The sequence below is a fragment of the Clostridium amylolyticum genome (assembly GCF_900142075.1).
Lineage (GTDB): Bacteria > Bacillota > Clostridia > Clostridiales > Clostridiaceae > Clostridium_AA > Clostridium_AA amylolyticum.
In genome coordinates, this window is record NZ_FQZO01000001.1 from 1 (window position 1) to 57,671 (window position 57,671).

The 57,671-nt window shown below is 33.1% G+C and carries 59 protein-coding genes and 1 riboswitch (1 of these 60 running past the window's edge); of the genes, 39 read left to right on the forward strand and 20 right to left on the reverse strand.

Translation table 11 applies throughout. The features are described 5' to 3' along the window. The coding region (locus tag BUA82_RS00005) for a helix-turn-helix domain-containing protein (protein ID WP_242948903.1) at nt 1-221 on the reverse strand (221 nt) is incomplete at its 3' end. A 171-nt stretch (nt 222-392) separates the two neighbouring features. Here BUA82_RS00005 and BUA82_RS00010 point away from each other — a divergent pair. The 11 genes from BUA82_RS00010 (at nt 393) to BUA82_RS00055 (ending at nt 11,657) form a co-directional block, all read left to right on the forward strand. Further along, nucleotides 393-3,062 carry an RHS repeat-associated core domain-containing protein gene (locus tag BUA82_RS00010; protein ID WP_479723158.1) on the forward strand — a complete coding sequence of 890 codons (2,670 nt, stop codon included), beginning with the start codon at nt 393-395 and terminating at the stop codon, nt 3,060-3,062. 14 nt (nt 3,063-3,076) lie between these two features. Next, nucleotides 3,077-3,604, forward strand: a complete 528-nt coding sequence (locus BUA82_RS00015; RefSeq protein WP_073003690.1) for an SMI1/KNR4 family protein — start codon at nt 3,077-3,079, stop codon at nt 3,602-3,604. A gap of 400 nt (nt 3,605-4,004) precedes the next feature. Then, nucleotides 4,005-4,361, forward strand: a complete 357-nt coding sequence (gene tnpA / locus BUA82_RS00020; RefSeq protein ID WP_073003691.1) for an IS66 family insertion sequence element accessory protein TnpA — start codon at nt 4,005-4,007, stop codon at nt 4,359-4,361. Continuing rightward, nucleotides 4,354-4,713, forward strand: a complete 360-nt coding sequence (gene tnpB / locus BUA82_RS00025; protein WP_073003692.1) for an IS66 family insertion sequence element accessory protein TnpB — start codon at nt 4,354-4,356, stop codon at nt 4,711-4,713. Before tnpA ends, tnpB begins: the two co-directional genes overlap by 8 nt. A 117-nt stretch (nt 4,714-4,830) precedes the next feature. Next, complete coding sequence (tnpC, locus tag BUA82_RS00030) at nt 4,831-6,246, forward strand: IS66 family transposase (protein ID WP_341429826.1); 1,416 nt, start codon at nt 4,831-4,833, stop codon at nt 6,244-6,246. Between the two features lie 35 nt (nt 6,247-6,281). After that, nucleotides 6,282-6,458 carry a transposase domain-containing protein gene (locus BUA82_RS21165; RefSeq protein WP_341430014.1) on the forward strand — a complete coding sequence of 59 codons (177 nt, stop codon included), beginning with the start codon at nt 6,282-6,284 and terminating at the stop codon, nt 6,456-6,458. 524 nt (nt 6,459-6,982) lie between these two features. Continuing rightward, nucleotides 6,983-7,252: a hypothetical protein gene (locus BUA82_RS00035; protein WP_073003693.1), complete on the forward strand. Its 270-nt coding sequence runs from the start codon at nt 6,983-6,985 to the stop codon at nt 7,250-7,252. A 46-nt stretch (nt 7,253-7,298) separates the two neighbouring features. Further along, on the forward strand, nt 7,299-8,165 hold the full coding sequence (locus BUA82_RS00040) for a tRNA 2-thiocytidine biosynthesis TtcA family protein (protein WP_073005056.1): 867 nt from the start codon (nt 7,299-7,301) through the stop codon (nt 8,163-8,165). A gap of 105 nt (nt 8,166-8,270) precedes the next feature. Further along, nucleotides 8,271-9,392 carry a tRNA 2-thiouridine(34) synthase MnmA gene (mnmA, locus tag BUA82_RS00045; RefSeq protein WP_073003694.1) on the forward strand — a complete coding sequence of 374 codons (1,122 nt, stop codon included), beginning with the start codon at nt 8,271-8,273 and terminating at the stop codon, nt 9,390-9,392. A 134-nt stretch (nt 9,393-9,526) separates the two neighbouring features. Beyond that, on the forward strand, nt 9,527-9,907 hold the full coding sequence (locus BUA82_RS00050; protein WP_073003695.1) for a RidA family protein: 381 nt from the start codon (nt 9,527-9,529) through the stop codon (nt 9,905-9,907). 94 nt (nt 9,908-10,001) lie between these two features. Beyond that, complete coding sequence (locus tag BUA82_RS00055; protein ID WP_073003696.1) at nt 10,002-11,657, forward strand: glutamine--tRNA ligase/YqeY domain fusion protein; 1,656 nt, start codon at nt 10,002-10,004, stop codon at nt 11,655-11,657. Between the two features lie 114 nt (nt 11,658-11,771). Here BUA82_RS00055 and BUA82_RS00060 read toward each other — a convergent pair whose 3' ends face one another. Continuing rightward, complete coding sequence (locus BUA82_RS00060) at nt 11,772-13,082, reverse strand: dicarboxylate/amino acid:cation symporter (RefSeq protein WP_083599707.1); 1,311 nt, start codon at nt 13,080-13,082, stop codon at nt 11,772-11,774. 524 nt (nt 13,083-13,606) lie between these two features. Between BUA82_RS00060 and BUA82_RS00065 the strand changes: the two genes are divergently transcribed. The 7 genes from BUA82_RS00065 (at nt 13,607) to adhE (ending at nt 23,180) form a co-directional block, all read left to right on the forward strand. Further along, on the forward strand, nt 13,607-14,881 hold the full coding sequence (locus tag BUA82_RS00065; RefSeq protein ID WP_073003698.1) for a uracil-xanthine permease family protein: 1,275 nt from the start codon (nt 13,607-13,609) through the stop codon (nt 14,879-14,881). Nucleotides 14,882-15,024: 143 nt separating this feature from the next. Beyond that, a riboswitch (purine riboswitch) is annotated at nt 15,025-15,127 on the forward strand. 94 nt (nt 15,128-15,221) lie between these two features. Then, nucleotides 15,222-15,794, forward strand: coding sequence for a xanthine phosphoribosyltransferase (locus BUA82_RS00070; protein WP_073003699.1), 573 nt, complete (start codon nt 15,222-15,224; stop codon nt 15,792-15,794). Nucleotides 15,795-15,817: 23 nt separating this feature from the next. Beyond that, nucleotides 15,818-16,927: a BMP family ABC transporter substrate-binding protein gene (locus BUA82_RS00075; RefSeq protein WP_073003700.1), complete on the forward strand. Its 1,110-nt coding sequence runs from the start codon at nt 15,818-15,820 to the stop codon at nt 16,925-16,927. Between the two features lie 15 nt (nt 16,928-16,942). Beyond that, nucleotides 16,943-18,484, forward strand: coding sequence for an ABC transporter ATP-binding protein (locus BUA82_RS00080; RefSeq protein ID WP_073003701.1), 1,542 nt, complete (start codon nt 16,943-16,945; stop codon nt 18,482-18,484). Then, a complete protein-coding gene (locus BUA82_RS00085) occupies nt 18,468-19,526 on the forward strand; it encodes an ABC transporter permease (RefSeq protein WP_073005058.1) in 1,059 nt (352 codons plus the stop codon). Before BUA82_RS00080 ends, BUA82_RS00085 begins: the two co-directional genes overlap by 17 nt. Nucleotide 19,527: 1 nt before the next feature. After that, nucleotides 19,528-20,454: an ABC transporter permease gene (locus BUA82_RS00090; protein ID WP_073003702.1), complete on the forward strand. Its 927-nt coding sequence runs from the start codon at nt 19,528-19,530 to the stop codon at nt 20,452-20,454. 128 nt (nt 20,455-20,582) lie between these two features. After that, nucleotides 20,583-23,180 (forward strand): bifunctional acetaldehyde-CoA/alcohol dehydrogenase, encoded by a 2,598-nt coding sequence (gene adhE / locus BUA82_RS00095; protein WP_073003703.1) that lies wholly within the window; start codon nt 20,583-20,585, stop codon nt 23,178-23,180. Between the two features lie 42 nt (nt 23,181-23,222). Here adhE and BUA82_RS00100 read toward each other — a convergent pair whose 3' ends face one another. Continuing rightward, on the reverse strand, nt 23,223-23,648 hold the full coding sequence (locus BUA82_RS00100; RefSeq protein ID WP_073003704.1) for a hypothetical protein: 426 nt from the start codon (nt 23,646-23,648) through the stop codon (nt 23,223-23,225). Between the two features lie 386 nt (nt 23,649-24,034). Here BUA82_RS00100 and BUA82_RS00105 point away from each other — a divergent pair, with 386 nt between their 5' ends. Then, nucleotides 24,035-24,523, forward strand: a complete 489-nt coding sequence (locus BUA82_RS00105; protein ID WP_073003705.1) for a QueT transporter family protein — start codon at nt 24,035-24,037, stop codon at nt 24,521-24,523. A gap of 59 nt (nt 24,524-24,582) precedes the next feature. Here BUA82_RS00105 and mntR read toward each other — a convergent pair whose 3' ends face one another. Continuing rightward, on the reverse strand, nt 24,583-25,050 hold the full coding sequence (gene mntR / locus BUA82_RS00110; RefSeq protein WP_073003706.1) for a transcriptional regulator MntR: 468 nt from the start codon (nt 25,048-25,050) through the stop codon (nt 24,583-24,585). A 155-nt stretch (nt 25,051-25,205) separates the two neighbouring features. On the opposite strand from mntR, the gene BUA82_RS00115 reads away from it, so the two are divergent. Next, nucleotides 25,206-25,709, forward strand: coding sequence for a GAF domain-containing protein (locus tag BUA82_RS00115; protein WP_073003707.1), 504 nt, complete (start codon nt 25,206-25,208; stop codon nt 25,707-25,709). A gap of 78 nt (nt 25,710-25,787) precedes the next feature. Here the strand turns inward: BUA82_RS00115 and BUA82_RS00120 are convergent, their stop codons facing one another. The 3 genes from BUA82_RS00120 to BUA82_RS00130 all read right to left on the reverse strand — a co-directional run bounded on the left by BUA82_RS00120 (nt 25,788) and on the right by BUA82_RS00130 (nt 29,484). After that, complete coding sequence (locus BUA82_RS00120; RefSeq protein WP_073003708.1) at nt 25,788-26,651, reverse strand: 2-oxoacid:ferredoxin oxidoreductase subunit beta; 864 nt, start codon at nt 26,649-26,651, stop codon at nt 25,788-25,790. Nucleotide 26,652: 1 nt separating this feature from the next. Further along, on the reverse strand, nt 26,653-28,326 hold the full coding sequence (locus BUA82_RS00125) for a 2-oxoacid:acceptor oxidoreductase subunit alpha (RefSeq protein WP_073003709.1): 1,674 nt from the start codon (nt 28,324-28,326) through the stop codon (nt 26,653-26,655). A gap of 192 nt (nt 28,327-28,518) precedes the next feature. Further along, nucleotides 28,519-29,484 carry a tocopherol cyclase family protein gene (locus BUA82_RS00130; protein WP_073003710.1) on the reverse strand — a complete coding sequence of 322 codons (966 nt, stop codon included), beginning with the start codon at nt 29,482-29,484 and terminating at the stop codon, nt 28,519-28,521. Nucleotides 29,485-29,682: 198 nt separating this feature from the next. Here BUA82_RS00130 and BUA82_RS00135 point away from each other — a divergent pair, with 198 nt between their 5' ends. Further along, nucleotides 29,683-29,961, forward strand: coding sequence for a hypothetical protein (locus tag BUA82_RS00135; RefSeq protein ID WP_073003711.1), 279 nt, complete (start codon nt 29,683-29,685; stop codon nt 29,959-29,961). Nucleotides 29,962-30,022: 61 nt separating this feature from the next. Here BUA82_RS00135 and BUA82_RS00140 read toward each other — a convergent pair whose 3' ends face one another. Together BUA82_RS00140 and BUA82_RS00145 are read right to left on the reverse strand one after the other, a co-directional pair. Beyond that, on the reverse strand, nt 30,023-30,532 hold the full coding sequence (locus tag BUA82_RS00140; protein WP_073003712.1) for an amidase domain-containing protein: 510 nt from the start codon (nt 30,530-30,532) through the stop codon (nt 30,023-30,025). A 112-nt stretch (nt 30,533-30,644) separates the two neighbouring features. After that, complete coding sequence (locus tag BUA82_RS00145) at nt 30,645-31,802, reverse strand: amidase domain-containing protein (protein WP_073003713.1); 1,158 nt, start codon at nt 31,800-31,802, stop codon at nt 30,645-30,647. A gap of 193 nt (nt 31,803-31,995) precedes the next feature. On the opposite strand from BUA82_RS00145, the gene BUA82_RS00150 reads away from it, so the two are divergent. From BUA82_RS00150 to BUA82_RS00160, 3 genes are all read left to right on the forward strand, one after another. Continuing rightward, nucleotides 31,996-33,471 (forward strand): leucyl aminopeptidase, encoded by a 1,476-nt coding sequence (locus BUA82_RS00150; RefSeq protein WP_073003714.1) that lies wholly within the window; start codon nt 31,996-31,998, stop codon nt 33,469-33,471. Nucleotides 33,472-33,572: 101 nt separating this feature from the next. Beyond that, nucleotides 33,573-34,037, forward strand: a complete 465-nt coding sequence (msrB, locus tag BUA82_RS00155; protein WP_073003715.1) for a peptide-methionine (R)-S-oxide reductase MsrB — start codon at nt 33,573-33,575, stop codon at nt 34,035-34,037. 102 nt (nt 34,038-34,139) lie between these two features. Then, nucleotides 34,140-34,844 carry a M15 family metallopeptidase gene (locus tag BUA82_RS00160; protein WP_073003716.1) on the forward strand — a complete coding sequence of 235 codons (705 nt, stop codon included), beginning with the start codon at nt 34,140-34,142 and terminating at the stop codon, nt 34,842-34,844. An 18-nt stretch (nt 34,845-34,862) separates the two neighbouring features. On the opposite strand, the gene BUA82_RS00165 is transcribed toward BUA82_RS00160, so the two are convergent. Further along, nucleotides 34,863-35,315: a Dps family protein gene (locus BUA82_RS00165; protein WP_073003717.1), complete on the reverse strand. Its 453-nt coding sequence runs from the start codon at nt 35,313-35,315 to the stop codon at nt 34,863-34,865. Nucleotides 35,316-35,651: 336 nt separating this feature from the next. Here BUA82_RS00165 and BUA82_RS00170 point away from each other — a divergent pair, with 336 nt between their 5' ends. The 11 genes from BUA82_RS00170 (at nt 35,652) to BUA82_RS00220 (ending at nt 45,135) form a co-directional block, all read left to right on the forward strand. Further along, nucleotides 35,652-36,881 carry a sugar ABC transporter substrate-binding protein gene (locus tag BUA82_RS00170; protein ID WP_073003718.1) on the forward strand — a complete coding sequence of 410 codons (1,230 nt, stop codon included), beginning with the start codon at nt 35,652-35,654 and terminating at the stop codon, nt 36,879-36,881. Between the two features lie 116 nt (nt 36,882-36,997). After that, entirely contained in the window at nt 36,998-37,933 is a 936-nt protein-coding gene (locus tag BUA82_RS00175) for a carbohydrate ABC transporter permease (RefSeq protein ID WP_073003719.1), read from the forward strand. A 1-nt stretch (nt 37,934) separates the two neighbouring features. Further along, entirely contained in the window at nt 37,935-38,816 is an 882-nt protein-coding gene (locus BUA82_RS00180; RefSeq protein WP_073003720.1) for a sugar ABC transporter permease, read from the forward strand. Between the two features lie 169 nt (nt 38,817-38,985). After that, on the forward strand, nt 38,986-40,719 hold the full coding sequence (locus BUA82_RS00185; RefSeq protein WP_073003721.1) for a glycoside hydrolase family 13 protein: 1,734 nt from the start codon (nt 38,986-38,988) through the stop codon (nt 40,717-40,719). 139 nt (nt 40,720-40,858) lie between these two features. Then, nucleotides 40,859-41,296 (forward strand): hypothetical protein, encoded by a 438-nt coding sequence (locus BUA82_RS00190; protein WP_073003722.1) that lies wholly within the window; start codon nt 40,859-40,861, stop codon nt 41,294-41,296. A gap of 63 nt (nt 41,297-41,359) precedes the next feature. Further along, nucleotides 41,360-41,803 (forward strand): dUTP diphosphatase, encoded by a 444-nt coding sequence (gene dut / locus BUA82_RS00195; RefSeq protein WP_073003723.1) that lies wholly within the window; start codon nt 41,360-41,362, stop codon nt 41,801-41,803. 42 nt (nt 41,804-41,845) lie between these two features. Beyond that, nucleotides 41,846-42,256, forward strand: a complete 411-nt coding sequence (locus tag BUA82_RS00200) for an RrF2 family transcriptional regulator (protein WP_073003724.1) — start codon at nt 41,846-41,848, stop codon at nt 42,254-42,256. A 93-nt stretch (nt 42,257-42,349) separates the two neighbouring features. Beyond that, nucleotides 42,350-42,916: a GNAT family N-acetyltransferase gene (locus BUA82_RS00205; RefSeq protein WP_073003725.1), complete on the forward strand. Its 567-nt coding sequence runs from the start codon at nt 42,350-42,352 to the stop codon at nt 42,914-42,916. A 12-nt stretch (nt 42,917-42,928) separates the two neighbouring features. Then, nucleotides 42,929-44,149 carry a hypothetical protein gene (locus tag BUA82_RS00210; protein WP_073003726.1) on the forward strand — a complete coding sequence of 407 codons (1,221 nt, stop codon included), beginning with the start codon at nt 42,929-42,931 and terminating at the stop codon, nt 44,147-44,149. A 118-nt stretch (nt 44,150-44,267) separates the two neighbouring features. After that, on the forward strand, nt 44,268-44,777 hold the full coding sequence (locus BUA82_RS00215) for a nitroreductase family protein (protein WP_073003727.1): 510 nt from the start codon (nt 44,268-44,270) through the stop codon (nt 44,775-44,777). A 76-nt stretch (nt 44,778-44,853) separates the two neighbouring features. After that, the gene (locus tag BUA82_RS00220; RefSeq protein ID WP_073003728.1) at nt 44,854-45,135 is read left to right on the forward strand and encodes a DUF503 domain-containing protein; all 282 of its coding nucleotides are present in this window, start codon (nt 44,854-44,856) and stop codon (nt 45,133-45,135) included. Between the two features lie 85 nt (nt 45,136-45,220). Here BUA82_RS00220 and BUA82_RS00225 read toward each other — a convergent pair whose 3' ends face one another. Then, nucleotides 45,221-46,321: a glycosyltransferase family 4 protein gene (locus BUA82_RS00225; protein WP_073003729.1), complete on the reverse strand. Its 1,101-nt coding sequence runs from the start codon at nt 46,319-46,321 to the stop codon at nt 45,221-45,223. An 11-nt stretch (nt 46,322-46,332) separates the two neighbouring features. Continuing rightward, a complete protein-coding gene (locus BUA82_RS00230; protein ID WP_073003730.1) occupies nt 46,333-46,881 on the reverse strand; it encodes a hypothetical protein in 549 nt (182 codons plus the stop codon). A gap of 214 nt (nt 46,882-47,095) precedes the next feature. Between BUA82_RS00230 and BUA82_RS00235 the strand changes: the two genes are divergently transcribed. Next, the gene (locus tag BUA82_RS00235) at nt 47,096-47,869 is read left to right on the forward strand and encodes a CsxC family protein (RefSeq protein WP_073003731.1); all 774 of its coding nucleotides are present in this window, start codon (nt 47,096-47,098) and stop codon (nt 47,867-47,869) included. Nucleotides 47,870-47,902: 33 nt separating this feature from the next. Here the strand turns inward: BUA82_RS00235 and BUA82_RS00240 are convergent, their stop codons facing one another. The 8 genes from BUA82_RS00240 to BUA82_RS00275 all read right to left on the reverse strand — a co-directional run bounded on the left by BUA82_RS00240 (nt 47,903) and on the right by BUA82_RS00275 (nt 54,947). Further along, entirely contained in the window at nt 47,903-48,646 is a 744-nt protein-coding gene (locus tag BUA82_RS00240) for an ABC transporter permease (protein WP_073003732.1), read from the reverse strand. Beyond that, the gene (locus BUA82_RS00245; protein ID WP_073003733.1) at nt 48,646-49,401 is read right to left on the reverse strand and encodes an ABC transporter ATP-binding protein; all 756 of its coding nucleotides are present in this window, start codon (nt 49,399-49,401) and stop codon (nt 48,646-48,648) included. Before BUA82_RS00245 ends, BUA82_RS00240 begins: the two co-directional genes overlap by 1 nt. A gap of 17 nt (nt 49,402-49,418) precedes the next feature. Beyond that, nucleotides 49,419-50,405 carry an ABC transporter substrate-binding protein gene (locus BUA82_RS00250; protein ID WP_073003734.1) on the reverse strand — a complete coding sequence of 329 codons (987 nt, stop codon included), beginning with the start codon at nt 50,403-50,405 and terminating at the stop codon, nt 49,419-49,421. Nucleotides 50,406-50,408: 3 nt separating this feature from the next. Continuing rightward, nucleotides 50,409-50,984, reverse strand: a complete 576-nt coding sequence (locus BUA82_RS00255; RefSeq protein ID WP_073003735.1) for a UbiX family flavin prenyltransferase — start codon at nt 50,982-50,984, stop codon at nt 50,409-50,411. Between the two features lie 11 nt (nt 50,985-50,995). Then, complete coding sequence (locus BUA82_RS00260) at nt 50,996-51,865, reverse strand: UbiA-like polyprenyltransferase (RefSeq protein WP_073003736.1); 870 nt, start codon at nt 51,863-51,865, stop codon at nt 50,996-50,998. Beyond that, nucleotides 51,852-53,300, reverse strand: coding sequence for a menaquinone biosynthesis decarboxylase (locus tag BUA82_RS00265; RefSeq protein ID WP_073003737.1), 1,449 nt, complete (start codon nt 53,298-53,300; stop codon nt 51,852-51,854). The genes BUA82_RS00260 and BUA82_RS00265 overlap by 14 nt, the downstream gene beginning before the upstream one ends. Nucleotides 53,301-53,320: 20 nt before the next feature. Further along, complete coding sequence (locus tag BUA82_RS00270; RefSeq protein WP_073003738.1) at nt 53,321-54,376, reverse strand: FAD:protein FMN transferase; 1,056 nt, start codon at nt 54,374-54,376, stop codon at nt 53,321-53,323. Between the two features lie 106 nt (nt 54,377-54,482). Continuing rightward, complete coding sequence (locus BUA82_RS00275; protein WP_073003739.1) at nt 54,483-54,947, reverse strand: FMN-binding protein; 465 nt, start codon at nt 54,945-54,947, stop codon at nt 54,483-54,485. A gap of 330 nt (nt 54,948-55,277) precedes the next feature. Here BUA82_RS00275 and BUA82_RS00280 point away from each other — a divergent pair, with 330 nt between their 5' ends. The 3 genes from BUA82_RS00280 to BUA82_RS00290 form a co-directional block, all read left to right on the forward strand. Then, complete coding sequence (locus BUA82_RS00280) at nt 55,278-57,176, forward strand: FAD-dependent oxidoreductase (RefSeq protein ID WP_073003740.1); 1,899 nt, start codon at nt 55,278-55,280, stop codon at nt 57,174-57,176. A gap of 89 nt (nt 57,177-57,265) precedes the next feature. Beyond that, entirely contained in the window at nt 57,266-57,652 is a 387-nt protein-coding gene (locus BUA82_RS00285; protein WP_073003741.1) for a NusG domain II-containing protein, read from the forward strand. An 11-nt stretch (nt 57,653-57,663) separates the two neighbouring features. Next, on the forward strand, nt 57,664-57,671 hold the beginning of the coding sequence (locus tag BUA82_RS00290) for a Gx transporter family protein (RefSeq protein ID WP_073003742.1). Its footprint extends 517 nt past the window's final position; 8 of the gene's 525 nt are visible here — the first part of the coding sequence; it begins with the start codon at nt 57,664-57,666; its stop codon lies off the right edge, out of view.

Genomic DNA, 57,671 nt, shown 5'->3' on the forward strand with positions numbered 1-57,671 from the left:
TCATAATCTCTTTCCAAATACCAAACTCTTATTTTATCTTTATAAGCATCAATCTTTGTATAAGTTACTTTTCTTGAATACCTCGGTTCCTCCTCCTGCTTAATCAATTTCTTAACTGTATTTCTGGCTATTCCCAGTTCCCTGGCTATTTGTTTTATCGGGACCCCCTTATTATGCATGTTCTTTACTGTATACCAATCTCTCAAATCCTTCACCTTCACTTTATGCCTCCCTTGTATGATGTGTTTTGTTACCATACAAGGTTATAATTTTAAAGTGAGGGGGTCAATTTTCGTTGTAAAAAGGGGGTCAATTTTCATTGTAAATCAACAGATGGAAAAGGAAATACAACATCATATGAGTATAACGTAGCAAATAATGTTATAAGACGTATTGATCACGGTGGTAGGACCGGAAATGAGGGAAGCTTTACCTATAAACCGGAAAAAGTAGAAAGCTACACTTATTATTCAGATGGTAGTAGAAAAAGCAAGACTGATAGAAATGGGAATACTATACATTATAAGTATAATGCTCTTGGTAAGCCAATTTCTGAAGTTGTAGGGAATATCTCTATAGCATATACTTATGATAAAAATGGAAATCAGTTATCAATAAGTGATGATACTGGAACAACCACTAGAAGTTATGACGAATTAAATAGAGTTGTGAAAAAAACTATACCTAAGGTAGGAGAAACAAAATTTAAATACGATATAATAATTACTAGAAGTGATATGCCACAGGCTTCCTATGCTGAAAAATCTATTGATCCTAAAGGAAATATAACTACTAAGGTATTTGATAAGGCTGGAAGGATTAAGTATGTAATAGACGGTGACACTAATGCTACTATTTCAGCAACCTATGATTATTATAATAATGGAAGCACAAAAAGTTTAGTTTATGAGACAGGAACCAGAGAAGATTACACATATTATTCAGATAATACACTAAAATCTCTAATAAACAAAAAAGCTGATGGAAGTGTTATAGAATCATTTAGCTATATATATGATGCAGCAAATAATCAGACAAGAAAGAAAGATACAAAAGGTACAACATTCTATACTTACGATAAGTTAAATCGTTTAGTTACTGTTCTTGAACCAGCATTGCAGACGACTAATTATGTTTATGATAAAGCAGGTAATAGGGAAAGTCAAACTATACAAAATGGAAACATAGTATCAACTATTACTTATGCTTATAATGAGCAAAATAGGCTTATCCGTACTACCACTACTGTTAAAGATACTACTAGTGGTACAGTAGCATATGCTTATTACAAGAATGCTAACCTAACACCAATAGAACCTATATTAGTCGACGAAGGAATAATATATACTTATGACAATAATGGTAACCTAATTAATAAGCGTAAAACTATACTTAATTCAGAAGATACAAAGAATAATGCTCTTTTTGCTCCAGTAATAGGAGAAAGACTAAAGGGACTAAGTAAAGACTCAGTACTTAATGAATATGATTCTTTAAATAGATTAATAAAGTCAACTGCTGATGGGAAAACCAACACTTATGAGTATAATGGTGAAAATATAAGAGTATCCAAAAGTGTTAATGGAGAAAATAGAAGGTATCTTTACGAAGGTGATAAAATAATCCTTGAAGTAGATGAAAATGGTAGTCAAAAAGCTAGAAATATATATGGAACAAATATAATATCGAGAAAAGTAGAAAGCTCTAGTGATAAATACTATTATCTATTCAATGGACATGGAGATGTAACAAACTTAACTGGTAGCGATTCGAAAATTTTAGCAACCTACTACTATGATGCCTTTGGTGTTCCTACTGAAACTAATGGAAATGTAGATAATCCTATAAGATATGCAAGTTATCAGTATGATGAAGAAACCGGGAACTATTATCTTATGTCAAGAATGTACGATCCGGTTATTGCTAGATTCCTTCAGGAAGATACTTATAGGGGAGAGCTGAATGACCCATTAAGCTTAAATCTCTATACTTATACTCATAATAACCCTATAACCTATGATGATCCTGATGGTCATTGGATTCATATAGCAATAGGAGCGGCTATTGGAGCAGCAATAAATGTTGGGATAACAGCTTATTTAGATTATAAGGATGATCATAAATTTAATTCAGGTTGGAGAGAATATGCAGGAGCAGCAGTAGAAGGTGCTATAACAGGAAGTATAGGAGCAGCTACAGGCGGAGCCTCACTGTTTACTATGATCACAGCAGAAGTAGCTTCTGGATTTGTTGGAAGTGCAGCAAGGCAATACATTTCAAAAGGTAAAGTATCATTAAAAAAATCTGCTACTGATGCAGCTTTTAATGGTATAACTTTTATTGGAGGACATTATGCAGGCAAGGCTTTAAGTCCCGTGAAAAAAGCTATCGCTCAATCAAAGGTGGTAACCAAAACAAAAGGATTAGTATTAGATGGGCTATCATCTAAATCTGATACTATATTAAGTTTAAATAAGAAAATAGGTGAATCAGTACAAAATGTATTTGAAAAAATAAATCTTCCTACTCAAAATAAGCTAGCTTTCTCAAGTGCAGGCGGAGGGGGACGTTCAGGTATAGAAGCAACCTTCGATTATGTTGATGAAAGCGTAATGAAGAACTTTAATAAAGTATATAGTAGTGAAACCCTTCAGAGTACTGTTAAGAATATAGATAATAATATTTCTTCTAGTATTAAAGGGGTTACTAAAGCTGAACCATTCGATATTGTAAAATATGGTGATAAAACCCCAGGATTAGAAAATCACCATGGTGTAATGGATATGTGGGCACAGAAGAATATTCCAGGGTATAAGCCTAGACCAGCAGATTCAACAGCGATAGCATTAACAAAGGAACAGCATAATGCAACAAGGTCTGTATTCGGAAAGTGGAAGTATGAAAACTATGGATTTAAAGGAAAAGTAGATTGGGAAAATGTTTCACCAAGAGAAATTCAGGGGCTTTCAGAAAGAATGTTTGATGCTGCTAAAGTACCGCAAGATGCTAGAGCTGAATATTATAGAGAATTTAATAAATATATATATGGATTAGAAAAGTAAAGGAGATGTGTTCAATGGATATTAAAGAGATAATAAAGAAAGTAAGTTCTCTACAGAACTGCACTGTTTACCAACCATCAGGCATGATTAGTCTACCAAATGGTTTAGAAGCACCAGATGATTTAGTTGAGTTCTATAAAATATGTGGGGGTATTAGTTTATTCGAAGGTGCTCCGTATGCAGTTAAGATTGTAACACCAGAAGAGTTTATTAGCGCTAACCCTGTAATAATAGGAGAAGAAATTATTAATGCAGAGATAGAAAAAGGAACTTATGATAATGAAATATCAAAGGATTGGTTTATAATAGCTGATTTATATAACTCAGATTATATAGTTATAGACTTAAATAAAGAACGTCTAGGTCAATGTTATAAAGCATTCTGGGACAGTTATCCAGAGGTTGGAAGTACAACAATAATTGCAAAATCTTTTACTGAGCTATTAATGCAACTAGTAGAAAATAGAGGTGAATATTGGTACTTCTTAAAAGACGATTATATATCATATGGTGATGCTTATGATGGTATTGATACAGAATAGAATTAAGCACTTACTACAAAATTAATGATAGAATAGATGCATAAAAAGATAATATGTGTAAGTATATATAACTTGGTAAAGTGTGTAATAAAATTGACTGCATAATAGTAATAATGCAGTGAAAAGGTGAAATGAACCAGCTGAATTTAAGTAAGCTGGTTCATTATTTTTTTAGCAGTTAATATATGCTGTAAATACATCATTAAAAGAACTATATTAAAAAGCGACGATAACACATCATAAAACAGTAAACGGTAAATATCTTGTACATTAAAATTTTAACTCAAGTGTGAGATAATTTCTTCAAAGTGTAGTAACTGTAAAAAGTTGATTCAAGTTATTAAAGTTATTCAAGTTATTACAGTTAAATTTTACTTAACACAACTTTGAAGGAGGCCTTATGAAAACTCGATTAATGGCTACTCAATATAAACTTCAGCAATGGGATGCAATCATACAGGAATGCAGAGCTAGTGGTTTGATGATCAAAGACTGGTGCCAGCAGAACAATATTAAAAAGGACCATTTCTATTATTGGCAGCGAAAGGTACGCCAGGCAGCATGCCAGGCCTTAACAGAAACAGAACTTTCTTCTCAAAAATTCGCTGAAATACCTTCCGTTATCACAGGCACCACCGCAGTAGATAGTTTTCGTGGAGAGCTGACAATACTTGTTGGCGGCACAGTTGTTACTGTGAGCAAGGGAACAGATTTGAATCTGCTTAAATCAGTTATTGAGGTTCTTAAGAATGCTTAATGACGCTTCGGGTTTTTCCCATATCTACATTGCGTGTGGATATACCGATCTAAGGCGGGGCATAGATGGCCTTGCTGCCATCGTGCAGAACTCCTTTAAGCTTGATCCCTTTAACCCGAGCACACTTTTCCTTTTCTGCGGAAGGAGAACGGATAGATTAAAGGGATTACTATGGGAGGGTGACGGATTTCTTCTCTTGTACAAGCGTCTGGAGGCCGGAAAGTTTCAATGGCCGAGAAAGGAATCTGAGGTAAAGTCCATGACACACCAGCAGTTCGTGTGGCTGATGGAAGGACTCTCAATAGAGCAGAAGAAAGCAGTGAAAAAAGTGATTCCAAAGCGTGCAGTTTGAGTTTTTTCTGTGGATAACCTTCCGTTTAAGCGCTGTATGCATCTTGCTTATCCACAATTTTCAAAAGCTTGCTAATAAGCCCTTTACAGCCTATTTAGGCTGTGCTATGTTTGTTTTATGAATAATGAAATTTATGACAAAAAACAGCTAACCGAATATTCGAAGAATGCGCTGATAACTATGTATTTGGCTCAACAGGAAGCACTGAAGAAACAGGAAAAGCAGATGGAGGACCTGAACAAAAAGCTTGATCTACTTCTTGAGCAGATACGTTTGTCTAACCAAAACAAGTTTGGACGTTCCACGGAAAAGATTGAGAATGCTGAACAGCTGACTATGTGCTTCAATGAAGCCGAGGTTACTATTGAGCAGCAGACCATCCAGGAACCAGCCATTGAGCAAGTAATTCCAGAGCATAAGCGCAGAGTGAAACCGAAGGGAAAAAGACAGGAGGACCTGTCTTCTTTTCCCGTGCGAATAGAAGAACATCTGCTTTCTGAAGAGAAGCTTCAAGAGCTTTTTTGCGGAAGCTACAGAAGACTCCCTGATGAGGTCTATCGTAAGTTGGAGTTCCATCCAGCTACCTTCGAAGTCGTAGAGCACCACGTAGCCGTATACTGCGGAAACAAGGAGCAAACCATCGTGCGTGCAGACCGTCCTTCAGAAATTCTGAAGAACAGCATCGTCACTCCCTCACTGTTAGCTGCTATTATAAATAGCAAATACATTAATGCCGTTCCTCTTTATCGCCTTGAACAGGAATTCGCCAGGTATGAGGTTAACGTATCCAGACAGGTGATGGCTAACTGGGTTATCCGAGGGAGCGAACGCTACCTTTCGCTGTTGTATGACAGGATGCATCAGAAACTGTATGATAGCAAGATTCTGCATTCAGACGAGACTCCGGTAAATGTTATCAAGGATGGGCGGCCAGCAGGCTCTAAAAGCTATATGTGGGTATACCGAACAGGACAGGCAGGAGGAACTCCGCCGGCTGTACTCTATGAATACCAGAAAACGCGTAAATCTGATCACCCAAGAGAATTCCTCAAGAACTACCATGGAGTAGTTGTTTGCGATGGCTATCAGGTGTACCACAAGCTTGAGGAGGAGCGTCCAGATGAGCTTAAGGTTGCCGGATGCTGGGCTCATGCCCGACGTCGTTTTGCCAATGTATGCAAGTCCCTTGGAAAGAGTGGTTCTAAAGGAAGCCTGGCAGAAACTGCGGTGAACCATATAGCCCTGATATATCGAACTGACAACTTTCTGGAAGAACTCAATCCGGAAGAGCGTTTAGAAAAGCGGCAGCTCCTGGTGAAACCACTGGTAGAAGCCTTCTTTGCATGGGTAAAATCTAACAGGGATACAGTGCCACCTCAATCGGAGACCGGAAAGGGTCTTGCTTACTGTGTAAACCAGGAAAAATATCTGAGAGCTTTCTTGGATGACCCAATTATCCCCTTAGATAACAACGCAGCGGAAATTTCAATTCGTAGCTTTTGCGTGGGAAAACATAACTGGCATGGCACATAATAGATACTTTACAGGGGGCAGAAGCCAGTGCGATAATCTACAGTCTTGCCGAAAGTGCTAAAGCGAACAACTTAAAGCCCTATAATTATTTTAAGCATATCCTTGAAGAAATCCCTAAGCATCAGGATGATAAAAATCTAGGCTTTCTGGATTCCTTGCTCCCATGGTCAGCGGATCTTCCAGCGGATTGCTTAAAGGCTAAAAAGTCATAAAAGCCACCGAAGGGTGGCTTATTTGCTATGGAAGACAAGTGGTTTACCGTTTACCAACAGTCAATACAAAAATTATAAATATGTGTATATTGTCAAGCAAAATTGAGTTCTTTCCAAAGTTTGTTGAATTTATCTGATAAAAGCATTATAATTCTGTCTTTTACACTTGTAAGAAATAAAAAAGTGAGTAATGTTTTTTATTTTAAGGCGTATTTTAGTAAGTTTTTCCCCATTAAAAGATATTCAGATTAAATCTATAGTTGAAAGGGATCAAGCTATAACATTAAAAATTCTAAGGGCATATATAATAAATAATTTTACTATATATCAATTGATATATATAGGAGTTTTACTATTAGTAATGACCTGTCTATTTAAAAATAAATATTTGTAAAAATAATATTAATGTATATTAATATTCTAAATTATCAATTACTCCCTCCCATTGAATTTAATCAATTTTTAATTTATAATTGTGTAGTTATAGATAATATAGTATTTTAGAATAAAAAGGAGGCGGCTTTATGAGATTATGGGGAAAGATAATGAAGAATAATAAAATAGTTAAGAATGAGACCGTGCCTCTGGAGGTTGAAGATAATTATCAGTTGGCGCTGAAGAATGCTATAGCTGAGTTATGTGATAAATTCGATATTTCTAAGCCTTATTGGCTGAATAAGAATTTAAATGAATATAATAGATCTGGTAAGACTGTTTTTAATGAAAATAACTTTATTGAAGATATAGATTTTGATAAATTTGTCATTGAAGAGTTGCGTGACAAAAAGAAATAGTAAGTTAAATTTTAAAAACTTAAATGAAAAATATGAGGTGATTATTTTGGATAGTATAGCTGGCAATGGCTGCGATATTCTGGTGCCTTTTAATGAAAGAATACCTTTAGAAGAAATAGAACGCAGTATTGTTAAAAGATATAAGAAACATATATGGTCTAAATTTGTGAAGGCCATTAAACAATATAATTTGGTAGAAGAAGGGGATAAGGTAGCTGTAGCTATTTCTGGAGGCAAGGACAGCTTACTCCTTGCAAAACTTTTTCAAGAATTAAAAAAGCATGGACAGGTTAACTTTGAAGTAGAGTATATAGCTATGGATCCTGGATATCATCCAGATATTAAAAAACTGCTTGTAGATAATTGTGAGTATTTAAATATCCCTGTTCAAATATATGACTCAGGAATATTTAATGTGGTGGATAAAATAGCAAAGGATTATCCATGCTATATGTGTGCAAGGATGAGAAGAGGTTCTCTTTATGCCAAAGCTAAGGAGTTAGGATGTAATAAATTAGCTTTAGGCCATCACTTTAACGATGTTATTGAAACTACCTTATTAAATGTGCTGTATGCAGGAAACTTTAAAACCATGCTTCCAAAACTTAAGGCAGCTAACTTTGAAGGCATGGAGCTTATTAGACCCATGTACTTTATAGAGGAAGACTATATACAAAGATTTACTCAAAACAGCGGTATTTGGCCTTTAAATTGTGCTTGTATGGTAGCTGCAAAGAAGATTGGTAATAAGCGATATGAAATAAAAGCTATGATTAAACAGCTTAAAAAGAGCTTCCCAGACATTGAAAAATCCATATTCAAGTCTGCAGAAAATGTTAATATGGAAGCCATATTAGGATGGATAAAAGGCGGAGAGCAGCATTCTTATTTAGACTATTATGATGAAGAGTAAAACTATACTCATAGTAAAGGGATAACTTGTTAATAGATATCTATTAATATAAAATAATTGTGGATAATTTTTAATTAGTTAAACACATAAAGGGTGATATAAAAAATGAAAAAGGAACCAAAGGATACTAAGGTAGTTCTAGGAATGTCTGGAGGAGTAGATTCCTCTGTGGCAGCTTTGATGCTAAAAAAACAAGGCTATGAAGTAATCGGAGTATTCATGAAAAACTGGGATGAAAAAGATGACGATGGAATATGCACTGCAGTAGATGATTATGATGATGTGAGAAGAGTTTGTGACGAACTAGATATTCCATACTATACCATAAATTTTGTAAAAGAATACTGGGATAGGGTTTTTGAATACTTTCTTTCAGAATATAGGAGAGGAAGAACTCCTAATCCCGATGTAATGTGCAATAAAGAAATAAAGTTTAAGGCTTTCTTAGAATTTGCCATGAAGATAGGAGCTGACTATATTGCCATGGGGCATTATGCTCAGGTGGATTATATTGACGGAGAGTATAAGCTATTAAGAGGAGTTGACAATAACAAGGATCAAACCTATTTCCTTTGTGAACTTACTCAGCACCAGCTATCTAAGAGTATGTTCCCTATCGGGCATTTAACAAAGCCACAGGTGAGAGAGCTGGCTTTAGAAGCAGGGTTAGCCACAGCTAAGAAAAAAGATAGTACCGGGGTTTGCTTTATTGGAGAAAGGAACTTCAGGCAGTTTTTAAACAATTATCTCCCTGCTAAATCAGGTCCTATAATGACCTTAGAAGGAGAAGTAAAAGGAGAGCATGTAGGTCTTATGCACTATACCTTAGGGCAAAGAAAAGGCTTAGGTATAGGAGGCCAAGGAGAGCCTTGGTTTGTAGTGGATAAGGACTTAAAGAAGAATATTTTATATGTGGTACAAGGAGAAACAAATCCTGCTCTTTATTCCTTTGGACTTAAAGCAGAAGACATCAATTGGATAAGTGAGAAGGAAAGATCTAAAATCTTTGAATGTACTGCTAAATTTAGATATAGGCAGCCAGATCAAAAGGTTAAGGTATATATTAAAGAAAACAATTCAGCCATAGTAGAATTTATAGAACCTCAAAAAGCTATAACCCCAGGTCAAGCAGTAGTTTTCTATTTAGGAGAAGAATGCTTAGGCGGAGGTATTATAGAAGAATATTATAAAAACAAAAATAAATTAATGAAATCTATAGAAAGCTAGTCCAACCGGACTGGCTTTTTTGTCATAATAACCTTTACAGTAAGTTTTAAAAATATGATACAATTATCGTATGAAATGAAAAATAAAATAAATAATATTTTAAAATAATTAGTGATAATTAGGAGGTTATTATTATGAAAAAGCAGATAATATCAACTGAATTAGCTCCAAAAGCTATAGGACCTTACTCTCAAGGGATAAAAATAGGAAACATGGTTTACACTTCAGGACAGCTGCCTATAGATGCAGCTACAGGAATTATGGAAACAGAAATAGGTAAAGCTACAGCTAAATGCATAGAAAATGTAAAAGCCATATTAGAAGAAGCTGGATCATCACTAGATAGTGTGATTAAGACCTTGGTGTTTTTAGAGAATATGGATGACTTTGCAGCTATGAACGAAGTTTATGGCAAGTATTTTAATGAAAACCCTCCTGCAAGAAGCTGTGTTCAAGTAGCAAAACTTCCTAAAGGTGCTGTGGTGGAAATTGAAGTAATAGCTCTTTGTGATTAGTATAGTGCCTTTTAAAGCATTGGAAATACGGTAAATTTGTGATATATTATTGTAAGTATAAAGCAAAATATGGAGCTCAAGGGAAGGAGATATCATGGAAAATAAACCCACTTCATCAAATTTTATAAGAAACATAGTAGTTGAAGATTTAGAATCTGGAAAGCATAAAGAAATCCTAACACGTTTTCCACCTGAACCTAATGGTTATTTACATATAGGTCATGCTAAATCCATAGTTCTAAACTTTGAACTGGCAGATGAATTTAAAGGTAAAACAAATTTAAGATTTGACGATACAAACCCTATAAAAGAAGACACAGAATATGTAGAATCCATTAAGGAAGACGTGCATTGGCTTGGCTTCCAATGGGATAATCTATTCTTTGCTTCTGATTATTTTGAAGAAATGTATAACAGAGCAGTACTTTTAATTAAAAAAGGAAAAGCTTACGTATGCGATTTAAGTGCTGAAGAAATGAGAAATTATAGAGGAACCTTAACTGAACCCGGTAAGGAAAGCCCTGATAGAAATAGATCTGTAGAAGAAAATTTAGATTTATTTAATAGGATGAGACAAGGGGAATTTAAGGATGGAGAAAAGGTATTAAGAGCTAAAATAGATATGGCTTCTCCTAATATAAATATGAGAGACCCTATTATATATAGAATAGCCCATGCAGAGCATCACAATACCGGAGATAAATGGTGCATATACCCAATGTATGATTTTGCACATCCTCTTGAAGATGCTATAGAAGGGGTTACCCATTCTATATGTACCTTAGAATTTGAAGATCACAGACCGCTTTATGATTGGGTGGTAAGAGAATGTGAAATGGAATCTAAACCACAACAGATTGAATTTGCCAGATTAAATATTACTAATACAGTAATGAGTAAGAGAAAGCTTAAGCTTCTTGTGGATGAGAAGGTAGTGGATGGATGGGATGATCCAAGAATGCCTACCATAGCAGGCTTGAGAAGAAGGGGTTACACACCAGAAGCCATAAGAAACTTCTGTAGAGAAATAGGTGTAGCTAAAGCTAATAGTTTGGTAGATTCTCAAATGTTGGAGCATTTTATAAGAGAAGACTTAAATAAAAAGGCACCTAGAAGCATGGCTGTAATGAGACCTATAAAAGTTATCATTACAAACTATCCAGAAGGGGAAGTAGAGTGGTTAGAATCAGAAGTTAACCCTGACAACCCTGAAGCAGGAACAAAGAAAATACCATTTTCTAGAGAAATATATATAGAAGAGGAAGACTTCATGGAAAATCCTCCTAAAAAATATTTTAGGTTGTTCCCAGGCAATGAAGTAAGACTTCGTCATGCTTATTTCATTAAATGTCAAGATTTCATTAAAGATGAAAATGGAAAAATCGTAGAAATACACTGCACTTATGATCCTGAGACAAAGAGCGGCACTGGATTTACTGGAAGAAAAGTAAAGGGTACTCTTCATTGGGTTGCTGCTTCTCATGCAGTGCCAGCTGAATTTAGATTATATGAATCTATACTTTCAGAAGATGAAGAAGAGAATAAGGACTTTCTTGACTCCATAAATCCAAACTCCATGGAAATATTACAAGGCTTCATAGAACCAGACATGAAAGATGTTAAGCCACAGGATAAGTTCCAGTTTATAAGACATGGTTATTTTAATGTAGATACTAAGTATAGCACTAAAGAAAAACCGGTATTTAATAGAATTGTATCATTAAAGAGTTCCTTTGTTATTAATAAGTAAAATGAAAGCATGTATTAGCGATGATAAGGCTAATACATGCTTTTTTATCTTTAAATCTTAAAAGATATATTGTTTTTTAATCTATATATCTTCAATTCATATATTCTGATACTTCTACATATTTAATTCCATATCATCATCAGCTTCATTATTAAAGGCAACCCTATTAAATTCATTTTCTGAATTTGCCACCAATAAAGCGGAAACAGAGGCGCCAGATATGTTGGTGGCTGTTCTAGCCATATCTATAATTACATCTACACCTAGAACCATACCAATAATTTGTAGTGGAAGTCCCATAGCGGCTAAAACTACTGTAGCCATTATAGAAGCAGTGCCAGGAACACCAGCAGTACCAAAGGAAGCTATAGTGGTTATAAGTATAAGTTGGAGATATTGTATTGGCTGAAGCGGTATCCCGAATATCCTGGAGGCAAATAGTGCAACCATTACTGGATAGATACCTCCACAAGCATTTAAACCCATAGTAGCCCCCATAGGAGCTACAAAGTTTGCAATTTTGTCAGAAATCCTTACTCTATCTGTAAGGCTCTTTATAGTTACTGGTAATGTGCCATAAGAACTTCTAGTGGAAAAAGCAACTACTTGGGCAGGGTAAATTTTCTTGTAGAATTTTAATGGGTTAACCTTGGCCACAAAAGATAGTAATGGGGTGTAAACCACTAAAAATTGTACTAAACATGCTACATACATAGCTAGTATTAATTTACCAAGAGGTAAAAGTGTTGACAATCCATATTTAGCTGTAACAGAAACCATTAATCCAAATACTCCATAAGGTGTGAGTTTTAAAATTATTTTTGTTATTCTAAACATAATTTGAGCGAAGCCTTTAAAGAATTTTTTAACTGGATCTACTATATCTTTATGCTTATCACTTTCTATGGAAATAGCTACTCCAATTAATAAAGCAAATATTATAACAGGTATAACCTTTCCTTCCGCAGCTTCTGCTACAGGATTAGCAGGTATCATATCTAATATTACTTTAGTGAAGGATGGTATTTCCCTTGCTTTAAAACTAGCATCGGGAACAAAGGTTACCCCTGCGCCAGGATCCATAATTAGACCCACAACTAAGCCTACTATACAAGCTAATAAGGTGGTAAAGGTTAGCCAGAACAAGGTCTTAACCCCTATTTTTCTAAGCTGATTAGTATTCTCTAAAGAGGTTATACTTGAGATTATTGAAGATAACACTAATGGTATAACAAGCATTTTTATAAGGTTTATATATGCTTTACCTAAGGGTTCTATAAAAGGGGCATCTTGTTTAAAGTATATTCCTATAAGTATACCTAGTGTCATGCCTAAAAAAACTCTTATACTAAATGAAACTTTTTTTTGTTTTAAATAAATTAAAAGCAAAATTACTAGTGCTGATAATATCAATCCAATATACATTATATGCATTCCTCCAATCCTCATTTAAAGTTGTAACAATGTTTTTAATGCTTTAATTTAGTAAATCTTTGTATGCTCACCACTTGCACCACTTTATCACATTAATTCATACTATTTTACTATGAATTATAATTCATTACTTAATTTCAGTCAATAACTTTTAGTAAGTATTTTTATTGTTAATATTAATGTTATAAAGTATTTATATTATTAATTCAAATACCATAAATAATTGATATCATTAGTAATGAATAAAATATTTTCATTAAATCTATTGCATTATATTACTGAGGATGTTAATATGTTTAAGAAAGAAAAAGTTAGTCTTTAAATCAGTCCTGTGAGACTGGCAAGAAATTATATATTATCGTAAACGGAGATAGTATAGCTTCTTGCCTTTAGGGCAGAAGCTTTTTTTAATATCTAGGACTAACTTAAACCTTTTAAATTAGCACAGTGATGCTAATAAAGGAGAAAGTAGAGCTTTCTCCTCGTAATTAACTTAAATTAGAGGAGGTTTTTTTATGCAGCAAAACGTAGCAATAAACACTGAAGAAAAACAGGTAAATCTGATTTTAGTAAAAGTTAAAAGATATGTATTAGCACTTCAACATCTTATAGCCATGTTCGGAGCAACGGTATTAGTTCCTATGGTTACCGGTTTAAACCCTTCTGTAGCATTATTTACTGCAGGTATTGGTACACTTATATTCCATCTTTGCACTAAAGGAAAAGTTCCAGTATTCTTAGGTTCATCCTTCGCATTTATTCCAGGTATATTAGCAGTAAAACAAGCTTATAATGGAGACCTAGCCTATGCTCAAGGGGGTATGGCGGTAGCAGGACTTGTGTATGTAGGTGTATCCTTTTTAATAAAGAAAATAGGTATGGATAAAATAAAAGCAATTCTTCCAGACCATGTAGTAGGACCGATGATCATGGTTATAGGACTTAATTTAATACCAGTAGCTATAGATATGTCCTCAAATAACTTTATCATAGCAGCAATAACTTTAGGGATTGCCTTAACTATAACCTTCACAGCAAAGGGATTTTTAAAGCAAGTAGCAATATTAATTGCAGTAACTGTAGGATACTTTATATCCTTCCAAATGGGACTTATAGATACAGCAGTAATTAAGGAAGCACCAGTATTTGCTATACCAGCCTTCTCACTACCAAAGTTTGATGGTGCAGCTATAATGATAATAGTACCAGCAGTACTAGCAGTATTTATGGAACATATAGGGGACATCACCACCAACGGAAAAGTTTGTGGACAAAACTTCATAGAAGATCCAGGTCTTAATAGAACATTGTTAGGTGACGGTTTAGCTACAGCGGTAGCATCATTAATAGGTGGACCAGCAAACACTACTTATGGGGAAAATACAGGGGTACTAGCCTTAACTAAGAACTATGACCCTTCAATATTAAGAATAACAGCAGTATTCGCTATAATGTTAGGCTTCATAGCAAAATTCGGAGGCGTGCTTAGAACTATCCCTACTCCAGTAATGGGTGGAATAAGCTTGATGCTCTTTAGTATGATAGCACTTATAGGAGTTAAAACTATAAAAGATAATAAAGTAAAGTTTAATGCTACTAATATATTTATAATGGCAACTATACTTATCATAGGCATAGGTGGACCATATATAGAAAAAGCTACAGGAATTACTGTAGGTATACCTTTAAGTGAAACTGTTAAAATAAATGGACTGAGCTTTGCAGCTATAGTGGGAATAACCTTAAATGGAATCGTAAGCTTAATATCCAAAAAAACTAAAACAGCCTAAATATAACCAAACCTCTTAAAATATAAAGACAAGGTCTTAGTGTTTACTAAGACTTTGTTTTTTACCAAAAATTTTCTTGCTTTTTATACAATTATGTTATATTATACTTATATACATATTGCACCCGAATGATCGCGCTAAAAATTTAATAAATGTTCGTATACCGTATATGCTCGATAATATGGATTGAGCGTTTCTACCAGGAGGCCATAAACTACCTGACTACGAGTATACGTCTGTTTCTGAATGTTCTTTGATGTTCGGATTTAGTCGTATATTCCTAGGCAGATGCCTAGGATTTTTTATTTTAAATTAAAATACTACATAGGAGGAACGGAAGTTGGAAGAGTTAAAGCAAAGGATATTAAGGGATGGAAAGCTTTCAGAAGGTAGCATTGTTAAAGTTGGAAGCTTCTTAAATCACTCTATGGATATCCATTTATTTAATAATATGGGTAAGGAGCTTAAAAAAAGATTTGAAACAGAGGAAATTACTAAAATACTAACCATTGAGGCTTCTGGCATAGGAATAGCTGCTATAGCTTCACAATATTTTAACTTTGTTCCAGTGGTATTTGCAAAGAAATTTCCCGCAACTAACATGGACAAAGGAACCTATGAGGCAAAAGTACACTCCTATACAAAAAATACTACTTATAACGTAAGGGTAGGTAAAGATTACATAAGTAAGGAAGATAAGGTACTCATTATTGATGATTTTCTTGCCAATGGCTGCGCTGCTTTAGGTTTAATAGACATAGTAAGACAAGCTGAAGCTGAGGTGGTTGGATTTGCAGCGGTAATAGAAAAGGGGTTTCAAATGGGTAGGAAGGTTATTGAAGATGAAAATGTAAGAGTGGAAGCTTTAGCTATCATTGAAAAAATTGAAGATAATAAAATATATTTTAAATAAACACTGGAGAGGAGATTTAAACAATGAACAAATACATAAAGTCTTTAGGTGCTGTTTTACTTTCTTCAGCATTATTACTATCAGGATGCGCTAGTAAAGGTAATGATGGAGAGGCAAAGGATGGCAAAAAAGAAAAGGTAAAGGTTGGATTTATATATGTAGGACCTGTAGGTGATGGAGGATATACTTACTCCCATGATCAAGGGAGGAAGTATTTAGAAAAAGAACTAGGGGTAGAAACTGTTATAAAAGAATCTGTTAAAGAAGATAAGGCAGAAGTAGAAAAGGTTGCACAGGATATGATAGAACAGGGATGTAATGTAATAATAGGAACCAGCTTTGGATTCCATGAAGGTCTTTTATCTAAGGCAAAAGAACATCCAGAACTTACTTTTATGCACTGCTCAGGATATGAAACTTCTGATAATCTTGGACAATATTTTGGCAAAATACATGAAATTATGTATCTCAACGGAATAGTGGCTGCCATGAAGACTAAGAGCAATGTTTTAGGCTTTGTAGGAGCATTCCCTATACCAGAGGTTATAAGAAATATTAATGCTTTTACTTTAGGTGCCCAATCTGTAAATCCAGCTATAAAGGTTAAAGTAAATTGGACAAACACCTGGTATAATCCTGCTACTGAAAAGGATGCAGCTGTAGCTCTTATAGATGCTGGTGCAGACGTTATAGCACAACATCAAGACACTGCTGGTCCACAGCAAGCGGCAGAAGAAAAAGGTAAGTTTTCCATTGGATATAACACAGACATGAGTGCTTCTGCAAAGAAAGCAAATTTAACTTCTGCGGTTTGGAACTGGGGTCCATATTATGTTAAACAGATTAAAGCTGTCATGGATGGAAGTTGGAAATCAGAAAAGTACTGGGGTGGAATAAATGATAATATAGTTATGCAGGCACCTCTTACTGAGTTAGTACCTGAAGGAGCTAAAGAAAAAGTGCAAAAAGCCACAGAAGAAATAAAGAGTGGAAAAAATAAAATTTTTGTAGGACCTTTAAAGGATCAAAAAGGAAATGTTAAGGTAGCAGAAGGTAAGACCATGAGTGATGAAGAAGTTTGGCAAATAGATTGGTTTGTGGAAGGCGTTGAGGGAAATATCCCTAAGAATTAGACTCTGGAGGAAATTATGAAAAGTAAAGTACCTGTTATCTCTGTAAGAGGAATAAGCAAAATTTTTGGAAAAGTAAAAGCATGTAATAATGTGAATATAGATATTTATCCTGGAGAAATACATGCCCTATTGGGAGAAAATGGAGCTGGAAAGAGTACTTTAATAAATATTCTATCAGGGGTATATTCCCCTGATAGAGGTAATATTAAAGTGAAGGGTATGGAAAAAAGCTTTTCTTCTCCTAAGGATAGCACTCAATGTGGTATAGGTACTATATATCAACATTTTAAGCTGGTAAATGCTCTTACAGCAAGAGAAAATATAATGTTAGGTCAAGAAAAAAAGATATTTATAAGCAGAAAACCCGTGGATGAGAAAGTAAAAGAAATATCTTTCAAGTATGGTATAGAGGTGGATTTAGATAAATATGTAGGTGATATGTCCGTAGGAGAAAAACAGAATCTGGAGATTTTAAAGGTACTTTATCGCGGGGCAGAAGTTCTTATATTGGATGAGCCCACAGCGGTGTTTACACCTCAAGAAACTGAAAAGCTATTTAACATAATGAAAAAAATGAGGGAGCAAGGCTGCGGCATTATCTTTATCACTCACAAGATGGATGAAGTTATGGAAGTAAGCGATAAGATAACTGTACTTAGAAAAGGGGAAACCGTTGCTACTTTGCCAAAGTTTAAAACTAATGCTAAAGAGCTAACAGAACTTATGGTAGGTCGATCCATAGACCTTTCCATTAAAAAGATTGATAAGCTTCCAGGTAAAGAAGTATTGGAAATTAAAAATTTAAGAGCCCTAAACACAGATGGTATGGAGGCTGTTAAAAATATCTCCTTTAATGTTAAAGAAGGTGAAATACTGGGCATTGCCGGTATTACAGGATGTGGGCAAAAAGAGCTTTGTGAAGCCTTAGCAGGCATTGGTAATGTATCCCAAGGGGAAATCATATTTAATGGAGAAAATTTAAAAGGAAAAAATCCAAGAGAATTTATTAAACGCGGCATAAGCATGAGCTTTATACCAGAAGACAGGTTAGGCATGGGGCTGGTAGCTTCCATGAATATGGTAGATAATCTTATTTTAAAATCTTATCATACTCAAAAAGGACCTTTTATAAGCAAAAAGGCCGCAGTTAAAGATTCCTTAGAATTAATAGATACCTTAGAAATTAAAACTCCTGGAATAAATTATCCTATTAGATATCTTTCAGGAGGAAATATCCAAAAGATATTATTGGGGCGAGAGCTATCCTCAAGTCCAAAGGTTCTCATCATGGCCTATCCTGTAAGAGGATTAGATATAAATACCTGTTATAACATTTATGATCTTATAAACAAAGAAAAAGAAAAAGGTACTTCTATAATATTTGTAGGTGAAGATTTAGATGTACTTATGGAACTTTGCGACAGGATTATGGTTTTATGCCATGGAGAAATAAGTGGAATAATAGATGCACAGGAGGCTACCAGAGAAAAATTAGGACTTATGATGTTAGGCAATTCAAAAGAAAAGGGGGAGGAACTCCTTGTTAAGGCTAATTAAGAGAGCTGAAATAAGCAAAGGTATTAGAATAAAAGTAATAATTAGTGCAATTATGGTAGCATTATTACTATCTGGAATATTTATTGCAGCTTTAGGGTATAACCCTTTTTCTGTATTTGCTTATATTCTAAAAGGGGCTTTTGGGTCATCTTATAGAATTAGACAAACCATAATAAAAGCAATACCATTGCTTATCACCGCCATTGGTATTTCCGTAGCTTTTAAGATGCAGTTTTGGAACATAGGAGGGGAAGGACAAATACTTATGGGAGCTTTTGGGGCTGCTCTTGTGGGGCTATTTGTAAAGGGACTTCCTAAACCTATATTATTTATGGTCATGTGCCTTTCAGCTATGATAATTGCAGGATTATATGCCCTTATATCCGGGGCTTTAAAGGTATACTTTAATGCCAATGAAACCATAGTAACACTTATGTTTAACTATATAGCATTAAAATTTATAACCTTTTTACAATATGGACCTTGGAGAGATAAAAAAGCTATGAACTTTCCTAAAATAGCGAGTTTTCCTAAGAATGCCATATTACCAAAAGTATTTAATATTCATATAGGTTGGATTATAGCAATTATAGTGGTAATAATTTTTTATTTATTTATGAAAAAAAGCAAAATGGGTTATGAAATCTCTGTATTAGGTGAAAGTCATAACACTGCTAGATATGCTGGTATAAACATCAATAAAACCATTTTGAAAGCAGTGTTTATCAGTGGAATGTTATGTGGATTAACAGGATTTATACAAGCTTCAGCAGTAAGTCAAACCCTATCCATTGAGGTAGCTGGAGGAGTGGGGTATACGGCCATAATCATAGCTTGGTTATCAAATTTAAATGCACCTATAGCAATGATAGTAGCATTTTTATTTGCAGGGCTATTAGAAGGTGGAGCCTACATACAAACAGCTTTTGGAATATCTAGCTCAGCCTCATCCATTATTCAGGCTTTAATTTTATTTTGCGTATTGGGCAGCGATTTTTTCTTAAAGTATAAAATAACTATTAGAAGTAAGGAGGTGGCATAGTATGGATATAGCAGCTTTTTTACATGCTGCAGTTATAGCTGGAACACCTTTATTGCTTGCCACCTTAGGTGAAATACTCACAGAAAGATCAGGTAACCTAAACCTGGGTGTGGAAGGTATGATGCTTATGGGAGCAGCTGCTGGTTTTTTAACCGGATTCTACACAAAAAGTGCTACCTTAGCCATATTAGGTGCAGCTTTATTTGGAGGCTTTGGAGCACTAATCTATGCCTTTTTAACCGTAAGTTTAAAGGCAAATCAAGTAGTAACTGGATTAACTTTAACCATATTTGGAACAGGGATCTCCACAATGCTTGGACAAAAAGTTGTGGGAGAACCAGTACCTGATAGTATTAAAGCGGTATTTAGACCCATAAGTATACCTATATTAGGAAAAATACCTTTTATAGGGGAAATAATCTTTAATCATGATATTATCATTTATATTTCTTTCATGTTAACTATTATTTTGGGGGTATATATATATAGAACGAGTTTAGGATTAAACTTAAGAGCTGTAGGAGAAAACCCATCCTCGGCGGATGCTGCAAGTATTAATGTACCATTATATAAGTACATTCATATAGTAATAGGTGGTATGCTTTGTGGACTGGCTGGAGCGTACTTATCATTAGTTTATGTACCTGCTTGGCAAGAAGGAGTTACCGCTGGGCGTGGATGGATTGCTGTGGCTTTAGTTATATTTGCAGGCTGGAATCCTTATAAGGCTTTTATAGGAGCCTATCTTTTTGGAGGACTGGATATATTGGGACTTAGATTAGCTAACCCAATTATTTCAAGATATATTTTAGATATGCTCCCTTATGCTACAACTATAGTGGTACTTGTAATATCTTCTATTAAAAAATCTAAAAAAGGTTTATCACCTGAAGCTTTAGGAAATGCATATTTTAGAGAAGAAAGATAAAGTCTCATATAATATAATTATTTACTAAATTAACCATGGAAAATTAATGTTCCATGGTTAATTTTTTTTGTAAAAAAGGAAATACTACTATAGATTACATAACTATTTTAGTTTAAGGAGGTCGCCACATGAAGGTTACTAATGCAGAAGAACTGATACAAAAGATTGAGGATATTAAAAGGGCTCAAAAAGAGTTTTCGTCCTTTAGTCAAGAAAAAGTTGATGAAATTTTTAGACAGGCTGCTATAGCTGCTAATAACGCTAGGATAGACTTGGCAAAAATGGCGGTGGAAGAAACCGGTATGGGGATAGTAGAAGACAAGGTGATAAAAAATCACTTTGCTTCGGAGTATATTTATAATAAGTATAAGGAAGACAGAACCTGCGGTATCTTAGAAAAGGATGAAGCCTTTGGAATAATTAAAGTAGCAGAGCCTATAGGGGTAGTGGCAGCGATAATCCCTACTACAAACCCTACTTCTACAGCTATTTTTAAATCGCTTATAACTTTAAAGACTAGAAATGGTATTATATTTTCACCTCATCCAAGAGCTAAAAAATGTACTATTGCAGCTGCAAAAATAGTGCTGGATGCAGCTGTGAGGGCTGGAGCACCGGAAGGAATAATAGGTTGGATAGATGAGCCTTCCGTAGAATTATCTCAGTTGGTTATGAGAGAAGCGGATATAATATTAGCTACTGGAGGACCTGCTATGGTAAAGGCAGCCTATTCTTCAGGGAAGCCTGCCATAGGCGTAGGTGCAGGAAATACACCGGCCATTATAGATGAAACTGCTCATATAAAAATGGCTGTAAGTTCTATATTGCTTTCCAAAACCTTTGATAATGGAGTTATCTGCGCTTCAGAACAGTCCTTAATAGTTATGGACAGCATATATGATGAGGTGAAGAAGGAATTAAAAGAAAGAGGAGCTTATATATTAAATGAAGAGGAAACTCATAAGGTTAGAAAGATTATATTAAATGAAAAGGGTGGACTTAATTCCAATATAGTGGGTCAAAGCGCTTACAAAATAGCCGAAATGGCTGGAGTGAATATACCTGAAGAATCAAAGGTTTTAATAGGAGAAGTAGAGTCCGTGGAACTAGAAGAACCTTTCTCTCATGAAAAATTATCTCCAATATTAGCCATATATAGAACTAGAACCTTTGATGAAGCTCTAGCAAAAGCAGCCAGGCTCATAGAATTAGGAGGATTTGGACACACTTCCGTGCTATATACCAATGAACTAGCTTCTAAGGATAGAATAGATAAGTTTGGATCATTAATGAAAACAGCTCGTACAATAGTTAATATGCCTGCCTCTCATGGGGCTATAGGAGATATATATAACTTTAAACTGGCACCTTCTCTCACATTAGGCTGTGGTTCTTGGGGGGGGAACTCTGTTTCTGAAAATGTAGGACCAAAGCATCTCATGAACATAAAACAAGTGGCTGAAAGGAGAGAAAATATGCTGTGGTTTAGAGTACCAGAAAAGATTTATTTTAAATATGGATCCCTTTCCGTAGCCTTAAGAGAATTAGGAGATATGGGCAAGAAAAGAGCTTTTATAGTTACAGATAAGGTATTATATGGCCTAGGTTATACAGATATAGTTACAAGAAATTTAGAAGAACAAAATATAGATTTTAAGGTATTCTTTGATGTAGAACCGGATCCTACCTTAGATACCGCAAGAAAAGGTGCTCTAGAAATGAAGAGCTTTAACCCTGATGTTATCATAGCTGTAGGCGGAGGCTCTCCTATGGATGCTGCAAAGATAATGTGGGTTATTTATGAGCACCCAGAAGTAAGATTTGAAGATTTAGCTATGAGATTTTTAGATATAAGGAAAAGGGTTTATAAGTTCCCTACCATGGGAGAAAAAGCTATGCTCATAGCAGTACCTACCTCAGCTGGAACAGGCTCTGAGGTTACTCCCTTCGCTGTAATTACTGATGAAAAAACCAGTATAAAATACCCGCTGGCAGATTATGAGCTAACACCTGACATGGCTATAATAGACGCTGAGCTTATGATGAATATGCCTAAAGGACTGACAGCAGCTTCCGGTATAGATGCACTTACTCATGCTATAGAAGCCTATGTATCAGTTTTAGCTTCAGAGTATACCAATGGATTAGCTTTAGAAGCGATTAGACTAATATTTAAATACCTTCCATTAGCCTATGAAGAAGGAAGCCATAATGTAAAAGCTAGGGAAAAAATGGCTCACGCTGCTACCATGGCAGGCATGGCTTTTGCTAACTCATTTTTAGGAGTATGCCACTCTATGGCTCATAAGTTAGGCTCTGTGCATCATGTACCCCATGGAGTAGCCAATGCATTACTTATTGATAAAGTAATAAGATTTAATGCTGTGGATAATCCTAGAAAGCAGGCAGCTTTTCCACAATATAAATATCCAAATGCAAAATGGAGATATACCGTAATTGCTGATTATCTTCATCTAGGAGGAAACACTGCAGAAGAAAAGATAGAAAATTTAATTAATGCCATAGATGAACTGAAAGCTAAGGTAAAAATGCCAAAAACCATAGAAGAATTTGGAGTGCCAAAAGATAAATTCTACTCTAGTCTAGATGAGATGAGTGAACAGGCTTTTGACGACCAATGCACTGGCGCCAACCCAAGATACCCTCTTATCAGTGAAATAAAACAGATGTATATCAATGCTTATGAAGGAATTGATAAACAATAAAGTATATGATTCAATAAGTAAAGCCCTGATTTTATCAGGACTTTACTTATTTTGAAATATTATATTCTTTAAATAGTTTGTCACATCTTCATCTAAATAATAATAATGCCTGTCTAGATAAATGGCTTTGCTCCAATCTTTATTTATCCAAATACCATAAATGCCTAGAGGTTTTTCTTTTTCATAAAATGTAATTTCATAATAATTGCTGTCATTCATCTCATAATTTGAACCATCAGTGCTTTTCTTTGAATCTTTAAAGGCTTTTTTAATTTTTTCTAATTCATTTGAATCTTTAATAAAGGTAATATTGATACCAGTAGCGGAATTATTTGTATCATTAAGCATAAGCTTCTGTATTCGAGCTTTATCTGCTTTAACATATAAATTGCTCTTTCCTGAAGTACATGCTATTAGAGAAACTAAAATCAAAAAAAGAAATGTAGAAAAGAAAATTATTTTTTTCATAAAACACCTCTTTCATATTAATTTAAAGCTTTTAATCATTAGCTTTGCTGATATAACTAACAATTATATTTAATTTTATTATACCAAATATTTACTTAAAGTGTAGTATATACCTCATGATAATGGATTAAAATCTTCATAAAAAGTTGTCAAATTGTAATTCACAGTATATAATAATAAAGAAGTGAATAAACTAGACAGTTCGGAAGCCTCCTGTCTATAAATAAAACTACGGCATGTTAATCTAAACACGGATATTAGGTTTGTTTATCATGGCTGTCTTTATAAAGACAGCTTTTTAATTCTCTGTGTTTTTAGCCGTAAGAGAGGTTTTTGGATACCTCTTTATTTTTTTGCAAAAAATATTAAAAGGAAGTGATGTTATTATGAAGAATAGGAGCGTTGACTTCGTAGCAAAAACAGCGGTGGTGGCAGCTCTTTATGCGGCTTTAACCTATGCCTTTAGCTTTATGGCCTATGGGCCTGTGCAGTTTAGAGTGTCTGAGATCTTAACCTTTTTGGCATTTTTAGATCCTGCTTTTATACCAGGCTTGGTATTAGGCTGTATAGTTGCCAATATTATCAGCACTGTGGGACCTATTGATATGATAGTAGGAAGTGCTGCTACATTATTAGCGGTTTATCTTATGAGCAAGACAAAGAATTTATTTATTGCCTCTTTATGGCCAGCTATTATAAATGGTATTTTTATTGGAGCTATGCTTTACTATGTGGCTAATCTGCCTTTCCTTTATAGTGTTCTTTGGGTAGCCTTAGGTGAATTTGTGGTGGTTACCTTAGTAGGATATCCTATATTCAGATACCTAATTAAGAAAGAAAGTCATGTATTAGAAGTGATAAAAGTTAAAAAATAATATAAAATCAGCCTGCATTTAATAGGTGCAGGCTGATTTTATGTTTAGCATATAGTTAATTAAGTTGTTCTTTTAAAATTATAAAAGTCTTCTAAAATTGAAGGGTTAATGGATAAGAATTCTACTAGATCCTTTAGACAATGCAGGGTTTCGGAGTTTAGAGTATGTTCTATCTTTTCGGCCTCTGATAATATGTCTTCTTCATTTACTCCTATTAACTTTAAGAAGTTTTCTATGATATTATGTCGTTCTAACAAGGCCTTGCCTAGAAGTTTTCCTTCCTCTGTTAGCCTTAGAACGCCGTATTTTTCATAACTGATTAAATTTGCATCTGATAATTTCTGAACCATTTTTGTGCAGGAAGGAGGCTGTACATTAAGAGCCTCGGCTAACTCATTGACTCTTGCAAAATCTTGGTTTAGTGTTAATCTATAAATCATTTCAAGATAGTCTTCCATAGAGGGGGTAATTAAATTTAAATTCTTTTTAAAGTACTCAGTAAAGGTATAAAATGATCTGTCATCCAAAATGTTACTCCTATAATAGATTGTTATAAATAAATTATATGAAATTTATTCTAAATTTAATCAAAATCTCTCTTAAATATGGTAGATTTAAGATAAGGATATATGAAATAATATTAGGGTATATAATTTATAATTACATTATACAAGGAGGCATTATGTTTGATTTAAGTATTTTTAAAGAAATGAGTCAAAAAGAAAAATATGAAAATATGCTTTTAATGCTTAAAGGAATTCTAGAAGGAGAAGAGGATGTGGTTACTAATTTAAGTAATTCAACAGCTCTTATCAATGCTTTAACAGAAGATATAAGCTGGTGTGGCTTTTATATTATAAAAAATGGAGAATTAGTACTAGGACCTTTTCAAGGGTTACCCGCTTGTACTCGTATTAAAATTGGGAAGGGAGTATGTGGTACTGCAGCAAAGGAAAAAGAAACTATACTAGTTAAGGATGTAAACAGCTTTGAAGGACATATAGCCTGTGATGCTGCCTCCAACTCTGAGATTGTTATTCCTATTATTAAGGATGAAAAAGTTTATGGGGTTTTAGATATTGATAGCACAAGCATAGCTAGGTTTCATGAAGAAGATAAGATATATCTAGAAAAAGCAGTAGATATTATAAATTCATATGTGGATTGGAATAAAATAAGCTATTAATATTATGATCAATAAAGAAAAACATTTAATTAGATATGAAAAAGGCCATGCAGAGTATAAGTCTGCATGGCTATTTTTTTAAAGGAATTGATCTACAAATGGTTCTACATCCTGTGGTTTCCATTGTCTATCTACCAATGGTTTTGAGGAACTGATAACTGGATGTAAGTCATTGAAGGTTGGTTTTCCTTCTTCTTTATAAAGGATTCCTAGAGGAATACCTTCATCGCCAAACTCGAAAGCTTTTTGTAAAGCTGCCATTTTATTGGTTGGATCATAGGATTCATCTAGTCTATAGCATCTGTCTTTATACCATTTAAAGGTATTAATCTTATTGAAGGTTACACAAGGTTGCATAATATCAATGATGGCATAACCTTTATGATTAATAGCAGCCTTTATAATTTCTTTTAGGCCTTCTTTGTCACCAGAGAAACCTCTTGCCACAAAAGTAGCACCTAAAGTAATGGCTAGTGCTAGAGGCTGCATAGGCTCAGATTGTACCCCTTCAAATTGCATGGAAGTCTTTTGACCTCTTGCTGTAGTAGGAGAACCTTGACCTTTTGTTAATCCATATATCTGATTATCGTGAACAAGCTGAGTCATGTCCACATTTCTTCTCATAGCGTGTAGTAGATGGTTTCCTCCTTCTCCATAAGCGTCACCATCTCCTCCGGTTATAATAACCTTTAAATCTTTGTTTGCCATTTTAATAGCTTGAGCAGGAGGTAAGGCTCTGCCGTGTAAGCCATTAAATACATTAGCTCTTATATAATGAGGAGTTTTTGCTGCCTGGCCTATACCAGAAACCATAACAATATCTTCAGGTTTTATTTCTAGTTCTGCCACTGCATTCTTTATGGCATCTAATATTCCAAAGTTACCACATCCAGGGCACCATGCATTTTCGTCATGAGATTCATATAATTTAAGATCTAACATCTTACAACACCTCGTTTCTAACTTTGCTGCATATTTCTTCAGCAATTATCTGTCTTCCATCATATTTCAAAATACTATGATCCATCTTAATGGCTGTTTCCATAGTAATAAGCTTTCCAAGTTGACCTGTATAGTTTTGTTCTACGTTAACAACTTTTTTAGCTATAGATTTATATTTATTAAGTTTTTGTACAGGTAGTGGATATAGGTCTCCAAAGCTTAAAGCACCTACACTTAACCCCTCATTATTCAGTATTTCTACAGCTTCTTTCATAGAACCATAAGTTGAACCCCAGCCTAATAGCAGGATTTCTGGATTTTCTACTCCAAAGTAATCTGGTTCTTGCATATCTTCTTTCATGAGAATAGCTTTTCTCATTCTCTTTTCCATCATAGCATTTCTTTCTTCAGCAGATTCGATGATATGACCTTCTTCGCTATGCTCATCACTATCCACAATGGATACTTGCCCTTTTGCCTTTCCAGGTATTAATCTTGGGGAAATTCCACTTTCTGTGATCTTGTATCTCTTGTATTCTTCACCCTCTGGAACTTCTCTTATAGCATAGTCTTCAATTTTTAAATTGCTTAAATCATATTTAGGAATAGTTATATTACTATCAGCTAAATATTGATCAGTTAAAAGCAATACTATAGTTTGATACTTTTCAGCTAAGTTTAGCGCTCTAAAAGTTTGATAGAAAGCATCTTCAGCATTTCTTACAGACATAACCATTCTTGGGAATTCACCATGAGAAGCTGTAAGCATAAAGCTTAAGTCACTTTGCTCAGTTCTAGTAGGCAATCCTGTAGCTGGTCCTGGTCTTTGCGAGTCTGCCACCACTAGAGGAATTTCTGCAATACCACCTAAACCTAAAGCTTCAACCATCAGTGAGAATCCACCGCCTGAGCTTCCTGTCATGGCTCTAACACCAGCATAAGAAGCACCAAGGGCCATATTTATGGCTGCTATTTCATCTTCAGCTTGCTCTACTACAATGCCTGCCTTTACTTGATTTTTTGCAAGGTATGTCATTATAGAAGTAGCTGGAGTCATAGGATAAGCAGAATAGTAAGAAACTCCACCTGCTAAGGCACCTAGGGCTATGGCGTTATTACCATTTATTAAAATGTGATTTTCATTGCTGCTGCTACCTATATTATGTTTAGTTTCCACTAAATCATAACCAGCAAGGAAAGCTTTTTTGTTAACCTCCTTTATAGCTTCTGAGAACTTAGGACTTATGAAAGAAAATTGTTCGTCATAAGTAATACCAAAGTATTTTACTACAGCACCTGCAGCAACCACACCTACTACTATAGGCATTTTAAGGTCTCGTGCTATTTGAAGAAGACCTAACTTAGAAACTCTGCTATCTTCACTTTTTAAAGCTTCATCAGCTATAATCTTTCCATCTTCCTTTAATCTTGGAAGGTGAATGTCTATGGTATTTTGATCCAAGGCAACAATAAGGTCAAGTTCATTACTATGGCTATGAATGGGCTCATCGCCAAATCTAACCTGAATGAAGCTGTGACCTCCTCTTACTCTAGACATTACATCTCTAGTGGAAAAAACATAAAACCCGCTTCTATTTAAGATTTTTTCTAAGGTAGTAGCAATGGTATCCATACCCTGTCCTGCTGAACCACCTATTAATATATTAAATTTCATTTAAAAACACCTCTATTCCAGATATTCATTCTGTTCATTACAACCATATTATATATTGAGAGATAATATTAGTCAATAATAATTATCAATTAATAATATATTTGTATTATCTACACAAAAGTTTATTATAATATAAGTAAAAATGATAGTAATTTTAACTAGTGTCCATATTATTAGCAAATACTAATTACATTAGAAAAACAATTCTTCAAAATTCCCTCCATATTCAATACCAGCAAATATTCCCGTATCCTCTAAAACTACTTTTTTCTCAGGAAAGCTTTTTAAAACTAAGTGGAGTTTTGAAGTTATACTTTCTTTTACAAAAGGTTGCATCTTATCACCCGTAGGACCGTGCAAAAGCAAAAACTCAGAAGAATTTGTGATAGATTCTAAGGTTAGTTCATACTCTTTATTAGTTGCTACTAATCGCACATCTCTAGCCGTTTTTATAGTGGTTAGCTTGCTTTTGTTTATGGTGGTAAATTTAATAAATTTGTTATTAAACTTTAAACCTATGAGAAATCCTCTAAAACTACTTATAGGAAAGGGAATATGTGCTATGGAGCAGGTTATGGAAATATCTTTACTGAAACAGTTACTCTGCATCCAAAACCAGGAATAAGGAAAATTTTCCCCCCAGTTTTTTTCAATATATATTTTACCTTTATTTAGTATGTATTTTTTGTCATTTATCTCTACTGCCCCAGAAACATATCCGTTCATAGCGCATACTTGACTATAGCACTCCATAAAAGATAAATAATTATAAAAACCCATGCTCCCTGGATTTATAGTACTATCCGGCCATTTCTCAATATGGTTGAAATTAACATCAACTTTTATTTTGCTGTTCTCATCTGTAAGGTCAAGTTTTAGTCCCTTTATAAAGAAAATATTTTTTCCTATGCTTATATTAAACTCAGATTTAGAGGCTCTAAAATCATCTTTTGAGAAGGTAAAATAGCTAAATTGTTTTTCAAAACCATTTACATATTGGATAAAAGAATGCCCTTCATGGCCTTTAATAATCCCAGGAATAAAAGCCATGGAAAGGTTATTCTCCATATCTGATATCTTAAAATACCAGCCTTCAAAGTAGTTTTCTTTTTTATTATCACCGTGATAAAGGTCAGGATTTAATATTTGTTTTATCATAAGTTCTCTCCTTAAAATCTTCTTCAAATATATAATAGCGCATAACTATAATATTATTCCTAATTTAGGGTAAATAATGTGTAAACAATTTCTTAAATGATGAGTTAATTTATAATTATATAATTAAATATTAATTTTGTGACTAATAATATTTATGTTATAATATGTTTAAAATTTTATAAGAGATGAGGTTATTGTATGAATGACTTTATGAGTATAATTTACATTATAATAAGTATAGTTGCTGTAGTAGTAGTTGGTATTTTTTTAATTCAGCTGTTGCCTGTTATACTTATAATCGTTTTAGCTTTTTGGATAGGTAAAAAGATATTTAAAACAAGTAGAAGCGAGAGTTTTAGAGAAAGACAGGATGATAATTCAAGCAATAGAAATGTAAACCAAAGTAATACGTATGATCAAAATGATTTAAGTAATAAAAAAGTTATAGATGTAGACTATGAAGAGGTGGATAAATAATCCATCTCTTAGTTTTATTTTAAAATAGAAAGTCCAGATATTACTGGACTTTTTCATCTTTCTAGTTAAGGTATATATGCATAAAATGCATAGCTTTAACCCTATAGGGTTTAATATAGGATACATTCCTTAGGTCATAAGTATGTTGAGATACTAAGGGGCTTCCGTTATTATAATCCGTCACTATGGTGGAATGAAATATGCGATTTTCATCATTTTCATAAAATATGATATCTCCAAGATCTAACATAGATGCAGCAGATAGTATATGGGCCTTTATACCTTTTGTATTTTCCATAGTATTCTTCATTATGTTCCAATATAAAGAATGTGCAATACTCCAACTTAATGACCAAGTATCATCCATGGCAGAGGATAAATTATTATGATTATACCACCAAGGATTATTATTATATACCATCTCAGCACCACCTGCTAGGAGGCATTGAGAAATAAAATTGGTGCAATCTCCTCCTGCATTTAAAGTGGAAGAAAAATACCTAAATTCTGGATTAGGAGACAAGGCGTATTTTAGTGCATATTGTACAGCTTTATTTCTATTATAGGGCATACTTAAAACCCTTACCCTTATTAGTATTATATATTCTATAATATGATGTTGAAAAAAAATAGTGAGATATTATTAATACTTAAATATTTGAAGGGAATTTATATTATAATATTTAATATCTTATTTTGATAAGGTAAAAACTTATGTTTTTATCTCCCCATCCTAAATCGAAGGGGACCCTATATCTATCTGTAGTATGGGAATTAATCAAGGGATAACCACGGCTATCAAAGCCTGTAACTATAGCAAAGTGATCAATATCGCTTCCTTTAGCATAACAAATTACATCTCCATAATCTAATCTGCTAAATATATTTTCACCACTTCCTTCTTTAGGGATAAAGTTCTTAAAGCTTCCTTTCTTAATAAGCTTCCCTTTGCCGGAATAAAAAAGATAGTTTTTAAAAGCGTCTGCATTTACCCAAGCAGGGCTACCTTCTGCCTGACCGTATTTTGAATAATTACAGTGCCATCCACCCTGTTGTTTCAATGCAGCACCTTCCTGTTTGTCTCCTAAACATTGAGATACATAATTAGTGCAGTTTCCACCAATACCGGTATAATTTTTATACTTTTTATTATATTTGGATGGGTTATTACTTGCCCAAACTATGCCGCAATATTTATCAGCATAATTAACCGCCTTTATTCTCCGTTGATTTTCAAAGGTGTTTTCTAAATTTAAAATATTGGGTTTTTCTAAAGGGGGTATTGAATAAATTTTTGAATATACTTCTGTAATATCTTTAATTTCAGCATTAAAACCTTTTAGTGCATCTTCAAAGCAGTCTGTATACCAGTCCCAATTGATTATCCATTTATTATTTATTTTAGCCAGTTCAATGCTATGAATAACTCCCACTCCAAAGGAGTTTATTTCAGCATTATCTTCGTTTTTATATAAATAATCAAATTTATAATATTCATTTAAAGACACCTTTGCACCGGTTTTATAAGGAGTTATTTTTCTATATTGAAGATCAGATACAATAGAAGTAAATTTAATATCTCTTTCATCAGACCATTTTTTTAAATATTTTATTCTTTTAACCTCATGCTCTAAAGCCCAGGTCCCAAATTTAGTATTATTATAATATTGAGGAAGTTCACTTATTTTACCCGTAATAAAGGTCTCATTTCTTTTATTATATATAGTTTCTATGGTGGCTTTTATATCTTCTATTTCAGTCTCTTCTAGGGCATTACAAGGGATATAACTAGTTAAAATTATCATTAGGAAAATAAAGATTGTAAATTTCATACCTTTCATATAATCACCTACAATATTAGTTCTCGTCCCTTTTAGTATTACAAATAAACTATAAAATTACACAAATAAATTTTTCCAAATATGAGCATGATACATAATAAAAGAAGTTTAATTTCAATTAAATTTAAAAAGCTATTTCATTTTAATAATGACTATTATATAATAAATACAAATGAAATTATGAGGTGATAGGATGAAACTAGCAATACAGTCAGAAAGACACTCAGAGATATTGATGGAAGTTATTCCGGTTTTTGAAGGAGGAAAGGTACTTCACGTTTGTAATAGCTGTGCAGCAAGAGTACAAAGATTTATTAAGTTTGGAAGATTTAACGCTTCTTTAGGAAGCACTTATAAGTTTACAAAAGAGAAGGATTTAGGACTTATTAAAGAAGAGATTTATGTAGGATTAGGTAAAGAAGAAGAGATCACTTCTGAAAGAATAAGAAAGGCTATAGCTAAAGCTATTAGAGAAGTTAAAAAATTAAATGTTGAAAAAGCAACAGTTAGATTTATTGACTTAGATAACATTTCTACAGAAGAAGTAGTTAAAGCTATTACTGAAGGAGTAGTTTTCGCAGACTATGAATTTAATAAATATAAAGAAGTAAAAGAAGATAAGGTTTGCCTAAATGAAGTAAGAATAGCATCTGTGGCTGAAGAAAAAGTAGCAGCAGCAGAAAAAGCTTTAGAAGAGGCTAAGGTTATTATAGATTCTACTATTGCAGCTAGAAATTTAGTAAACGAGCCAGCTAATGTTCTTATACCAGAAGAACTAGCTAAGAGAGCAGAAGATATGGGTAAGGAATATGGTTTCCAAGTAGAAGTTATGCACAAGGAGCAAATTGAAGCTTTAGGCATGGAAGCGTATCTTGCAGTGGCAAGAGGCTCTGTAAATGAACCTAAGCTCATAGTTATGCGCTATTTTGGAGATGAAGCAAACAAAGAAAATATCACTGGTCTTGTAGGTAAAGGTCTTACTTTTGATACAGGTGGATATTCACTTAAGCCTGCAGATTACATGTTACACATGAAAAATGACATGGGAGGAGCAGCAGCGGTTATAGGAGCTATGGCAGCTATTTCTAAAAACAAAGTCAAAGCCAATGTAGTAGCTGTAGTAGCTGCATGTGAAAATGTAATTTCTGGAGGGTCCTATAAGCCAGGAGATATAATAGGTTCTATGGGTGGAAAGCACATAGAGATTATAAATACAGATGCAGAGGGTAGATTAACTCTAGCAGATGCCGTTTATTATGCTGTGGAAAAGGAAGAAGTAACAAGAATAGTGGATGTAGCTACTTTAACTGGTGCTGCACTAATAGCTCTTGGTGATACCACTACAGCTGTAATAACAAATAACGATGAATTCTATAGCAAACTGCAAAAGGCTGCTGAAGCTTGTGGAGAAAAAGTGTGGCAGTTACCAGCTTTTGAAGAATATAAAGAATTAATAAAATCTTCAGTTGCTGACCTTAAAAATACAGGTGGAAGATATGCTGGTACTATTACAGCAGGATTATTTATTGGAGAGTTTGTAAAGAATACACCATGGTTACATTTAGATATCGCAGGCACAGCATGGGCTGATGCTGATAAGGATTATCTAACTAAAGGCGGTACTGGTGGTTCCGTAAGAACCCTTTATTACCTAGTTAAAAACAACTAAATATACTATATTATTTGGTCTGAGGATAAATTATTCTTCAGACCTTTTATTATAATAATTATAATTTTAAACACTAATAATATAAATAGGAGGTTGATTAAATGGAAGGTGAAAAAGATAAAAGCTATAAAAAGCCTTTGCAAGAAGAGGTTAAGAGAAAATTAAATCTTACTCAATATAAAGTTACTCAAGAAAATGCTACAGAAGCACCTTTTAATAATGAATTTTGGAATTATTTTGCTGAAGGCATATATGTAGATATAGTAACAGGAGAACCTTTATTTTCTTCACTGGATAAATTTGATTCCAGCTGTGGATGGCCATCTTTTACTAAGCCCTTAGAAAAGGAGAATATAAAAGAGAAAGCTGACTTTAGTTATAATATGCATAGGATAGAAGTGAGGAGCAAATACGGCGATTCCCATCTTGGTCACGTTTTTACAGATGGTCCATTAGAAAAAGGCGGGCTTAGATATTGTATAAATAGTGCTTCTTTAAGATTTATTGCAAGAGAAAACCTTGAAGAAGAGGGATATGGTGAGTACTTAAATATCTTCGATAAATAAAGGCAAGTTGTACCTTACTATTTTGTAATAAAGATTTTCATCTCCTTGTAAGAATAGAATTCTAAAATGTAAATAAGCAATTCATTACAAGGAGAGAATTAAATGAGAAAAATTTTAAGGACTTTTATAACCATTTTAATAATGATTTTAGGGATATTTGTGATATTGAAATATGTTCCTATGGGAGGATTTAAAGAAGCTAAAAAAGAAGTTAAAAATCCAAATAACATATTAGTTTTAGTAAATCGCAACTTTGTTTTAGCTGATAGCTATAAGCCTAAAGATTTAGTAATACCAAAGGTGGGATTTGCTGAAAATATTACCTCTGAAGAAAAGTATATGCGAAAAGAAGCTTCAAAAGCCTTAGAAAAGTTGTTTTCTAAAGCTAAACAGGAGAATAGTCAGCTATATTTAGTCTCAGGATTCAGATCTTACAACACTCAAAAACAGTTGTACGAAACACGAGCTAAACAAAATGGGAAGGCACAGGCAGATAAATATGTAGCTACTGCAGGAAATAGTGAACATCAAACGGGATTGGCTGCAGATATAACTAATAAACAAGGAAGTAAAGGCTCTTTAACTACAGACTTTGGACAAACTAAAGAAGGTAAATGGTTAAAGAACAACGCACATAAATATGGATTTATAGTGAGATATCCTTTAGGAAAAGAAAAGATAACTGGCTATAGCTATGAACCTTGGCACTTAAGATATGTGGGAAACAAAACCTCAAAAAATATATATGAAAAGGGAATTGTACTAGAAGAATTTGTTCAAAATGAAAAGAAAACTGCAGAAAATTAGCTTTCTGCAGTTTTTTGCTTATCCTTCGTAGGAGTCTAGCATCCAGATGTATTTATCGTATTTGGTTTTTAGTGAAATCATCATATCATTGGTAACATCATCTCCAGCTTCTTCTGATAGGTCAATAAGTTTTTTAAGTTGATCAGAGATATGTTTAAAATCAGCTTTTAAATCTGTAACAGATTGTTTGGTAGAAATAGGTTCGCTCTTTCTATCTTTTAAAGTAGCATTCTCAAGATAATCATTAGTATTAGCTAATGGCTTATAGCCCATGATAAGTAATCTTTCAGCTACTAAGTCATAGTCTTCAGATACTGCCATGTAGTATTCTTCGTATTGTTTATGAAGCTGGAAGAAACCAGGGCCTTCTATATACCAGTGATAATTATGAACTTTAGTATATAATATACCCATGTTAGAAACAAAAATATTTAATTCCTTTACTAATTTGTTTGAATCTTGTTTTGCCATATAAAAAACCTCCTTTAATTTCCCCATTACTGATTTATTGTTTATGAGTTATATTATAAATTATAATTAAAGAGTTTCTTTTAACTGAATTTAAATTTTTAGTTAAAAGCTATTCTTATTAAAGAGTTAATATTAAAATTAAAATAGTTGTAATTTAAAGAAAATTAAAGCGAATTCGTGTAAAGCTGAATTAATCATTTTAGATGCTTAATTTTCATTATAATTTCCATAAAAAAGTTTTGACAACGTATTCATAAGGGGATATAATTAAGGCATTGATTGGTTTTTAATATTATGCAAGCGATTGCATAAATAATAATTTATGGGGGGATAACCATGAACAAACGTTTAAAAGTTATGGCATCTGTTATGGCAGCATTAGTAGTATCCACTGCATTATTCGGATGTGCTAAAAAATCTGCTGAAGGAGGAAATGCACCTTCAGATAAAAAAGAAAGCAAAAAAATAGTGATTTGGTCTCACTTAAAGACTGAAGAGGTAAAAGAGGTAGAAAAATATGCTAAAGAGTGGGCGAAAAAAACTGGAAATACTGTAGAGGTTAAAGAAGATAAATCAGACTTCCAAGCATATTTACAAGCTGCTAACAGTTCTAAAGCTCCAGATGTTATGTTTGGACTTGCTCATGACAACTTAGGAACTTTCCAGAAAGCTAATCTTTTAGCTGAAGTTCCAGCAAATGTAATGGATGATGCTAAATTTGAAAAAAATGCTGTTAATGCAGTTACTATTGAAGGGAAGAAGTATGCAGTGCCAGTATTAATGGAAACCTATGCATTATTCTATAATACAGATAAGATTAAGGAAGCTCCAAAAACCTTAGATGACCTTGTTAAAGTAGGTAAGGAGCATGGTTTTAAATATGAAATAAATAACTTCTATTTCTCTTATGCATTTTTAGCAGCTAATGGTGGTTATGTATATAAATTTGATGGACAAAAATTTGACCCAGCAGATATCGGTTTAGGAAATGATGGTGCAGTTAAAGGTTATGACTACTTACAAAGTTTAGTTCAAACTCATAAGCTTATGCCTTCTGATATAAAGGGTGACTTAGCAAAAGGTGATTTCCAAGCTCAGAAAACTGGACTTTATATTTCTGGACCATGGGATGTTAATGGGTTAAAAGATGCTAAGGTTCCATTTGCTATAGCTCCACTACCAGGTGCTGATGGAAAACCAATGCCATCCTTTATGGGTGTGCAAGCAGCTTTTGTAAGCTCTAAATCAAAAAATCAAGCAGAAGCTTGGGATGCTGTAAAATATATATTAGAAAAATCAGAAAATACATTATTTAAAGTTGGTTATAGAATTCCTGCAACTAAAGCTGGACAAGAAAGCGCTGAATTTAAAAACGATAAATTCTTATCAGCTTTTGCAGAGCAAGCGAAATATGCTCAACCAATGCCAAACATTCCAGCAGTACAAGCAATGTGGACACCTGGAGAAAATAACTTAAAGTTATTAACTTCTGGAAAGCAAAATGGAAAACAAACTGGTGAAAATCTAGTTAAACAAGTTAAAGAAGGAATTGCACAACAGAAATAACTAATAAATAATAAAATAAGAAAAGTAAAAATGGAGGGAGTAATTTATTCCCTTCATTTTTTAAAAATATGAGAAGAGGTTAAAAATATTGGAAGGAGAAAATTGGAGGAAAAGTTATGGAATTAGTAAAAACAAAAAGAAGTCTTGGCAGCAAGGTAAAGCCTTATATTTATTTACTACCAGCCCTAGTAACAATAATTATTTTTACAATATTGCCTATAATCTATACAGTTTATATAGCTTTTACTAATTATAATTTAAATCATTTAGAAGATTACACTTTGGTAGGATTTGAAAATTTTAAAGAGGTTTTAGCAGGTCCATTTACTCAGGTGTTTTGGCCAGTATTTGGGTGGACCTTTGCTTTTGCACTATTATCTACCTTAGGGACTTTTATTGTAGGATTGATTATTGCGTTGATTCTTTCTAATAGCAATATGAAGGAAGCATTTTTATATAAAGCAATATTAATTATTCCTTGGGCACTTCCTGCTACTATTGCAGTTTTATCTTGGCAAGGTCTTTTTAATACTGATTATGGTGCTATAAATACCATACTTATGAATTTGCATGTTATAAAAGAACCCTTAGAATGGCTGACAAATCCTTGGTGGGCAAGGACTGCAATTATTATAGTAAATATATGGCTAGGATTCCCTTATATGATGAATGTAAGCATGGGTGCTATAGCTGCCATACCGGATACCTATTATGAGGCAGCAGAAATAGATGGAGCTAGTAAGTTAACTCAGTTTTGGAAGATTACGCTTCCATCTTTAGCATTAACTGCATATCCATTATTAATATCATCTTTTGCATTTAATTTTAATAACTTCAACTCAGCCTTCTTAATTACTGGTGGTGGACCAGCAAGGCTTACAACACAATTTGCAGGATTTACAGATATTCTAGCCTCCACTACTTATAAGTTAACTATTAACTTTAACAGATATGAGTTAGGTTCTGCACTGGGTATAATAATATTCTTAATTATAGGAACTATTTCTTATGTTCAAATGAAAATGTCAGGACAATTTAAGGAGGTGGAATAATATGAGTCAATCACCTGCAATTAAAACAAATAATGAACTAACTTATAAGAAAAAAATGAGGCCGTCTGAAAGAAGAAACTTATGGATTGGAAGAATATTCATTTGGATAATGATAGTACTAACTATGTTCCCAATAGTAGCTATATTTTCTGCATCATTAGCTAAAGGAGATACCTTTACTCAAACCACCTTTTTTCCAGCAGAATGGGGATTTCAAAACTATACAAAAGTTATTAAAGAAACAGATTTTCTTTTGTGGGTTAAAAACTCCTTAATTATTTGTACTAGTGTGGCTACAATACAAATTTTAATTACACTCCCTGCAGCTTTTTCCTTCTCAAGGTTGAGATTTAAAGGAAGAAGAAATGGACTTATGTCACTATTGATATTACAGATGTTCCCAGCTATGATGGCAATACCTGCAATATTGGCTATTGCATATAGATTAGAAGCTATGGATAATATTTTTATGCTTATTATCTTATTATCTGCTGGAAGCGCTTATAATATATGGCTTTTAAAAGGGTTTATCGATGGAATACCAAAAGATTTAGATGAGGCTGCCTTTGTAGATGGAGCTACAACCTGGCAGATGTTTACAAGGATAATATTACCCTTAACAAAAAATATGTTATTAGTAATTTTCTTGTTTTCATTTATTGGTGTATACAGTGAATTTATTCTTACCAGTGCCCTTATGAAAGATAGTTCAACGCAAACCGTAGCCACTGGGTTAAGAACCTTTATAAATAATAACTTTTCAGCAAACTGGACACAATATTCTGCTGCTGCCATTATGGCTTCTTTACCAGTAGTTATTATATTTGTTTCCCTTCAGAAATTTATTTCTAAAGGACTTGTGGCTGGAGCAGTTAAGGGTTAAGATAATTAAACCTAGGAAGTTTGTCACTTGTAATGTGCCTGGCACCTTAGATTAATATAATCCAGTGATCTTGGGGACTTAAATTTGGGTCCCCTAAATTTTTTATTTAATTAATGTTTAATATTTACTCAACTAAGGAATAAATTTAGTAAGTTATGGAGGTAGACACATGAATAAACATGCCATTTATCATATCACAGACGTACCCTACGTATATGGAAAAGATACAGAAATATTAGTAATAAGAATTAGAACAGCATCTAAAGATATTAAAAGCTGCAAGATACATTATAAGGATAGATATGATTGGGAAAATGACTTTATAGTAAAAGAAATGAAAGAAAGTATAGAGACTGATCTTTTTGATTTTTATGAAATAGAAATAAATGTAGAAGAGAAAAGATACAGATATTTCTTTGAATTAGAAGATAACCAGGGAAACGTATTCTATGTAAATGAAAGAGGAATAGTTAAAAATAAGCCATTAGAACCTAATGCTTATCAGTATCCTTATTTATGTTTAGGAGATGTTTATAATGAGGTGAATTGGGCTCAGGAGGGAATAGTATATCAAATTTTCCCAGATAGATTTTATAACGGTGATATCTCCAATGATCCTAAAGGTGCTGAAAGCTGGGGAGGCAAGGTTACCCCTAGTAATATGTTTGGTGGAGACCTTCAAGGAATAATAGATAAAGCTCAATATTTAAAAGAATTGGGTATTACTATGATATATCTTACTCCTATATTTCTTTCCACCTCAAATCATAAATATAATACTAAGGACTATTATGAAATTGACCCATTCTTTGGAGATGTTAAAAAAGCTAAGGAAATGGTACTTGCTTGCCATAATGCAGGCATAAGGGTTATATTTGATGGAGTTTTCAATCATTCCGGTCATGATTTTTTTGCTTTTCAAGATGTAATTGAAAAAGGAGAAGAATCTAAATATAAGGATTGGTATTTCATACAAGACTATCCTGTAAATTTAGACAAACCTAACTATATAACCTTTGCTAATGATGTTTATACCATGCCAAAATTAAACACTAAAAACCCTGAGGTTCAAAAGTATTTACTAGATGTAGCAGAGTTTTGGATAAAGGAAGTAGGCATTGACGGATGGCGGCTGGATGTGTGCGACGAGGTAGATCATAGCTTTTGGAGAGCCTTTAGAAATAGAGTAAAATCGGTAAAAGAGGATAGTTTTATCATAGGGGAAATAATGCATGAGGCAGCCTCCTTCTTAAGGGGAGAACAGTTAGATAGTATTATGAATTATCCTTTTAGAGAGATGTGTCTAGATTTTTTTGCCAGAAGAAGCATATCTGCAGGGGAATTAAATAATATATTAGAAATTAATAGAAGTTTATATACCCACAGTATTAATAGACAAGTATTAAATCTTATTGATAGCCATGATACTCCTAGATTCTTAACAGAATGCGGAGGGAATATTAATAGAATGAAGCTTGCTATAGTGCTGCAGTACACTTATATAGGTATACCTTATATTTATTACGGAGATGAAGTGGGAATGGAAGGTTCTAAAGATCCAGACTGCAGAAGATGTATGATATGGAAGGAAGAAGATCAAAATAAAGAGCTTTTAAATATGTATAAAAAGCTGAACTCCTTAAGAAAAGAGTATAAAGCTTTAACTTATGCTCCATATAAAAATTTATTTAAAGAAGATAACATATTAGCTTTTGTGAGAGAAAGTGACGATGAAAAAATATTTATAGCCATTAATAATAATGATAAAAGTACTAAACTTAAAGTGGACTTTAATGAAGCTTTTGATATTTATAATAATATAAATATAAATATTGAAGAAGGTTTCCTTCATCTAGAACCTATGAGTTTTAAAATATTAATGTGTCATAATGATTCGGTATAGAAAATAATGTATTTTTTAAGAACGCTGTTATCACGTAGTTATAAGTGATAGCAGTGTTTTTTGTCGTAAAAAATATTATAGTAGTAACCTCATCAGTTTATTACTCATATTATGTATTAGAACTACGGAGGTGAAAGAGATGAACTTTGACATAGAAGATTTAAATTATCCCACCACCTGCTATTTTAATGGCACTATAAAAGTGTTTTCTTTTTTATGGGTGAAGGAAAGGTTAGACCCTCAAGCCAATATAAGGATAAGGCTTTTTAAAGAAGGAAGCGCAACTCCTATAATGGAAGGCAGAACAGATAGTAATGGAGAACTGATATTTAATGGGTTAGACAAAGGAATATACAATGTGCAAGCAGAGGTTAATCAAAAGTACTATCTTCAGCCAATATACAAACCTTCTTCAAAAGTAAGATTAGGAAATGGAAGTGTTTGCCAAGAGGTAGCCGTAATTAATAGACTTAGAAAAGATCCCCCTCATCACTGTGAAAATCACTGCAGAGATGGTATAGGAGATGATCTATTAATAATAATTCTTTTACTATTCTTATGTGGATGTTGGTGTTAAAATATTATAGGAAGGCTTTAACCTTCCTATAATATTTTTTTGTTATACAAAGGAGAGAAAAATATGAATAACTTAACTTTAAAGGTTATTAAAATTAATAAGGATGCTATATTGCCTAATTATGCTCACGTAGGAGATGCAGGATTAGACTTGTTTTCAGTGGATAAAGTAGAAATAAAACCTAATGAAACAGCATTTGTAGCCACAGGAATTAAAATAGAATTACCACCCCATACAGAAGCTCAAATAAGACCAAGGAGCGGTTTAGCTTTAAAACATGGAATAACTGTATTAAATACTCCAGGTACCATTGATGAGGGGTATAGAGGAGAACTTAAAATAATTTTAATAAATCATGGTAAGGAAGCTTTTATTATTGAAAAGGGTATGAAAATTGCTCAGATGGTGGTAATGCCTGTATATGCTGTTAATGTAATAGAAGTAAATGAGTTATCTGAATCTACAAGAGGAGAAGGAGGATTTGGGTCCACAGGATTGAATAAGTAGAGTCTTTAAGATAAAAAACTTTTTATTTTATGGGAGGATTAGATGAAGATTACGCAAGAAGTAGATTATGCCCTAAGAGTTATGTTATTCTTATCAAAGTCTAAAGAAAGTAGAGTAGAGGCTAGAAGAATATCAGAGGAGGAAAATATACCTTTGAGATTTCTATTGAAACTATTAAGAAAACTCACTACCGCTGATATAGTAAAATCTTTTAGAGGAGTGAAAGGTGGATACGCTCTTAATATGCTTCCAGAGAATATTACATTAAAAATGGTGGTTGAGGCAGTAGAAGGAGAGTTATATATAAATAAATGTATGGAAAACCCAGAATACTGCAACCTAGGGCGGAGAGAAAATTGTTTAGTGCATAAAGCGTTAAGCAGAGTTCAAAAGGCATTAATAAAAGAATTAGATTCTATTAACTTTAAAGATATAATGAATAACAACATTTAAAGCACCTAACAGGTGCTTTTTTTATTTTATTAACATTATAAAAGAGCTTTCAGCGTATATTTAAATAATAAGTATATAGTTATAAGAGGAAATATGGATTTTGAAAAACACCATAAATTTTATCCTATAGAAAGTTTATTTGAGGATTTTTATCAACTTGAAGATGAGACAATACTTTTAAGAGAGCTTAAGGAGGAAGATGCAGAAGATATTTTAGAATTATATTCAGAAAAAGATATATCCTTATATGATAAGTCTCCATGCATTGCGGATATAGAGGATGCAATAAGATTTATTAATGAAATTAATTCTTGTTATTATTATAGAAAAAGAATAGATTGGGCTATTGTTACAAAAAGGTCTAATAAATTAGTAGGTTTAATAGCAATTCATTCTTTAAATTCTATAACCCATACAGCAGAGGTAGGCTATTTAATTAATAAAAAATATCGTAATAAAGGAATTATGACAGAAGCTTTAAATATTATTATCAAATTCTTGTTTGAAAATGTTGACCTATATTCATTAAATGCAACTATACACATAGATAACATCGCTTCAATTATGTTGTGTAAAAAGGTTGGCTTTAAGGTAAATGAATATTTAAGTTGTGAAAATAAGCTGTTTTTAACTTTAGTCAATGCAAGATATTGTGTTTAAGAGGAGGGTATCATGAGATTTATAACTTTTTTTCATAACATCAAGGAAGCAGCTAGTTTTGTATTTAAATTAAAGTTATTAGGTATAAGCAGTAGAATAAAGCTAAATAATATTATAGAAAAAGAAGATTTAATCTATGATTTTATTGTAGTTATAGTGGGAAAAAATAAATTTAAAGTGAATTTTCAAGGAAATATAGAGAAGGATATTCAGGACAATTTTGTGTATTCAATATATTCCTTGAAAAACGTAAATGCAAATATCTTAGATATAGCAGATATACTTAGCGTTTTAAAGGAAAGAAGAAAAATAGCATTTATACCATCAGAACCTGAAGAAGAATACAATATCATAGGGGGATATATAAATAATAACAACTTTATTAATAGAACTACAGATATTTCATGTGTGAACATTTTAAGATTATTAAATAATAATTTTAAAGAAAACTTAGTGCATATTACATTGGATGATATATATAAGGGTAAGAATAGTATAATCAGTAAAATTGCTACATCAGAAAGAAGTGTACATTTTTTTGATGGAGTATCCTATGATGATATGAACTGTATAACTGAAGCTATCAAAGAAAGTAACTTACATTACTATTACATTGCTAGCGGCAGCTTTCTAATAACACTTTTTCAAGCATTAAATAAAGCCTCTAATGAAGTAAATATGAAAGAGGAAAAGGCTCTTATACTGTCTAGCAGCAAATCTTTAGGGGATATGGATAAGTTAAAGGATTTTGTTAGTACTCATAAAACAGAATTATACAACTTAAATATTTATAGTCTTATTATTAATCCTGAAGAAGAAAAAAATAGAGCTATTAATTATCTTATATATAACAATAAGACAAATTACGTGGTTATAACCACAGCTATGGCAAAAGAAGACATAGTTAATTTGCAGGACTTCTCTTTAACTATGAATGTAGAAGAAGATGTGCTAAAGCAAAAAATAGAAGCGTCTTTAGTAGAAGTAGCAAAAAAACTATTAGAAATGGATTCCAAAATAACATGTATAATTTGTAGTAATGTTTCTATAGTAATGGCCCTGCTAAAAGAATTGAATACTTTTTCCTTGGAATTCAATTCGGTAATATTAGATAATTGCTATAGTATTACTATAAAACTAGAAGAAAGAAAAATTCACATTTTAGTGGACTTTGGAGAAGCAGACTATAAGCACTCTATAGAGAATATATATAGAAGTTTTAAATGTGTTTAGAAACTTTTCAATAATTTGTATTGTTTAATATATAATATTGTAATTATATAGAAAATAGATTATAATTTTAATATAACAAATAGTGTTATCAATAGTGTTATTCAACGAGGTGATATTAATGTATAAAGAGTTAACAGAGTTATTGGAAAAAAGACGTTCTATAAGAAAATTTTCAGATGAAAAAGTAGAAGATGGATTAATTGAAAATATTTTAAATGTTGTTAAGTTTGCTCCCACAGCAGGAAACTTAGAAGATTTCAAAATCACTGTAGTAAAATCAAGAGAAATAAGAGGTGCCCTTCAAGAAGTAACTTTTGTAGATGAGGCTCCAGTAGTTTTTGTATTTAGTGCTTTACCTAAAGCCTCAAGTAAATATTATGGGGAGAGAGGGGAAAAACTTTATAGTATCCAGGATGCTACTATAGCATGTACATATGCTATGCTAGCTGTAGAAAGCTTAGGACTTGTAACTACTTGGGTTGGAAATTTCGATGAAAAGGAAGTTAAATCCATAATAGGAGCAGAAGAAGGAGAAGTTCCTGTAGCTATATTACCTGTAGGATATGCAGCAGAAGGATTAAATGCAAAGGCAAAAGAAATAAAAGAAAAAGAAATAAATTATATTTAGTAGTAAATATAAGCATCTATCACAAAAGCAAAATCAATGCTTTAGATAGATGCTTTTTTAAAAGGAGGTACTATTTATGATAGTTGGAACATTAAAAATCCATATTATTGTACCCTGGTCTCATAGCCTAAAGGAAAAAAGAATGGTGCTGAGAAGTATAATAGACAAAGTAAGGAATAAATTTAACGTTTCCATAGCAGAAGTAGAGGATCAAGATTTACATCAGAGTATAGTTCTAGGAATAGCTTGTGTAACAAATCAAACCTCTCATGCCAATAGCATATTACAAAAAGTAATAGACTATATAGGTAACACCACTGAAGCTGAAATAATAGATACCTTTATTGAAATTTTATAAGAAATTTAAAAAACTTTCATTTCTAAATATATTATATAAAGTCAAGGAATATATAAACTTATATATTCCTTGACTTTATTAGCTCCTAGCTATAAAAATTAATATAATCATCTACTGATGAACTTAATGGTATACTTATTTTATTTATTAAATTACTTCTAAATTCATTATTAGTACAGAGATAATAGACAAAATCAACAATTTGATTAGGCTTAGATAAATCACAAGTTACAGCACAGTTATTTAATACCTCCCTAACTACAGGTATATTATTACATATAACTGGAGTTTTACATAAAGCAGCTTCACTAAGAGAAAGAGGATACCCATCATATTCAGAAAGGCTAATAACACATTTTGCTTTATTATAAAAATAGACAGTATCTTCTTTTGGTATCAATCCTGTAAAGATAACATTATCTTTAATGTCTAGTTTTTCGCTAAGAGATAAGAGATCCTTGTAGTATTCATTCTTCTTTCCACTTATATCCCCTGATATTACAAGTTTTAAGTCTCTACATCTTATACTAATCGTTTTAAATAACTGTATTAGTTTATCCAGGTTTTTACTTTGATGTATATTACCACAGTAATAAATATAAGGATTCTTAATTCCATATTTATTTATCAAAAAATTTTTACATTGATTATAAGATAGAGGTCTATATATTGAAGAAATTATAGGATAAATTACTGTTATTTTACTTTCATCTATGTTAAAAAGTCTAATAAGTTCGTTCTTTATAAAATAAGAAACTGCTATAATTTTATCAGCTTTTTCTAAAGCTTCTGGAAAGATAGATAAGAACTTATTATAGTATTTTTCATCTAGTTTTGATTTGTTTTCTATAGCATATAATGAGTGTATCGTTATTACATAAGAACAACATTTATTTTCAGGAATGCTAAAGCCGTTATTTAAAGAGTGATATATTTCAATGCCATTTTCATAAATATACTTTTCTAGGGATTCATAATTATTAGTTTTTCTGTACATATCAAGGTTTACAGGAACATACCAAGACTTTTTTCCTAAAAAGTTTTTGTAGTTGCTATCTTCAAATATTACATGAATCATATGGGGAATTTCTGCCATGGTCAACTGCTTTACAAGTTCACTGCTATATGAACCTATAAAGGTGCCAGGAAGATTTAATGCAGCATAACCATCTACACATATATTCATTTTTTCACCTCCTACATAGTTTCCTCTTCAGGATCAAAATATTTTCCACCTAAATGTTCTATATCTTCTTTTCTAGGATTAAAATCTTCTGGTATTTCTTCATTTACAAAGCTTTTTGATATATTTTTCTCTAATTGTACTCCAGCAACATATACAAATTTGCAGTAAACAGTGTATTCATTTATGACATAAGGATAGGCATCTAATAAATATATTTTTACTGATGTAAGATTATACCTTGAATAAGGCAGGGTTATTGATGCATTAAATGGATAGCTGTATGAGGTTTGCGATAGCTTATTTTCGCTAGTTATATAACTTAAAGATATATTTTTTTCTCCTTCTATTAACATAAGTTTTTTGTTTGATATATTTATTTCTCTATGAGAGGAAAGGGATAGTGAAATATTTAGTTCTTCAATTTTATTTATAGGTTCTTCAGTGTTTTGCAAAAATATATACTCTTTTTCAGTAAAATCTTGCAGGGAGTCAAAGCCTTGAATTTTACTAAGCTCTTCCTCATTGGATAAACCTGTAACTATAGTGTTATTTCGTTCCATAAATACCTCATTTATTTAGTTATATACTAATTTATATGCAGCAAAAACAGTATTTTTACTTAATATAATGATATATATAAAAAATATTTTATTTGCATAATAAAAAATATTTTAAAGTCGATATATACATAATCTTGTAACATAAAAAATCAGTGATGAATATAATACATTAGATAATGAAAATTAACTATAAAACTTATAGGAGGAGTAAAAAGTGGTATACGAATATCATCAGAAACATTGTGGAACAGTAAAAGCTGAAACTCTAACAGTAGCTCCAGGTAAAAATATAAATCCCCATGGTGAAGACGGCCCATTAACAGCTAAAATACCTGTAGTTTTAGCAGAGAAAGAGGTTCAGATTGACGTAGAAGCTTGTATTGACATAAAGGACGACTTTTTTGAAATAAAGAGAATAAAAAAGAATGTATTCTTAACACAATGCAAACTTTTACCTAACTCAGGACAAAAAGACTGCGACGGAAGATTAGTTTCAGGAAAGCTATTCTTAAAAGGTTTTGTTGAAAAGAATATAGAATATGCAACTATAGAAGAATGTGAAGATGCACAGGTTAAAAATGGTTTTATAAAACATGCTACTGCTACAGTACCTTTCCACTGTGTAACAGAAGTTTTCTTTGATAGACCTCCAGTTTTCAGATTCAGAAGTCAAATCAAAGAATTTGATTACTTTCAACATGGTAAACACTGTGAGGACTCCTGTGAAGAAAATCTAGGTAGACTAAGGTGTGAAACAGGCTTTGAAGAAGAGGTATTCTATTTAGATAGACCATTCTGTAAGTTAGAAGGAGCTAGAATATTTGAACTTGATGTGGCAAAAGAAGATGTTTATTATCCAGTTAGCCATGATAAAGAATGTGATGAAAATTTTAAAGAAGAAGAAAATAAATTTGGCAGACTTATAGAAAAGATGGTAATTAATCTTAGAGTAAAAGTTCTTCAAGAGCAACAAGTAAACATTAGATAATAGTAAAAGGCATAGGAATAGCTCCTATGCTTTTTATTTTCCTTTACATATTATACTTTCTAAGGTATCTATGGCTGCAAAAAGTATAAAGCCTAGTAAGCTGATTATTACTATACCGCAGTACATCTCTATGTAATCTATTCTCATCCATGCATCCATAATAAAGTAACCAAGTCCGTATCTCGTACCGTAAACTTCTGTAAAGAAAAGTACAGAAATGGCTGTGCCTAGTGCAATTCTAACAGAGGTTAAGATTTCAGAAAATGCTGCTGGAAGGGTAATATATAGAAACATCTGAAACTTTGATGCCCCCATGCTTTTTAGTGCATGATAGGTTTCTTTTGGTATGTTTAAAACAGCATCTCTAACGGCTATGATAATCTGAAATACAATAATTAATACTATCATTATAATTTTTGATTTTTCTCTTAAACCAAAAAGCAGCATTATCACCGGCAATAAAGATATTTTTGGTATGGGATATGTAAAGTATACTAAGGGGTTCAATAAAGAATTCCATAACTTTGAATAACCCATTAATATGCCAATAGCAAGCCCGATTATAAGAGATATAATAATAGCAGAGCTTATTCTAAATAAGCTATAACCTAGATGAATATATAATTTATCTGATACAACTCTTCCCAGAGAACTGTATATTTTTTGAGGTACAGGTAGCGCTGGGATTTTTAAGGCTTTTGCTGCAATATACCATAAGAGGTTTAATATGAAAAAGCCTTGTATAAAAGTTAGAACTTTAATCTTTATGGTTTTCATTATTTCCAGCCCTCTTTTATGATCTTTCTAATGAGTGAAGTGGTATCTAAATATTCATTTTTGTCTTTAAAGTTTCTCATGCCGAACAAGGGATTATCTATTATCTTAACTATGCTGCTAGGAGAGGAGGATAAAATAATAATTTTTCCCCCCAGATAAACAGCTTCCTCAATGCTATGAGTAATAAACATTGTAGTAGGTCTATAAGACTTCCAAAGCTGAAGAAAAAGCTCTTGGGTGTCTTCTCTTGTTAATGCATCTAAAGCGGAAAAAGGTTCGTCCATTAGTAGCAAGTCTGGCTTCATTATAAAAGCACGAGCTATAGAAACCCTCTGTTTTTGTCCGCCACTAAGTTCATTAGGAAATCTCTTTAGTAAGGGTTTTAAGGACAAACTTTCTAATATGTTATCGATAAAAACTTTGTATTCCTGAGAAATATTATTTTTCTTCTTTATCTTTAAAGATAAAGTTGCATTATCATAAACATTTTTCCAAGAGAGTAATCCATAATTCTGTGGAATAAGGCCTATAGAGTGCTGTTTAGGATTTAAAGATTCCTCATCTATAGTTATAGTACCTTCATAACTTCCTAATATTCCGCTCATACAATTTATAAGTGTAGATTTTCCACAGCCGGAAGGACCTATTATGGCCACTATTTCTCCTTTATTAAGCCTTAAATTTATATTATTTAGAACCCTAGTATTTGTTTTATCACCAGTATAGCTAACACTTAGCTCTTTAACTTCAATCATTTTAGAAACCTCATAATTTATTTTTTTACAGCTATATCGCTTATAAGATCTTCTTTCTTTATGTCTTCCTTTGAAAGTTTTTTATCCTTAAGCCAATTAATAGCAGCTTGCAAATCCTGTTCTGAAGGGAGGGTGGTTTTTCTAAAGGCAGGTAGTTTAATATTTCCTTTCATGTCTTCAGGGTAACCTACTTCTTTTATTACTATATCCTCATAGGAAGATATTGGTTCCTTAGTAAGGTAGTCTACAGCAGCATCATAAGCTTTATAAAAGGCTTTTATCTCTGAAGGTTTATTATCTATAGCTTTCTTTGTAAAAGCTGATACTCCAGGGGCTAAGGATAAAGCCTGAGAATCACTTATAAGCTTTCCACCATCTTTCATGGCTAAAGAAGAAAAGGGTTCTGGCAGCAGGGCGGCTTCAACTTTATTATTTCTAAGCATCTCCAGTCTTACTGGTATTTGAGGTATTTCTTCTTTAACTATGTCTTTTTCAGTAAGACCTGATTTGTTAAGTATGCTGTCTAAAGTAAATTCAATAACGGTATTTCTTGATATAACAACTTTTTTACCTTTTATATCTTGAATATTTTCAATTTTTGAGTCTTTCCCAGCAATAAGCTGATATTTTGCATCTGTAACCGCTGTGGTTTTTACATCGTAACCACCTTTTTGATATATACCTATGGCTACTAAATCTGTAGATATTCCATCTAATTCACCACTTTGCAGGGCTGCATCTCTGTCTTTTGCGCTTTTGAAGAATTCTAATTTTACATTAACCCCATTCTTGGAAAACAAACCTTGCTTTTCTGCAATAATAAATGGAACTGCATCTACTGAAGGCATAAGACCAAAGGTTAGTACAGAACCTTTATTGTCTTTTGGAGCATCCTTCTGTTCATTATTAGTGGTTTTGCTTACTGAGCAAGCTGACATATTAACTGCTAATAGTAGTGAAGTTAGGATAGTTGCAATTTTAATTGTTTTTTTCTTTGTTGTCATGAATTAATTCCCCCATTTTTCAAATAAGTTGTTTTGAATTTTTAAATAGTCTAGTATTTTTCCTACTACGAAATTTATTACATCACTTAAAGCCTCAGGCTTATGATAAAATCCAGGCATAGCGGGAATTATTGAAACACCCATTTTGCTTAGCTTTAACATGTTTTCTAGATGGATAGCATTAAGAGGGGTTTCTCTTGGTACTATAATAAGTTCTCTTTTTTCTTTTAGTGCTACATCAGCTGCTCTTGTAAGAAGGTTTTTTGTAATGCCGCAGCTTATCTCACCTAAGGTGCCCATAGAGCAAGGGATTATAATGGTTCCATCCATTTTGTATGAACCACTGGCAGCAGGAGAAAACAAATTGTCTATTTCTTCTATTATTAAGTTAGTATATTGTTTTTTTAGTCCGTTGCTCCATTCATTAAATTCTAAACCAGTCTCATGTTTCATAACCGCTTTTCCATTGGAAGTAGCGGTTAAAAAAATCTTTATATCTCTTTTTAAGAGCTCTTCTACAAGCCTAACAGCATAGATACTTCCACTGGCACCAGTTATTCCTATTAAATAAGTTTTCATGATTTCACCTTCTATATAAAAATATCTAGGGTAGTGGATATAAGAAATATTATACTTACCAGTTGATTTATATTATAGGAAGCTATTTTTGCATTAGCTAAATTATTTGGAGATATCATTCTGTGTTCAACTATAAGTAAAATTCCCATAAGTGTAAGTCCAGTATAATATATTCCACCCAGATTACTGCTTAAGAATCCTATAAATATTAAAAATATTACAGATATTATATGCAAGGCTGATGAAATATAGAGGGCGTTTTTTATTCCAAAAACTGCTGGTATGGAGTAAATCCCATTTTCGGTATCAAAGTCATAATCTTGCGCTCCATATATAACATCAAAACCTGATACCCATAATGCATTAGCGGCACCAAGGAGAAGACTTATCCAGGATATTTTTCCTGTTACAGCAATCCAGGCACCTACTGGTGCAGCAGCTGAGGTTACCCCTAAAATTAAATGGCATGACCAAGTAAATCTCTTGGTATAGGAATATATAATAAGTAGAAAAAGTGCCACTGGGGATAGGATTAAACATAAAAGGTTAAGTTCTGCAGCTGCTAATACCATAACCCCAAAGCATAATATGGTAAATACTATTACTTCCTTTTTTCCTATTAATCCTTTAGGTATTTGTCTGTTCGCTGTTCTTGGGTTTTTAGCATCTATATCTGAGTCTATAACTCTATTGATAGCATTGGCACCGGTTCTGGCTCCTAAAAAGGCCATTATAATCCAAAATAGTGTATGAATAGAAGGCAACCCTTTGGAGGCTAATAACATGGAAAAGAAAGCAAAGGAAAAAGAGAATATAGTGTGGGAAAACATAACTAATTTTCCATAGTCATAAATTTTCCTAAAGGGTTTATTCAATACCATACTCTTTCCATCTCCTATCCACTATGGTCTTTATCTCAGAGGTCATTTCTATGTCATCGGGCCAAGGTCTTGTGTGACCTTCACTAGACCACTTTTTTGTTGCGTCAATTCCCATTCTATAGCCGTAGTGAGGTAGGTTAGAAGCATGATCTAAAGCATCTAAAGGACCTTGTGAAAGCACCACATCTTCTTTTGCATCTATATTATTGAAGACCTTCCAAGCCACAGTGGATAAGTCTTGGGGGCTTACGTTTTCATCCACCACAATTATCATTTTTGTATACATCATTTGCCCTATACCCCATAAAGAATTCATTATCTTTTTACCATGTCCAGGATACCTTTTTTTAATGGACACTATAACACAGTTATGAAACACTCCTTCTAAAGGAAAGTTTATATCAATTATTTCTGGATATTGCATCTTTAAAAGTGGTAAGAAGATTCTTTCTGTGGCCTTGCCTAGGTAACAGTCTTCCATAGGTGGTTTTCCCACTATGGTAGTAGGATAAACAGGCTTTTTCTTGTGGGTGATGCAGGTCACATGAAACACTGGATAATAGTCTGCTAAAGAGTAATATCCAGTATGGTCTCCAAAAGGACCTTCCAGCTTTAAGGGTTCAGTAACATCTACATATCCTTCTATAATAAACTCCGCCTCCGCAGGTACATAAATATCGCTTTTAATGGATTTTGTAAGTTTTACCGGTAGTTTTCTTAAAAATCCAGCAAACATCATTTCATCTATCATTTTAGGAAGAGGTGCAGTAGCTGCATAGGTAATGGCGGGATCACAGCCTAAGGCTACAGAAACCGGCATTTTTCCCCCTAACTTCTTATACTTCTCGTATATTTCTCTTCCATCCTTATGAAGGTGCCAGTGCATGCCTGTAGTGTTTTTATCATATACTTGAAGTCTGTACATTCCCATATTCTGTATCCCGGTTTCAGGATCTATAGTAACCACCAGAGGCAGGGTAATAAACCTTCCAGCATCACCAGGCCAACACTTTAATACAGGGAGAGTTGAAAGGTCAGGATTTTCTTCTATAACCTCCTGACAGGCACCTCTAGTAGGAAGCTTTATAGGAAAAACTGAGGCCATTCTGGCAAGTTTAGGTAAAGATTTAAATTTATTCATTAATCCTAAGTATTTTGACATATCTATAAAGTCTCCAATGTCCTTACCGATATCATCCATACTATCCACACCTAAGGCTAGGTTCATCCTTTCATAAGTACCCATGGCATTTATAAGAAGGGGGTAAGGAGAGCCCTTTACATTTTCAAAAAGTAGTGCAGGTCCAAAAGATTTAGAAATTCTATCAGCGATTTCAGTGATTTCTAGCTCTGGATCTACTTGGGTTTGTATTTTGCTTAATAGATTTTTTTCTTCTAACCTTTTTATGAAATCTTGTAAGTCCTTATAGGCCATATTATCCTCCTAGAATATCATTAATTTTGTTGTTTAAACTCCTCATTTGTTAATTTAAAAGTATTTTTAAGTCCAGAGGTAATATAAACCTTATTATCCTTGGTTACAAAAACAGCTTCAATATTAGGTAGTTTTTCTATGAACTTCATCCCGCCTTCTAGCCCTTTAGAGAAAACAGAGGTAGATAGCGCATCTCCATCAATGGATTTATCACTTATAATGGTAATTCCTGCAAGTTCATTGTCGTAGGGGTATCCTGTAAAAGGGTTTAATATATGATGATATTTTTTACCATCCTTTTCAATGTATCTTTCATAAATTCCAGAGGTAACCACAGATTTGTTTTCTACAGGTACATAGCCTACAATCTTTCCTCTAGAATCAAAGGGGTTCTGAACTCCTATCTTCCAAGGTCTTCCCTCTGGGTTATTACCAAGAGCATATATGTTACCACCTAAATCTACTAAGGCATGCTCTACTCCATTTTCCTTGAGTATATCTGTTATAGCATCTGCGGTGTATCCTTTTGCAATACCCCCTAAGTCTATTTTCATGCCTGTTTTTTTAAGCTTTACTGTATTATCAGCTTTGTTTATTTCTAGGTCCTTATAACCTACTAAGGATTTAGTGTTATTTATTTCTTCTGAGGTAGGAACCTTTGCTTCAGGAAGTCCTATGCTCCAAAGCTTAACTAAAGGTCCTATAGTAATATCAAAGGAACCTTCTGTCAATTTGGAATACTCTAAACCTTTTTCAATGTTTATAAAGGCATCTTTAGATACTTTAACCGTATCTTTGCCGGCAGAATTATTTACTTTATCTATCTCTGTGCCTTCTTTATTGATACTTAATTCACTTTCAATCTGCTTTACCTTATTGAAAGCTTTATCCAAGATTTTGTCATCCTTTTTATCATATAAACTTATGGATACTACAGTACCCATGAAGAATTCAGTTTTAGATAAGGGTTCATTGGAAGGTGAATCCTTAACAGGAGCTTTGCTGCATCCATTAAATAGGGATGCTGTAATAAGAAATGAAAGTAAGGGAATAAATAGCTTTTTAGTTTTAGACATAAAATGTTCCTCCTATAAATAAAATACATCATTAGTATATAATAAAATTCTACTATTAACAAAAGACTTTAGGAATACCTAAAGTCTTTTTGAAATATTCTAAATATTATTTTTTTACGTCTGTTTGTGGTAATTTTAAAGTAGTTTGGTCACCCTTTTTAGCTTTTTCATCCATTAGCTTTTTAGCCATTTCTTTGAAAGCGTCAGAGGAGTGAGTTGCACCAGTTACTTTATCAACCTTAGATGGATCTTGTTTGTCCACTAAAGCTTTTCCTAAAGCTGGAGAATATTCAGCTGGGCTTGTACCTGATTTATCTTTCATAGCTTTGTTGTATTCTGCATCTTGTGATTTAAGCTTTCCGTCTTTGTTTACATAATCGTAGTTAGCGGAAACTATTTTTCCATCCTTAACTTCGATTTCTGTGAAAGCTTTCCAGCCTCTTGTATCTTCTTTATCATATTCTGCTTTATACTTACCATCCTTTAAAGCATTTTTATTTCCGCAACCTGCTAACATTGTTAAAGCTAAAACAGAAGCAGCTGCTAAGCTAATTATACGATTTCTTTTCATTACGAAATCCCCCTTACTAAAAGTTTAATGATATATTGTCGATTTAACGACCTTACATACAAATTATACAATGAGTGGAAGATTTTTTGCTATTCGAATTATTAATGTAACATTAACTAAACTTATGACTAAATAGAGTTTTTTTGTATAATTATTAACTTAACAAAGGGGTTTTCCCTATGTTTAACACCTTTAACAGATTGTGAACATTTAAAAAATAAAAACTATAAATAATTATGGACATATGTGTATTTTATATATAAAATTTAATATGGTAGTGATGATCTTTAAATAAAATTAAAATTATGTGTTGAGGAGTGATTAGATTAAATGAATAATAGTAAGCACATAGTTATTTTAGGTGCTGGATATGCTGGAGTCCACGCAGCTAAAAAGCTTGCAAAAAAATATAAGAAAAATGACGATATAAAAATAACCCTTATCGATAAGAATCCTTTCCATACTCTCATGACTGAACTTCATGAAGTTGCAGGAGGAAGGGTTCATCCTGAATCTGTACAGGTGGAGCTTTCCAAGATATTTCATAGGACCAAGGTGAATTTAGTAATTGATTATATTACTAATGTAGATATCGATGGTCAAACTGTTACTACAAAAAATCATAAGTTTACTTATGACTATTTATTGATTGGAACAGGATCAGAGCCAGCCTTCTTTGGAGTGCCTGGAGTTAAGGATCATGGCTTTACCCTTTGGTCTTTTGAGGATGCTTTAGAAATTAGAGCACATATTAAGGATACATTTGAAAGAGCCTCCAGAGAAACTGATGAAAAGCTAAGAAAAGAAATGCTTACTTTTGTAGTAGCTGGTTCAGGATTTACAGGAATTGAAATGGCTGGGGAACTCTTAGAATGGAAAACTAGACTAGCTAGAGAAACTGGTGTAGATGTAAATGAAGTGAAATTATATGTGGTAGAAGCACTGGGAACCATACTTAACATGTTAGATAGAAAACAAGCAGATAAAGCAGAAAAGTACATGGTTAAGCATGGTGTAGAAGTGCTTAAGAATTCACCTATAGTTGAAGTAACTCCAAATAAGATAGTGCTTAAAGATGGAAGTGAAATTAGCACACAAACATTAATTTGGACATGCGGTATTCAAGCTAATGCACAAGTGGCTGAATATGGATTAGATAGAGCAAGAGCAGGTAGACTACAGACTAACAGCCATATGCAGGTAGTAGGAAAAGAAAATGTATTTGCAGTGGGAGACCTGACTTATTTCGAAGAAGAGCCAGGCAGAGGAACTCCACAGATAGTTGAAGCAGCTGAGCAGACTGCCATGACAGCAGTTAAAAATATCATAGCTGATATAGAAAAGACTGAAAAAGTAGAGTTTAAGTCTAATTATCATGGATTTATGGTTTCTGTAGGGGGAAGATATGGAGTAGCTAACTTATCTGGAATGAAGCTCTCTGGATTCTTTGCCTTAGTTATGAAACATCTTGTAAATATGTATTACCTTATAGGAGTAAATGGTATACATGCGGTATATCACTACTTAAATCATGAGTTCTTCTCCATGGAAGATAAAAGATCTATCATGAGAGGACATTTATCTTCTAAGGCTAATAGACTTTGGTTAGTACCTCTTAGATTATATATAGGTGTACTTTGGCTTTTAGAAGGGCTTAAGAAATTTGTAGGTGAAGAAACTTGGGCTAAAGCTTCAGGTTTTGATAAATTAACTTCAGGTATTGGAAGTGACAGCTGGCTAAAAAGCGGAAATGTTAAAATGCCTTTTGAGTGGTTAAAGGTAAATGGTACTTCAGGTGCTTCAGCATCAGCAGATGCTGCTAGTGGAGCTTCACAAGCAGCAGCAGGAGCTGCAGCAAACTGGCCAACTCCTATAATTAAGGAAATGCCAGGTTTCTATGAAGGTTTAATGCATACATTTATACCAAACGCTGAAGTTGCTGTATGGTTCCAAAGGATAGTGGTATTCACTGAAATTTGTATAGGACTTGCATTATTGGCAGGCTTATTTACATTCCTTGCTAGTGCCGCTTCTGCCTTTATGGTATTGAACTTTATACTTTCAGCCATGGCTGGATGGGAAATATTATGGTACTTCTTTGGCGCTATTGCTCTTATGGGTGGTGCAGGAAGAACCTTTGGACTTGATTATTACGTGATGCCATGGATTAATAAAACCATACGAAATTGGTGGTATGGTGATAAGGTTGCAGTGTATAATCAACAATAATTAATCTAAGAATAAACTAGACTTATGGATGATTATTCAGTATGCTAATAGTAATCCTGCATAAAAAGTAAAAGGTGGCAAATAACTATATGAAAAAGATGGATGTAATTATTATAGCTGTACTTTTAGCTATTTCCTTTATACCAGAAATAGTATTTGGAATACGTGGTGGTAGAAGTTTAAATAATACCTATGCTGAAATAACCATAAGTGGAAAACATTATAAAACTGTCCCTCTCTCTTCACATAAGGGAGAGGACAGTTTTGTCATTAAAGATAAGTTTGGAAAGAATACTGTGATAGTTAGGGATAACTCTATAGCTATAGTAGATGCAGACTGTCCAGATAAGGTATGTATACAGCCAGGGTTTATAAGTAAACCAGGAGATTCTATCGTATGCTTACCTCACCAACTTATGATAGAAATTAAAGGTAAAGCTGAAGATGAAGACCAGCTAGATAAAGTATCTCATTGAGGTGATAAATAATGAAGAA

Bases quoted from the DNA above. Each gene is read 5' to 3' on its own strand.
- BUA82_RS00210 (WP_073003726.1), top strand. From the start codon at position 42,929: ATGAGATTTATAACTTTTTTTCATAACATCAAGGAAGCAGCTAGTTTT.
- BUA82_RS00230 (WP_073003730.1), bottom strand. From the start codon at position 46,881: ATGGAACGAAATAACACTATAGTTACAGGTTTATCCAATGAGGAAGAG.
- BUA82_RS00170 (WP_073003718.1), top strand. From the start codon at position 35,652: ATGAACAAACGTTTAAAAGTTATGGCATCTGTTATGGCAGCATTAGTA.
- BUA82_RS00245 (WP_073003733.1), bottom strand. From the start codon at position 49,401: ATGATTGAAGTTAAAGAGCTAAGTGTTAGCTATACTGGTGATAAAACA.
- BUA82_RS00280 (WP_073003740.1), top strand. From the start codon at position 55,278: ATGAATAATAGTAAGCACATAGTTATTTTAGGTGCTGGATATGCTGGA.
- tnpB (WP_073003692.1), top strand. From the start codon at position 4,354: ATGCTTAATGACGCTTCGGGTTTTTCCCATATCTACATTGCGTGTGGA.
- BUA82_RS00120 (WP_073003708.1), bottom strand. From the start codon at position 26,651: ATGTTAGATCTTAAATTATATGAATCTCATGACGAAAATGCATGGTGC.
- BUA82_RS00265 (WP_073003737.1), bottom strand. From the start codon at position 53,300: ATGGCCTATAAGGACTTACAAGATTTCATAAAAAGGTTAGAAGAAAAA.
- BUA82_RS00105 (WP_073003705.1), top strand. From the start codon at position 24,035: ATGAAGAATAGGAGCGTTGACTTCGTAGCAAAAACAGCGGTGGTGGCA.
- BUA82_RS00160 (WP_073003716.1), top strand. From the start codon at position 34,140: ATGAGAAAAATTTTAAGGACTTTTATAACCATTTTAATAATGATTTTA.
- BUA82_RS00150 (WP_073003714.1), top strand. From the start codon at position 31,996: ATGAAACTAGCAATACAGTCAGAAAGACACTCAGAGATATTGATGGAA.
- BUA82_RS00175 (WP_073003719.1), top strand. From the start codon at position 36,998: ATGGAATTAGTAAAAACAAAAAGAAGTCTTGGCAGCAAGGTAAAGCCT.
- tnpC (WP_341429826.1), top strand. From the start codon at position 4,831: ATGAATAATGAAATTTATGACAAAAAACAGCTAACCGAATATTCGAAG.
- BUA82_RS00205 (WP_073003725.1), top strand. From the start codon at position 42,350: ATGGATTTTGAAAAACACCATAAATTTTATCCTATAGAAAGTTTATTT.
- BUA82_RS00135 (WP_073003711.1), top strand. From the start codon at position 29,683: ATGAATGACTTTATGAGTATAATTTACATTATAATAAGTATAGTTGCT.
- BUA82_RS00190 (WP_073003722.1), top strand. From the start codon at position 40,859: ATGAACTTTGACATAGAAGATTTAAATTATCCCACCACCTGCTATTTT.
- BUA82_RS00250 (WP_073003734.1), bottom strand. From the start codon at position 50,405: ATGACAACAAAGAAAAAAACAATTAAAATTGCAACTATCCTAACTTCA.
- BUA82_RS00285 (WP_073003741.1), top strand. From the start codon at position 57,266: ATGAAAAAGATGGATGTAATTATTATAGCTGTACTTTTAGCTATTTCC.
- BUA82_RS00240 (WP_073003732.1), bottom strand. From the start codon at position 48,646: ATGAAAACCATAAAGATTAAAGTTCTAACTTTTATACAAGGCTTTTTC.
- BUA82_RS00035 (WP_073003693.1), top strand. From the start codon at position 6,983: ATGAGATTATGGGGAAAGATAATGAAGAATAATAAAATAGTTAAGAAT.
- BUA82_RS00075 (WP_073003700.1), top strand. From the start codon at position 15,818: ATGAACAAATACATAAAGTCTTTAGGTGCTGTTTTACTTTCTTCAGCA.
- BUA82_RS00115 (WP_073003707.1), top strand. From the start codon at position 25,206: ATGTTTGATTTAAGTATTTTTAAAGAAATGAGTCAAAAAGAAAAATAT.
- dut (WP_073003723.1), top strand. From the start codon at position 41,360: ATGAATAACTTAACTTTAAAGGTTATTAAAATTAATAAGGATGCTATA.
- BUA82_RS00080 (WP_073003701.1), top strand. From the start codon at position 16,943: ATGAAAAGTAAAGTACCTGTTATCTCTGTAAGAGGAATAAGCAAAATT.
- BUA82_RS00255 (WP_073003735.1), bottom strand. From the start codon at position 50,984: ATGAAAACTTATTTAATAGGAATAACTGGTGCCAGTGGAAGTATCTAT.
- BUA82_RS00125 (WP_073003709.1), bottom strand. From the start codon at position 28,326: ATGAAATTTAATATATTAATAGGTGGTTCAGCAGGACAGGGTATGGAT.
- BUA82_RS00180 (WP_073003720.1), top strand. From the start codon at position 37,935: ATGAGTCAATCACCTGCAATTAAAACAAATAATGAACTAACTTATAAG.
- BUA82_RS00140 (WP_073003712.1), bottom strand. From the start codon at position 30,532: ATGCCCTATAATAGAAATAAAGCTGTACAATATGCACTAAAATACGCC.
- BUA82_RS00050 (WP_073003695.1), top strand. From the start codon at position 9,527: ATGAAAAAGCAGATAATATCAACTGAATTAGCTCCAAAAGCTATAGGA.
- adhE (WP_073003703.1), top strand. From the start codon at position 20,583: ATGAAGGTTACTAATGCAGAAGAACTGATACAAAAGATTGAGGATATT.
- BUA82_RS00090 (WP_073003702.1), top strand. From the start codon at position 19,528: ATGGATATAGCAGCTTTTTTACATGCTGCAGTTATAGCTGGAACACCT.
- BUA82_RS00100 (WP_073003704.1), bottom strand. From the start codon at position 23,648: ATGAAAAAAATAATTTTCTTTTCTACATTTCTTTTTTTGATTTTAGTT.
- BUA82_RS00015 (WP_073003690.1), top strand. From the start codon at position 3,077: ATGGATATTAAAGAGATAATAAAGAAAGTAAGTTCTCTACAGAACTGC.
- BUA82_RS00130 (WP_073003710.1), bottom strand. From the start codon at position 29,484: ATGATAAAACAAATATTAAATCCTGACCTTTATCACGGTGATAATAAA.
- BUA82_RS00055 (WP_073003696.1), top strand. From the start codon at position 10,002: ATGGAAAATAAACCCACTTCATCAAATTTTATAAGAAACATAGTAGTT.
- BUA82_RS00260 (WP_073003736.1), bottom strand. From the start codon at position 51,865: ATGGTATTGAATAAACCCTTTAGGAAAATTTATGACTATGGAAAATTA.
- BUA82_RS00270 (WP_073003738.1), bottom strand. From the start codon at position 54,376: ATGTCTAAAACTAAAAAGCTATTTATTCCCTTACTTTCATTTCTTATT.
- tnpA (WP_073003691.1), top strand. From the start codon at position 4,005: ATGAAAACTCGATTAATGGCTACTCAATATAAACTTCAGCAATGGGAT.
- mnmA (WP_073003694.1), top strand. From the start codon at position 8,271: ATGAAAAAGGAACCAAAGGATACTAAGGTAGTTCTAGGAATGTCTGGA.
- BUA82_RS00200 (WP_073003724.1), top strand. From the start codon at position 41,846: ATGAAGATTACGCAAGAAGTAGATTATGCCCTAAGAGTTATGTTATTC.
- BUA82_RS00060 (WP_083599707.1), bottom strand. From the start codon at position 13,082: ATGTATATTGGATTGATATTATCAGCACTAGTAATTTTGCTTTTAATT.
- BUA82_RS00165 (WP_073003717.1), bottom strand. From the start codon at position 35,315: ATGGCAAAACAAGATTCAAACAAATTAGTAAAGGAATTAAATATTTTT.
- BUA82_RS00185 (WP_073003721.1), top strand. From the start codon at position 38,986: ATGAATAAACATGCCATTTATCATATCACAGACGTACCCTACGTATAT.
- BUA82_RS00145 (WP_073003713.1), bottom strand. From the start codon at position 31,802: ATGAAAGGTATGAAATTTACAATCTTTATTTTCCTAATGATAATTTTA.
- BUA82_RS00065 (WP_073003698.1), top strand. From the start codon at position 13,607: ATGCAGCAAAACGTAGCAATAAACACTGAAGAAAAACAGGTAAATCTG.
- BUA82_RS00225 (WP_073003729.1), bottom strand. From the start codon at position 46,321: ATGAATATATGTGTAGATGGTTATGCTGCATTAAATCTTCCTGGCACC.
- BUA82_RS00220 (WP_073003728.1), top strand. From the start codon at position 44,854: ATGATAGTTGGAACATTAAAAATCCATATTATTGTACCCTGGTCTCAT.
- msrB (WP_073003715.1), top strand. From the start codon at position 33,573: ATGGAAGGTGAAAAAGATAAAAGCTATAAAAAGCCTTTGCAAGAAGAG.
- BUA82_RS00275 (WP_073003739.1), bottom strand. From the start codon at position 54,947: ATGAAAAGAAATCGTATAATTAGCTTAGCAGCTGCTTCTGTTTTAGCT.
- BUA82_RS00215 (WP_073003727.1), top strand. From the start codon at position 44,268: ATGTATAAAGAGTTAACAGAGTTATTGGAAAAAAGACGTTCTATAAGA.